Below are 56914 nucleotides of genomic sequence, written 5' to 3' on the forward strand. Positions count from 1 at the left end.
CGGTGGCGGTGGCTCCCATGGCGGCCGGGCTGGGTCATCTTTAAAGGTGTGGTTGTCAACGCTGTAAACGTGGCTGCCCTTCGGTGGACTGCCAAGGGCTGGGTGTCGCGGGAAACTGGCGCCGATGCCAGCTAGGGCGGTGGAAATCTTGCCAGCGACCTGTTGGTCCAGTGCGACGAGCTGGGCAGCGCGCTGACGGATATCGCTGGCGAGTGTTTGCGCTTCGCCTTGGCGAACTGCTCGCTGTAGGTCGATCCGCCGCTCATGCGATCGGTAACCGAAAGGTCCTCGCATACCTCGTATCCCGCAGTCTGGGCAACTTGTACGGCATAGCGGAGGCGGGAGCGGGCCGCGTGCAAATCCGAGGACGCGTTGCGCGCGACACGGGCCGCCGCCTGTAGCTGGTCGGCTGCTGCGCTGGTGGTTCGCATGTCAGCGTGCGTCGCGACGCGCACCGCATCGGCGGCTTCACCTCGCCAATCGACCGAGACGGCTTCCCGCCACACCTGGTGGGACAGTGCATAGCTGCGCTCGGCAACGGTCTCCCATTGGGCTGCCGCATCGGTGAGATGGTCAGTGGGCCAGGCTAACAGCGCTGACAGGCCAGGAACCACTGCGACCGCGGCCATCGCTACACGCTGGTCACCGCTTGCACCACAGAGGCCAGACGATTAGCCGCTTGAGCCTCGTTGGCAAGGTAGCGGGTGTCTGCTTCAGCGACGTGCGTAGCGCAAGAACTTACCCGCGTGGCCAATGCCGTGGCGAAGACAGTGACTTCGGCGTGGGCGGCATTGACTGCGGTCGTGCTGGGCTGCCACGAAAAGCCGAGATTGGCCGGCGACGCCGTCGCGTTTAGTGCCTCAGCAGAGGCGGCCCAGCGGGTGGCCATCGCCTGCAAACTCGCTGTATGCATCCGTAATATCTCATGCACGAACAAAAGTTTAGGCAAGTGACGTCGGTGTGGGCCAGTCACCGTGACCGCTCATGCATTGCCGCCTCATCTCGCAGCGTGCGCGGGACCTTTCATGTCGTTAAGCCGCCAAGCTGGCTACAGAGCGACTGGTTGTGCCGTGTATCCGTTTCGGCATGGCGCAGTAGGGCGAGAGATGCCGAACCCCCGAATATGCACACTGATGACCATCTAGCACGTAGCTCGTAAACACCGAACGCAGAACAGCCCAATCAACTGGCCGATGTAAGGCGGACTACAGACGTCAGCTCGCTTCCGGCGCCTGCAGTCGGGCGATGATCTCGGCGCGGACCGCCGACCGCCGGGCCTTGCCCGCGTCGTCGCGCAACGGGGCGTCGACGAACTCGATGAAGTCGGGGGTGGGCGGCACCTTGTACCCGGCGATGCGTTCGCGCAGGAATTGCTGTACGCCCGCGGCGTCCAGGGTGGAACCCTCTGCCGCGTGCACCAGCGCGTACGGCACCTGACCCAGGTCGCCCGAGTTCGGGTCGGGCACACCGACGACGAGGCAGGACAGCACGTCCGGGTGCGCCGACAAGGCGTTCTCGATCTCGGCGGGGTAGACGTTGCGGCCACCGACGGTGAACATGTCCACCCGGCGGTCCGACAGGTAGAGAAAGCCGTCGGCGTCGAAATGGCCAAGATCGCCAAGCGAATCCCAGCCATCGCGGGACTTGGCCGTGGCGCCGACGTAGCGGTAGGTGGGCGCGCTGCCGGGGCCGGGCCGCATGTAGATCTCGCCGACCACGCCGGGCGAACAAGGGTTGCCGTCGTCGTCGAGCACCTGCATCTCCCCGGCGACCACGACGCCGACCGAGCCGCGGTGGGTGAGCCACTGGTCGCCGGAGATGAAGGTGAGCGCCTGTAATTCGGTGCCGCCGTAGAGTTCCCAGACGACCTCGGGGCCCAGCAGGTCGATCCAGGCCTGCTTGATCGCCGGCGGGCACGGCGCCCCCATGTGCCAGAACCGGCGCAGCGACGACAGGTCGTAGGACCCGGGGTCGGCGTGGTAGGCGGGCAGCGTCCGCTGCATGATGGTCGGCACCGTGGTCAGGAACGTGACGCGGTGGTCGGTGATCAGCCGCAGGAATTGGTGCGGGTCGAACCGGCTCATCACGACGAGGTGATGGCGCATCAGCAGCGCGATGGTCGCGGTGGTGAACCCGGTGTTGTGGGACAGCGGGATCGGGACCAGCGTGGTGTCGCCGGGCTGCGCACCCAGCGGATAGCCGATGGCCGCCGGTATCCGGGTGTCGCCCGCGGATTCGATGAGCTTGGGCCGGCCGGTGCTGCCGCCGGACCCCATCGCTTTCCACACCGGCGATACCGCTTCCGGCAGCGGCGCGTCGGAGCATTCCGGGCCGGGCGTGAAACCGGCTGGGACGCTGGGCATTTGGGGGTGATCACGGCCCACCAGCAGGGCCGGTGGTCGCAGGTCCAGCAGCCCCCGCAGCTCCGCGTCCGGCAACCGCGCCGACAGCGGCTGGGGCACCGCGCCCAGCTTCCAGCACGCCACCGCGGCCTGGATCCACTCCACGGAGTTGGGCAGCACCATGGTCACGTAGTCGCCGACGCCGACGCCGCGGTCGGCGTAGGCGCGGGCCAACCGGTTCGTCGAACGGTCGAGTTCGGCGCGGGTGAGCGTTAGGCCGTCGCAGGTGACGGCGGGCTCGTCGGGGGCGAGTTCGGCCAGCGCCGCGATCTGGGTGCCGATCGGCGGGACCGGCTCACTCATATGCGCCCTGCCGCTCGAAGATGCGGCGGGGGTTATCGACCAACATGGTTTTCAGTTGCTCGTCGGTGACGCCGCGTTCTTTGAGCGCTGGGATGACGTCGTTGTGGATGTGCAGGTAATGCCAGTTCGGCGCCATCTGCGGCACGAGCTCTTCGGGCAGCGCGTCGAAATAGCAGTTGGCGTCGTGCGAGAGCACCATCTTGTCGGCGTGCCCCCGCTCGCACATCTGTGCCACGATCTTCACCCGCTCCTCGAACGGCGAGATCACGTCTAAACCGAACCGGTCCATCCCGAGATACGAGCCCGCGGCGATGAGCTCCTCGAGGTACCCGATGTCGGTGCTGTCACCGGAATGGCCGATGACCACTCGGGTCAGGTCGACGCCCTCTTCTTCGAAGATGCGCTGCTGTTCGAGTCCGCGCCGCAGCCCGGCGTGGGTGTGCGTGGATATCGGCACCCCGGTGCGCTTGTGCGCCTGGGCGACGGCGCGCAGCACCCGCTCGACGCCGGGCGTGATACCCGGCTCGTCGGTGGCGCACTTGAGGATCCCGGCCTTGACGCCGGTGTCGGCGATGCCCTGCTCGATGTCGCGGACGAACATCTCCGTCATGATCTCCGGGCCGTCCAACATGCCGCCCGGGCCCTCGTAGTGGAACCGGAACGGCACGTCGTTGTAGGTGTAAAGCCCGGTCGCCACAACGATATTCAGCTCGGTGGCCGCCGCGACGCGCGCGATGCGCGGAATGTAGCGGCCCAGCCCGATCACGGTCAGGTCGACGATGGTGTCCACCCCGCGGGCCTTCAACTCGTTGAGCCGATCGACGGCGTCGGCCACCCGTTTGTCCTCGTCGCCCCAGGCTTCGGGATAGTTCAACGCAATCTCGGTGGTCATGATGAACACGTGCTCGTGCATGAGCGTCACGCCGAGGTCGGTCGTATCGATGGCGCCGCGGGCGGTATTGAGTTCTGACACGTGACTGATGCTATGACTCCGCTGCGTGGTTTGACACCGGCCTCATCGGATCCGTGAACTATCGGCGGCTCAGGGCTGAAGGTCGGTGGCCGCGCGGTACGAGCCGTCCATGTGGAACGGCGTCGATTCATGTAGGTGCGCGATGCGCCACGACCCGTCGACGCGGCGCAGCCCGAAGGTCGAGCGATACCAGACCGAGATCGGGTCGTGCCGGCCTACAGGTGTCACCGTCATATTTGTGAGGGTGTGGGCGAATGCGAGATCGCCATCTTGGCTCACCACGGGGTCGCGGAAAGTGATCTGCACGGGGCCGTCAAATCCCGCGAACCAGGCGCGGATACCTTCCACGGTGCCATACGGCGTATCGGGCCCCTGCTGCAGCGGCGGCGCAAGCGAATACGACACCACGTCGTCGGAACGAAGCGCAAACAGGCCGTCGGCGTCGTGGGCGGCATGCGCGGCCACGAACTTTTCAAGTACCGCGTGGACGTCGGTTCCTGCGTGGCTGATCTCCATAGTTGTCCCCTTCTCTGGGGCTCCGCGGCGCGAAGCCTTCAGTGGGGTGTCGAAACCGGCTGGCCAGTTTCGACACAGGAGCGCAGTGTTTATCCAAATCCATGGAGGCCGCAGTGAAGTACATGATCTTGATTCAGAGCAACCCGCAGTTCCTCGAGCGATGGCAGGCCTTACCCGAGGAGCAGCGAGCGCGGTTCGGCCACGACCACGTCGAACTCGGCGCCGAGCTCGCCGACACCGGCGAGCTCGTGGCTACCGAGGGCCTGGCGGACCCCGCCCTGGCCAAGCGGGTCACGGTCGCGGGCGGCCGGACGATGATCAGCGACGGGCCGTTCGCCGAGGCGAAAGAACATCTCGCCGGTTTCTTTCTAGTCGACTGCGAAAGCGAGGAGCGTGCCCTCGCGATCGCGGCCCGCGTCCCGGATGCCGTCTGGGGCTTGGTCGAGGTCCGGCCGGTGCTCGACCTGAGCGGCTGGGACATGTGAATTCCACCGGGCCGGCCGAGGATGCCGTCACCGTCCTGCTGCGCGAGGTCGCCCCGTGCGTCCTCGGGGTCCTCGTGCGCCGGTACGGCGACTTCGACGACTGCGAGGACGCCGTCCAGGAGGCGCTGCTCGCCGCCGCGGTGACCTGGCCGGCCGATGGGGTACCGGAAAACCCGACCGGCTGGCTGATTACGACGTCGTCGCGGCGGCTGATCGAGACTTGGCGGAAGGAGTCGGCGCGTCGGCACCGCGAAGACACGTATGCGCTTGAGCCCACGCCGCCCTCGGGCGCCGTTGCCGAGGCCGACGAATCGTTGGCGCTGCTGTTCTTGTGTTGTCACCCGGTGCTCGCCGTGCCGTCGCAGGTGGCGCTGACGTTGCGGGCGCTCGGCGGCCTGACCACCGCGGAGATCGCCCGCGCGCTGCTGCTGCCGGAGGCGACCGTCGGGCAGCGCATCAGTCGGGCCAAGGCGCGCATCCGCGATTCGGGCGCCCAATTCCGCACCCCGAACCAGCGCGAGCGCGACGAGCGGCTGCCCGCGGTGCTCCGCACGTTGTACCTCATCTTCAACGAGGGCTACACCGCGACATCTGGAGAGAACCTCAACCGCGTGGAGCTGACCTCCGAAGCGATTCGGCTGACCCGTCAGCTGCGCGCGAGCCTGCCGGACGAGGGCGAGGTCGCCGGGTTGCTCGCGCTCATGCTCCTCACGGATGCCCGACGCGCCGCGCGCACCGGACCAGATGGATCGCTGGTCCCGCTGGCCGAACAGGACCGCCGGCTGTGGGACCGGACCGTTATTGCCGAGGGCGTCGCGATCATCGAGGCGACGCTGCCGGTCGCCGCGCCGGGTCCCTACCAGCTGCAGGCGGCGATCGCCGCGGTACATGACGAGGCCGCCAGCGCCGACGCGACCGACTGGCCGCAGATCCTCGCGTTGTATGACGTGCTCTTAGCCCTGGCGCCAGGGCCGATGGTCGCGCTCAATCGAACTGTCGCCGTCGCGATGGTGCAGGGTCCCGCGGCCGCCCTGCTCGAACTCGATGCCGCGGCGGCGGATCCCGCTCTGCACGGACATCACCGCGTCGACGCGGTGCGGGCCCATCTGCTCGACGAACTCGGTGACCGGGAAGCGGCCCGAGAGCACTACCTTCGCGCGGCCCAGCGCACCCGCAGCCTGCCCGAGCGGCGATATCTGCTCTCCCGCGTGACGCAATGAGCCACTTTTTCCGGTCCGCCCCGACGGCCCCCGCGGTGCAGTACCGTCACCCTCGTCGTAACCGGAACCCGCGGGAGCCCCGTCATGCTGCTCAATCCCAACCATCTGCAACGTCGATATCCGGACCGTCGCTCGGGGGAGATCATGGCCGCGACGGTGGACTTCTTCGAGTCGCGGGGGAAGGCGCGGCTGAAGTCCGACGACCACGAACGGGTGTGGTACTCCGAGTTTTTGGACCATATCGGGCGGGAGCGCATTTTCGCCTCGCTGCTGACCCCATCCGAGTACGGCGCCTCGGACCCAGCAGCTGCCTGCCGCTGGGACACCTACCGGATCAGCGAGTTCGCCGAGATCGTGGGCTTCTACGGGCTGAGCTACTGGTACCCCTTCCAGGTCACCGCGCTGGGTCTGGGCCCGATCTGGATGAGCGACAACACCGACGCCAAGCGCAAGGCCGCCGCGCAGCTCGAGGCCGGCGAGGTGTTCGCCTTCGGCTTGTCGGAGCAGACCCACGGCGCCGACGTCTACCAGACCGACATGATCCTGACGCCGGCCGAACACGGCTGGACCGCGAGCGGCGAGAAGTACTACATCGGTAACGCCAACGTGGCGCGGATGGTCTCGACCTTCGGCAAGATCGCAGGCTCTGACGAGTACGTGTTCTTCACTGCCGACTCCCAGCACGATCGGTATGACCTGATCAAGAACGTGGTGAACTCGCAGAACTTCGTCGCCAACTACGCGCTGCGCGACTACCCGGTCACCGAGGCCGACATCCTGCACCGTGGCCAAGGGGCGTTCCACGCGGCCCTCAACACCGTCAACGTGTGCAAGTACAACCTGGGCTGGGGCGCGGTCGGCATGTGCACCCACGCCATGTACGAGGCGGTCACCCACGCCTCCAACCGCGTTCTGTACGGCACCGTCGTCACCGACTTCAGCCACGTGCGGCGGCTGCTCACCGACGCCTACCTGCGGCTGGTGGCAATGCGGCTGGTGTGCACCCGGGCTTGCGACTACATGCGCAGCGCGTCGGCCGACGACCGGCGCTACCTGCTGTACAGCCCGCTCACCAAGGCGAAAGTCACCAGTGAGGGCGAGCGGGTCGTCATCGCCCTGTGGGACGTCATCGCCGCCAAGGGGGTGGAGAAGGACACCTTCTTCGAGGCGGTCACGCGCGAAATCGGTTTGCTGCCAAGGCTTGAGGGCACCGTGCACATCAACATCGGGCTGCTCGCCAAGTTCATGCCCAACTTCCTGTTCGCCCCCAACGGCGAGCTGCCGATCATCGGCCGCCGTGACGACGCGGCCGACGACACGTTCCTGTTCGCGCAGGGGCCGACCGGGGGTCTGGGCAAGGTGCGCTTCCACGACTGGCGCGCGCCGTTCGACGCCTTCGCTCACCTGCCCAATGTCGCGTTGCTGCGCAAGCAGATCGACGTGCTCGCCGACATGCTGGCCAGCGCGACCCCCGATGCCGCGCAGCAGAGAGACGTCGACTTCGCGTTCGCCGTGGGCCAGTTGTTCGCGACGGTGCCCTACGCGCAGCTCATCCTCGAGGAGGCCGCGCTGTCGGATGTGGACGAGACGCTGATCGACGGGATCTTCGCCGTGCTGGTCCGCGACTTCAACGGCTACGCCGTGGAGTTGAGCGACAAGCCCGCGACGACCGACGACCAGGCCCGCTTCGCGACGCGAATGATCCGCCGCCCCGTCCACGACCCCGCCCGCTACGCCCAGATCTGGAAGGAGCACATCCTTCCGCTCAACGGCGCGTACCAAATGCGTCCCTGACTGGGCTGGCGCCGGGCGAATGCCGGACTAGATTTGTGGCATGCCATCGCGCGCGACGTATACCGGCTACAGCATCGGTTGCGCGTTCACGTGGGCCGTCATTCTGAGTGTTGTTGCGGTGCTGTACCCCGACCGCCTGCGCACCTTCCTCTTGGTCGGTGGCGGCTGGCTGATCGGATGGATCTCGGCGACGATCGCCAGGTCGGTTTATCCGCCGCCGAAACGCCAACGGCCGTCTACCTAGCTTCGGCGCCGGGCTTCCCGGGGTCATGACGCGTGCTGTTCGCTTTCCGTCGCGCCGGTGTGACGCCCCGGCCGTTCGCCGAGCGTCACGCCAGCGCGGCATCCACTGCCGACCGTCGCGCCAGCGTGACGCTCGGCGGGAAAGCGGTCACGCGGACCCCTTGACTGTGACGCAGCTCACCGTAATATGACCAGTGGTCATCGACGCTAGGAGGCCGCATTGCCAACGGTGACTTGGGCGCGGGTGGACCCCGCCCGTCGCGCCGCCATTATCGACGCCGCGGAACAGGAGTTCGGGGCGCACGGCTTCTCCCGGGGCAGCCTCAACGTCATCGCGCGGCGGGCCGGCGTCGCCAAGGGCAGCCTCTTCCAGTACTTCGCGGACAAGCGCGACCTGTTCGCCTTCATCGCCGACATCGCCAGCCAGCGGGTGCGGGCCTACATGGAAGACCGCATCCGCGAGCTGGACCCGAGTCGGCCGTTCTTCGACTTCCTGACCGATTGGCTCGACGCGTGGGTGGCCTATTTCGCCGACCACCCGCACGAACGCGCGCTGCACGCCGCCGCGACTCTTGAGGTCGACACCGAAGCCCGCGTCAGCGTGCAGAACGTCATCCACCGGCACTACCTGGAAGTGATGCGGCCGCTCGTCCGCGACGCGAAGGTGCGCGGCGACTTGCGTTCCGATTCGGACACCGACGCGCTGCTGTCGTTGCTGCTCTTGATTTTTCCGCACCTGGCGCTGGCGCCCTACATGCGGGGATTGGATCCGATCCTCGGGCTCGACGAACCCACCCCGGAGCAGCCGGCACTGGCCGTGCGCCGGCTCGTCGGCGTACTGGCTGCCGCCTTCGCGGCGTCCCCGCGCCCGCCCGTCCACTCAGCCCCACAACAATCCGAGGAGGTCTCATGACACGCACGCATACGAACTCGATGGTTCGAGGGGGACTCAACTGGGACAGCCTGCCGCTGCGGCTGTTCGCCGGCGGCAACGCGAAGTTCTGGGATCCGGCCGACATCGATTTCTCCCGCGACCGCGCCGACTGGGAACGGCTCTCGGACGACGAACGCCACTACGCCATCCGGCTGTGCGCGGAGTTCATCGCCGGCGAGGAAGCGGTCACCGAGGACATTCAGCCGTTCATGTCCGCGATGCGGGTCGAGGGCCGGCTGGGCGACGAGATGTACCTGACGCAGTTCGCATTCGAGGAAGCCAAGCACGTCCAGGTGTTCCGCATGTGGCTCGACGCCGTCGGCGTCACCGATGACCTGCACGAGTACCTCGACGACATCCCCACCTACCGGACGATCTTCTACGAGGAATTGCCGGACTGCCTCAACGCCTTGTCGGTTGACCCGTCTCCGGCCGCCCAGGTGCGGGCGTCGGTCACCTACAACCACATGGTCGAAGGCATGCTGGCGCTGACCGGCTACTTCGGCTGGCACAAGATCTGCGTGGAACGCGGCATCCTGCCCGGCATGCAGGAGCTGGTCCGGCGCATCGGTGACGACGAGCGGCGCCACATGGCGTGGGGCACCTTCACCTGCCGCCGCCACGTGGCCGCCGACGACGCCAACTGGGGCGTCTTCGAGACGCGCATGAACGAGCTCATGCCGCTGGGACTGCGCCTCATCGAGGAGGGCTTCTCCCTTTACGACCCGATGCCCTTCGGCCTCTCGGTGGACGAGTTCATGCAGTACGCGTCCGACAAGGGCATGCGGCGCTTCGGCACGATCTCCAGCGCCCGCGGCCGGCCGCTCGAGGAGATCGACCTCGACTACTCGCCGCTACACCTGGAGGACACCTTCGCCGACGAGGACGAGAAGGCCCTCGCCGCCGTGTCGGCCTGAGGCGGTTATTCGACCTTGCTGCCGCCGGCGGCGTCGCCGGCGTCGACGTCACCGACGGTGGCGACCCGCTGCGCCCGGCTACGCCGCGCTTGCGATCGCCGACGTCACCGACCGTGGCGACCCGCTGCGCCCGGCTACGCCGCGCTTGCGATCGCCACTACCCGACCCACACGGTCTTGGCGTTGACGAAGGCGCGGATGCCCAGGCCGGCGAGTTCGCGGCCGTAACCGGAACGCTTGACGCCGCCGAACCCCAGCTCCGGGTAGGACACCGTCATGCCGTTGATGAAGACCTGGCCGGCTTCGATGTCGTCGATGAAACGTTGTTGCTCGGCCTCGTCATTGGTCCAGGCGTTGGACCCCAGCCCGAAGGTGGTGGCGTTGGCGATCTCGATCGCCTCGTCGATGTCCGCTGCCCGGTACATCGACGCCACCGGACCGAACACCTCTTCGGTGTAGAGCGCCATGTCCTTGGTGATGTCGGTGACCACCGTCGGCGGGTAGAACCACCCCGGCCCGTCGAGCGGCTTGCCGCCGAGCCGGATCGTGGCGCCCTCCGCGGCCGCGTCCTCGACCTGCTTGGCGATGTCGTCGCGGCCGGACTCGGTGGCCAGCGGGCCCACGTCGGTGTCCGGGTCGGTCGGGTCCCCGACCTTGAGCGCCTGCATCCGCTCGGTGAACTTGTCGACGAACGCGTCGTAGATGTCGGTGTGAATGATGAACCGCTTCGCGGCGATGCAGGACTGGCCGTTGTTCTGGACGCGCGCGGTGACCGCGGTCTTGGCGGCCTCGTCCAGGTTCGCCGACGGCATCACGATGAAGGGGTCGCTGCCGCCGAGCTCGAGCACGGTGGGTTTGATCTCGTCGCCGGCGATGGCTGCCACCGACTGCCCGGCCGGCTCGCTGCCGGTCAGGGTGGCGGCCGCTACCCGCGGGTCGCGCAGGATGCGTTCGACGGCACTGGAAGAGACGAGCAGCGTCTGGAAGCAGCCGTCGGGGAAGCCGCCGCGGGCGATGACGTCGGCGAGGTAGAGCGCGGACTGCGGCACGTTGGAGGCGTGCTTGAGGAGCCCGACGTTCCCGGCCATCAGCGCCGGCGCGGCGAACCGGACGGCCTGCCACAACGGGAAGTTCCACGGCATGATGGCCAGCACCACCCCGAGCGGTTGATAGCGGGTGTAGGCCCGCTTGGCGCCGACGGCTTGGGCGTCGGCCGGCTCGTCGGCCAGCAGCTTCTCGGCGTTCTCCGCGTAGTAGCGAAAGCCCTTGGCGCACTTGAGCGTTTCCGCCTTAGCCGAGGCCAGCGTCTTGCCCATCTCCTGGGTCATCATCGCGGCTACGTCGTCGGCCTCCTTCTCCAAAAGGTCGGCGGTGGCGTTTGCCCACCCCGCGCGCTGGGCAAAGGTGGTGTTATGGCGGTAGTCCTGGAATCGGGCGTAGGCGCGGGCGATGGCCGCGTCGACTTCTTCGTCGGTTGCCGGGGTGAAGGTCTTCACCGTCTCGCCGGTGGCCGGGTTGATCGTGGCGATGGGCACGCTGCAATCCTTCGCTTCGAGGTTGGTAAGAGGTCCAACACCCAGCCTGCCACTATCGTTCCCTCGAGGGAGGTGCCGGATGAGTAAAGCCGCCGAGCTGATGGTCAAGTGCCTGGAAAACGAGGGCGTTTCCGTGGTCTTCGGCCTGCCGGGGGAGGAGAACATCCGCTTCGTGCAGGCGCTGGCTTCGTCGAGCATCCGCTACGTGCTCACCCGGCACGAGCAGGGCGCGGCCTTCATGGCCGAGATGTACGGCCGGGTGACCGGCCGCGCCGCGGTGGTGTCGAGCACCCTGGGCCCCGGCGCGATCAACATGCAACTCGGCGTGGCCGACGCCACCACCAACAGCACCCCGCTGGTCGCCATCTCCGCTCAGGTCGGTCACGACCGGGAGTTCAAGGAGTCGCACCAGTACGTCGACCTGGTTCGGATGTTCGCGCCCATCACCCGTTGGGCCGCCGACATCCCGACCGCGCGCGCCATCCCCGAGATGTTCCGCAAGGCGTTCAAGGTCGCCGAGACCGAGCGCCCGGCCGCCGTCTACCTCGCCGTGCCCGAGCACATCGACGTCGACGGGACCGACTATGACCTGACGCCGTTGCCGCGCAACGTCGTTCGCGCCGATGCGCCCGCACCCGGTCAGGTGGAGCGCGCGGTCGACATCCTGCGCCAGGCCAAGCGGCCGGTGGTGCTGGCCGGGCACGGCGCCGCCCGCGGCAACGCCACCGCGGCCCTGGTGCGGTTCTCCGAGGAATTCGGCATCCCCGTCGCCAACACGTTCCATGGCAAGGGTGTGATGCCCGACGACCATCCCAACAGCATCGGGACGCTGGGGTTCATGCGGCATGACTACGTGAACTTCGGCTTCGACAACGCCGACGTGGTGATCACCGTCGGGTACGAGCTGCAGGAGTTCGACCCCGTCCGGATCAACCCGCAGGCCGACAAGAAGATCATCCACATCCACCGGTTCCCGGCCGAGGTCGACGCGCACTATTCGGTGGACGTCGGGATCATCGGCGACATCAGCGCTTCGTTGGATGCGCTGACCGAGGGACTGGACGGCCACGCCTACGAGGCCGACCCGGAGGTTCCCGGCCACGGCCTGCTGGCCGAGGAATTCGCTCGGGGGCAAGAGGATTCGCGTTATCCGCTGGCCCCGGCGCGGGTGGTGGCCGACACCCGCGCGGCGCTGGGCCGCAGTGACGTGGTCCTGGTCGATACCGGCGCCACCAAGATGTGGATGGCCCGGCTTTACCCGACGTACGAGTGCAACACCTGCCTGGTGTCAAACGGGCTGTCCACCATGGGTTTTGCGCTGCCCGGCGCGCTGGGCGTCAAGCTGGCGCGTCCCGAGTCCAAGGTGCTGGCGGTCGTCGGCGACGGCGCGTTCCTGATGAACTCGCAGGAAATCGAGACCGCCGTCCGTGAGCGGATACCGCTGGTCGTGCTGATCTGGGACGACGGTGGGTACGGCCTGATCGAGTGGAAAATGGACCTCGAGCTCGGTGCGCACTACTACGTGAAGTTCGGTAATCCCGACGTGGTGACCTACGCGGAAAGCTTTGGCGCCAAGGGGTATCGGATCAACAGCGCGGACGAACTGTTGCCGACGCTGCGGGCCGCACTCGACGACGACGGGGTATCGGTGATCTCTTGCCCGGTCGACTACTCGGAGAATCTGCGGCTGACCGACCGGCTCGGCGAACTGGACGAGACGCTGTAATTCACGGACACATCCAGGCCAAGGGCGGGCAGACGCCGGTGTTCGGCGGCAGCCGCAGGCCGGGCGGCTGCCCCTGGACCATCAGCGCGGGCAGGCCCGAATCCGGCGCGAAGTAATAGGTATGGCAGACGTTTCTGTCCCAGTCCGGCATCCGCCGCAGTTCGCCCAGGTTCGGGCACCACATCTGGCTGCAGATGTGCGAGGTGTAGCAGCCCGGGGGCCCCTCGGGCGGGGCGCACTCCGGCGGCTGGTTGCCGCCGTTGTTGGTGGAGCAGGCTGCGTGGGCGGTGCCCGCCCCAAGCATCAGATCCGCCGTCCACACGAAGCCGGAGAGGGCCAGCACCGTGGCCAACCCTACGAGTGCTGTTCTCATGCTCGGCTCCTTCGTTGCCGGTTCGGCGGCCTGGTCCCAATCGCGACAGGCGATTACGCGTCAGGGCGCCTGCCTGAGTTGCAGCTGATTCGTCTGTTGATACCCCGGCGGGTGGCCGCAGGCCGGCACGTTGTACATCAAGGTGCTGGTGCCTTCCAGGGTGTTCGGATCCCACGTGTCGTGGTACGGCTCATTGGGACCGGGGCTACCGTCGGCACAGCGTATGGCCCAGGTGCCTTCCATCGTCCATTGCCCGTTGATCAGCCGCGCCAGGGCCACGGCCTGTCCGCCGGGTGTGGTTGCTACCGAAGCGCATCCGTCGCCGCAGGGTGTGAAGTAATAGTCGCCGGACATCGCCGACCCCCGGGGGGTTGTGGAGGTCCAGGTGTAGTGGCCGCTCAGCGTCGTGTCGGCCCACGCTGCACTAGCCGTACCGACAGCTAGCCCGGCGAACATGGCGGCTGTGGCGATCGCCCGTGTGATGGCCATGATCTCATCCTCCTGCTGAGCTAATACGCACGTAGCTCACAGTCACCGCTATACACCGAAGACATTCCGTTTGCTGAGCATTTGGCAAACTTCCACGCCACCGCTTGCGGCCGGGTCATGGCGACACGGCCGCGGTCAGCCGTGCTGTGACGTCGCCGCCGGCAGCGCCATCGGCCTGACGTAGCCGCCGATCAATGTCCGATGCCACCAGGCCCGCTCGCGGCGCAGCTCCGCGGGCGTCGTGAAGCGGTACTCGTAGAGCTGCGCACGCACGTAACGCGGCGGCGAATCCGGAAATGGATTGTGCCGCAACAACCGCAGCGTGGGCCGATCGTTGCGCAGCAGTCGCTGCAGAAACGGTGTCAGCCATGGTTGCGCGTAGCCGGGCGAGATGGCGGCGAACCACATCAGCCAGTCCAGACGCAGGTGGTAGGGCGCCCACTGCCGCGGAAGCCGGGCCACGGCGCCGGGCTTGCCCTTGAATTCGTATTCTTTCCAGACCGTCTGGTCGCTGAGGCGGGCTTCCTCGGTGCCTTCGACCACCACCTCGCGGCGGACGCGGCCAATGCTGCCGAATGCGCCGTAGGTGTTGACCAAATGAAAAGAATTGAAGGACATGTTCATTCGCTGCCTCGACGACAGCATGTTGCGCACCGGCCAGTAGCTCATGAACAACACCGCCGCCGCGAACGCGACCACCAGCGCGGCGAACCATACCGGCGTCGGCGAGAACGCCGGACGATCATGCAAACCAATCGAACCGACCCACGAGTCGTCGATGGCGCTGCACGCCAAGAGAATCGTCACCCAGTTCAGCCAGGCGAAGTTACCCGACGCCACCAGCCACAGCTGGGTGACGACGATGATCGCGGCGGCGATGCCGGCCACCGGTTGTGGCGCGAACAATCCGAACGGCACCACCAGCTGGGAGAAATGGTTGCCCGCCACCTCGATTCGATGCAGCGGTTTGGGCAGGTGGTGGAAGAACCAGCTCAACGGCCCGGGCATGGGCTGCGTTTCGTGGTGGTAGTACAGACACGTCAGGTCGCGCCAGCACGGATCACCCCGCAGCTTGATCAGCCCGGCGCCGAATTCCACTCGGAACAACAGCAACCGGGCCATCCATAAGGTCAGCACCGGCGGTGCCACCTGGTCGTTGCCGAGGAAGATCAGCAGAAAGCCGGTTTCCAGCAACAGCGATTCCCACCCGAACGCATACCAGGTCTGCCCGACGTTGACGATCGACAGGTAGAGCACCCACAGCGCCAGCCACATGAGCATGGCCGCCCAGACCGGCACCGCATCGGCCACGCCGGCGACGATCGCCGCCGACAGCGCCGCGCCGAACCAGGAGACCACCGAGAACAGGCGATCGGAATAGCGCAGATGAAACAGGCTGGGCGTCCGCCAGAACGACTGCCCGGCCAAATATCGCGGAATGGGCTGCAGTCCGTGCTCCCCGATGAGCGCCCGGAACTGCGCCGCCGCCGCGACGAACGCGAGCAGGTAGACCACCGCGGCGCCCCGCTCGATCACCATTCTGCCGAGCCAATATTCGGGGGCGGAAAACCAGCCCATGGCCGTAACTCCTTGGACGGTGGCGGTCACACAGACCCACATATCCAGTCAAGCAGCCGGTAAACCGCCAGCCAATACCCTCGACCGCTATTCGTCGGGGGACCGGCCCGCCCTAGCAGCCATCGTCACCACCGAGGCGGCGACCACCGCGAGCGAAATCAGCGCCAGCAGCTGAACATTCGCGGAATGGCCCGCGTAGCCGTCGACCGACCGCCAGGGATGCCGTGACAACATTGCGCCGGCCAGAATGAGCCCACCCGCGCTCAGGACCATCGTGGCGTGGTCCAAGCGCCGGCGGCGCAGCGCATACCGCAGGCCCAGGGCGCCGCCGACCACCACGACCCCGGCCGCACCGGCGATCACCGCCCCGCAGGCCAGCACCGCGGCCACCGCCCAGAGTCCCGGCTGCCACGGCTGCGCGGGCGCGTCGTCGGCGCGCCCACGTCGGGTGCGCCACAGCGCGAGCATGGCCAGCAGCGGCAGCAAGGCCAGCCCCAGCCCCAGACCCATCCGGTACGGCGCGTTGGACGGGAAGGTCAGCGTGATGGTGCCGGGGTCTCCGGGCGGCACCACCCAGCCCTGCTGCCACCCGTTGACGGCGACCGGGGTCAGCCGGGCCCCGGTGCTGGTGCGCGCCACCCAACCGGGGTTGATGCTTTCCGGGATGACCAGCACCCGCGACGTGGTCGACGGCGGAGCCTGCACCTCGCGGCGGTCGGGACCCCACGCCCGCCACACCGGAACCCCGGCGGGGCCGGGCGTGGCGGCGGCCGCGGCAGGCGGGGACAGGTCGACACCGTCGACGACGAACTGGGCCCCCGGGCTGATCAGCAGCTCCTGCTGGCCCGCCGGCAGCGCGATCGGGTCGCGGTCGCACGCCCGCGCCGCTACCGGCTCGTCGTCGAGGAGAGCGCCGACGGTGGTGCGGATCGACGTGTGCACAAACCGGCCCGCGACCGCGATCACCGGGCCGTGGTCGCAGTCGACGGCGATCTCGCGCGTGCGATCACGGGCGGCGTCGGCGGGGGCGATCGGGTTTCCGTCGGCACCGAGCGCCGTCAGCTCGGCCAGCCCCGGGGGCTTGAGCTGGTCGAAACCCAGCGCGTTGCGGTCGATGACGTCTTCCCAGTCCAGCAGGCTGACGGTGACGCTGTCGGTCACCCGGGGATTTAGCGGGAGGGTCTGCGGTTCACCGGGTTTCAACGCGCGCACCTGCGGACCGTCGCCGAGGTTGACCGCCACCATCGTCGGATGGGCGGGCAATGCCGACCGGCTCGGCGCCAGCCGCAGCGCGGTGACCTCGGTGGGCCGCGGCAGGGTGAGCGTCAGCGTGGGCGGGGTCTTGTGTTGCACCACCCGCTGCGGTGCCGTCCATGCCGTGGACGGGTCGCCGTCGGTCGCCGCATACGCCGAGCCGAGGACGTCCACCAGATCGGAGTCGCCCCGCGCCCGGGCGGTGTTCGGCTCGGCGATCAGGTCGGCCAGCTTGGGCCCCTGCCGCGGCCGCACCCACACCAGCGGGGTCACCGACATCGGCGCCGGGACGGTCAGCGTCCGGCTGAGATTGACCGGCTCTTCGGGCGTCAGGGCCATGGACGGCGCGCAGCGCACCCCGTCCGGCGTCGACGCGCAGCCCGGCCTGCCGAGCAGCTCGGAACCCAGGTCCCAGCCCGCGACCGCCGCGCCGGGTGGTGGCCCCGGCACCCGCACGGTGTGCCGCAGGTCGAGCTGGTGGGCGAATCCGGACGCGTCGTACTGGGTGATCGACAAATCGGTGATGCCGAACTGCACGCCGGGGGACCCGTCGTCGGTGCCCGCGGCGGTGATCCGCACCCACGGCGTCTCGCCGTAGGGCAACGCGGCGGCGAGCGGCTTGCCGGGCTCGTCGAACCGCAGGGTGGTGCTGCCGGTGGCCGTCTCGATCAGGATGCGGCGCACCTGCGCGCCGACGGCCGTCGCGCTGGGCGTCAGGGTGATCGCCGCATTGGTCACCGGGTGGTCGAAATCGACCTGCAGCCACTGGCCGACGGCCGATTGCAGCGAGTTGGACACCCACGCCGTCGCCGGGTCGCCGTCGATGGCGGCGACGGGGGAGGTCGCCGGTGCGACATCGGGCATCGCGGTGGAGTCCGACGACGAGCTCGACACGGTGATCCGCCCGCCGCTCCAGGCGCCGACGGCCGGGTCGGCGCCGGGGACGGGGTAGTCGGGCACCCGGTTGTAGGTGTGCCGTGCGTCGCCCGCGGCCCGGATGGCCGACGAATGTTGGTCCACCCGGCCGTAGTCGGTCTCGCGGGCCACTGGGGTGTCGGTGACGGTCACCGTCGGCACCGGCAATCCGGCGCCGCGCGCGTCGGCGGTCAGCAGCGCGGGGCCCAGCGGCGGCTGGCCCTGCAGCCGGCGCCGCTCGTCGAGGCGCAGCAGCGCCTCCGGTCCGCCGTCCACCCGGGGCAACCGGTCGGCGTCGGCGAAGTACGGGGCCCCCGGATCGCCGGCGACCTCCACCCGGTAGATCTGTACGGCCGGGTAGCGCGGACGCAGTCCGCTGTCGGCGACGAAGCCCGCCAGGGTGCCGGGACCCACCGGCTCGCCGAATTGCGCCACCTTCCGCAGCCCCGGGGACCCGTCGACAGCGCGGTGCACCAGGATGGGCCGCGCCGAGCGCGACGTATCCGGGTCCAGGTCGTTGCGCACCACCAGGTACGAAATACCTTGGCGGGCAAGGGTATCGGCCAGGCCGGCCGAGGGGCGCCCGGCGGCGAACAGGCGTTGCACCGAGTCCAGCGCCCGGATGGTTTGCGGCGGAGTCAACGGGATCGAGTCGCGTACGCCCCACGGGCTGTTGCCCAGCACCTGCAACGGCTCGTCATGGCTGGTGCCCCACACCTGCGTGGCGAATGGCGCCCCCGGGGCCACCAGCACCCGGCCGGGAACCGGCGTGCCCGTGTTGTGCTCGCCAAGCCAGTCGGCGGTCTCCTGCCAGTAGCGGGGAATCGCGCTGAAGGTGCCGGGTGGGGTCAGCCGGCCGGTCCACGCCAGCGAGGTGCTCACCATCAGCGCGGTCAGCACGACGATCGCGACCGCCACCCGCCGGTCGCGCTCGGGGTGGGCGAACGCGCGCAGCCACGCCGAGACGGGCTCGCGACCGGGCAGCGGGATCCGGCCCAGCACCTGGGCGATGCCGAGCACGATCGGGATCCGGATCACCGACCCCAGCTTGTGCACGTTGCGCAGCGGCGCGCCGCCGGCGTCCAGGAACGTCTGCACGGCGTGCGCCACCGGCGAGCCCAGCCCGCCGCTGTAACCGGCGGCCATCAACACCACGCCGGCCAGCAGCATCGTCACCAACCGTCCGCGTGCCGGCATGCGGGGGCTGGCCAGTCCGGCCAGCCCCGCCGCCGCGACCAGGCAGGTGGCCAGGACGGCCGCCGAGCCGGTCACCAGCGGGGCGCCGGCGGTGGCGGTCGGCGCCACGTACGGGGTCCAGCTGTCGGTGCCGCGCAGCATCTCGGTCAGCGACGACCATTGCGTTGTCACGCCGGAGGATTCGATGAAGTCCAGGAAGGGCGGGCTGATGGCCCGCAGCATCACCAGCGCCACCACCCACCACAGCATCGCCAGGAACAGCGCCACCAGCCACCACCCGGTGTAGCGCCACCACACCCGGTTCGGCCGGTGGCACGCCCACCAGATCACCGCGGGCAGGCAGCTGGCCAGCGTGGCGATCGCGTTGACCGCCCCCATCAACGCGACGGCGAGACCGGCCTGCGCGGCGAGCGCTCGCACCGACCGGTTGGCGGAAGCGCGCAGGGCCAGGATTGTGGGCAGCAACACCCACGGCGCCAGCATCATCGGCAGGGTTTCCGACGAGATGGACCCCAGGGTGGTCAGCACCCGCGGCGACAGCGCGAACGCGGCGGCGCCGATCACCCGTGACGCGGGGCTGCCGATGCCCAGCGCCTCGGCGACCCGCAACAGCCCCCAGAAGCCGATCGTGAGCAGCAGCGCCCACCACAGCCGTTGCGTGATCCACCCCGGCACGGAGAGCAGATGGCCGATCGCAAAGAAGGTGCCGTGCGGGAACAGGTAGCCGTAGGCCTGGTTCTGCGACTGTCCGAACGGCAGATCGCTGCTCCACAGGTTGGTGGCCCGGGCCAGAAAACGCAGCGGGTTGGCCGTGAGGTCGAGTTTGGTGTCGGGGGAGACCCGGCCGGGGGATTGGCCGAACGTCAGCGCGCAGGCGAGCGCACCGACCAACCACAGCCATCGGCGCGACACGGGCGCGACCGGCAAGCACGGGACCGGCGCACCGGCCGCCGCTATCGCCGCTGAGTCCGCAGGCGGCGATGCACTGCGCCCGGCTTCGCCGCTAGCTACGGTTGCCGTACTCGACCCGGTTGAGCACTGACGACTGCGGATCGCCCCCGGGGAGTGGCGGTTTCGTGTCCTGCTGCACCATCAAAGTCACCCCGAAGATCGCTGCCGCGCCGAGCAACAGACCAACCACCACGCTCGCGGCGGCGGGCGCAATGATCCGGTTCATCGACGGCTCCTAACGGCATCGGGAAAACGTGGTCGGCCTAGCGCCAACCTAGCAGAACGGGGTCGACGGCCCGGAGCGCTCGTCAGGGCAGGCAGTGACCGTGAAAGCACCGATCGCCGTATTGGACCTGATGGGGCGCCAGCGGGTTCGGCGAAAGCGGACGACCGCGCGCCGGTGCCGCGCCATGATCGGCGACGGCCAGTGTGACGCCGACCGTCGTCGCGACACCCACCGACAGACCCACCGCGATGCTGGCCGCCGCGGCCAGGGCAAAACCGGTCAACGCTGGCATCTTGCCCCCTAGCCCCGCTGGCACCAGCCCAGGAGTGCCCCCGCAGCCGAAGAAGAAAACCCCCGACGAAAACCTCGTCGCTCCCCAGATCCGGAGGCCCGGATAGCGCCATGAAAACATGGCCCGATGTCATTTTCGCGCACCTTGGCCGTGCTCGTCTCCGTGTCGGCGTTGCTGGCGGGCTGTGCTCACCACGCCGCCCGGCCACCGGGCCCGTCGACCCCGGCCGGCAAGCCGGCGGCCGCCCCAGCGCCGCCGGCCTGCGGCGACGTCACCACGCTGCCGGTCCGCGACAAGCTGGCCCAGCTGCTAATGGTCGGCGTGAAAAACGCCGACGACGCCCGCTCGGTAGTGGACGGCTACCACGTGGGCGGCATCTTCATCGGCAGCTGGACGGACCTGTCGATCTTCAAAGGCCCGCTGGCCGAGATCGCGGCGAAGGCCGGACCGCTGCCCTTGGCGGTCAGCGTCGACGAGGAGGGCGGCCGGGTGTCGCGGTTGCGGTCGCTGATCGGGGAGGCACCGTCGCCCCGGCAACTGGCCCAGACCCAGACCGTCGCCCAGGTCCACGATCTGGCGGCCGAGCGCGGCAAGAAGATGCGCGAGCTGGGCATCACCATCGACTTCGCGCCCGTCGTCGACGTCACCGATGCCACGAGCGGCGTGATCGGTGACCGCTCGTTCGGGGGCGATCCCAACACGGTCATCGCCTACGCCGGGGCGTACGCACAAGGCCTGCGCGACGCCGGACTGCTGCCGGTGCTCAAGCACTTCCCCGGACACGGGCACGGCTCGGGCGACTCGCACACCGGCGGTGTGGTGACACCGCCGCTCAGTGACCTGCAGAACCTCGACCTGGTGCCGTACCGGACGCTGATCACGGTGGCCCCGGTCGCGGTGATGCTGGGCCACCTGCAGGTCCCCGGGCTGACCGGCGACGACCCGGCCAGCCTGAGCCACGCGGCGGTGCAGCTGCTGCGCGACGGCGTCGGCTACGGCGCTCCACCGTTCAACGGGCCCGTGTTCACCGACGACCTGTCCAGCATGGGCGCCATCTCCGACCGATACGGGGTCGCCGAGGCGGTGCTGCGCACCCTGCAGGCCGGCACCGACGTTGCGCTCTGGGTCACCACCGACGAGGTGCCCGCGGTCCTGGACCGGCTGCAGAAGGCGGTGGCCGCCGGCGAGTTGCCTTCGCAGCGGGTCGATGACGCGCTGACGCGGGTGGCGACGATGAAGGGTCGCAGTCCCGCCTGCGGCCACTAAAGCGTGTGCCGACCCGGCACGGTGCTTACTCTGGAGTCAGATAGACGGGCTAGAGAGGCAAGCGATGGCGGGTGGCACCAAGCGGTTACCGCGCGCTGTCCGCGAGCAACAAATGCTCGACGCCGCGGTGCAGATGTTCTCGGTCAACGGCTACCACGAGACCTCGATGGACGCCATCGCCGCCGAGGCGCAGATCTCCAAGCCGATGCTGTACCTGTACTACGGCTCCAAGGAGGACCTGTTCGGCGCCTGCCTGAACCGGGAGATGGGCCGGTTCATCGACGCGGTTCGCGCGGACATCGACTTCACGCAGAGCCCGAAAGACTTGCTGCGCAACACCATCGTGGCGTTCATGCGCTACATCGACGCCAACCGGGCGTCGTGGATCGTGATGTACACCCAGGCCACCAGCTCGCAGGCGTTCGCGCACATGGTGCGCGAAGGGCGTGAACAGATCATCGAGCTGGTCGCCGGGCTGGTGCGGGCCGGGAGCCGCAGCAGGCGCACCGACCGCGAGCACGAGATGATGGCCGTGGCGCTGGTGGGCGCGGGCGAGGCGATGGCCAACCAGCTCAGCACCGGCGACATCGACGCCGACGAGGCGGCCGAGCTGATGATCAACCTGTTCTGGCACGGGCTGCGGGGCGGTCCGGAGGAGCGGGAGGCCGCCGCCGCGGCGCTGCCCAAGAAGGGCGGCCGCAGCGCGGCCCGGCGCTAGCCCCTACATTCGTCATGTGGCTCGACCGCCCGCCCGCACTGTCGACTTCTTCTGCGCCGTAGTCATCGTCGGGTTGCTGGCCGGGGTCGCGGGGCTGGCGACGACGTTCGTGCTGCGCTTCGTTCAGCACGTCACGTACAACTACACCTTTGGCGCGCTGCTGGTCGGTGTTGCCGGCAGCAGCCCGGTGCGTCGTGTGGTGGGGCCGATGATCGGCGCGGCGTTGGCGGCGGTCGGGTGGTGGATCCTGCGGAGCAGGACGCACGTGCCGGCCCTGGCGGAGACCATCGCGCACCGCGAGCGGATACCGCGGCTCTCCTGGAGCGTCGACGCGATGCTGCAGGTGCTGCTCGTCGGGTCCGGGGCATCCCTCGGCCGGGAGGGTGCGCCGCGTCAATTCGCCGCGGCGCTGGGCGATTTCGGGACGGCTTGGCTCAAGCGGCTATCGCCCCGCGATCGCGAGGTGTTGCTGGCGTGCGCGGCCGGCGCCGGGCTGGGCGCCGTGTACGCGGTCCCGCTTGCCGGTGCGCTGTTCTCGGTGCGGATCCTGCTCAACACCTGGCATCCGCGGGCGGTCGGCGCGGCGTTCATTTCCTCGAGCCTGGCTGTCGCGGTCGGTTCGGCGATCACGCGCGACGAACCCAACCTGCAGTGGCCGATCGGGGAGTCGACGTACCTACTGACCGCGCACGGGCTCCTGCTGGCGCCGCTGACCCTCGCGGTGGGACTGGCGTTCAACCGGCTGATGGCGGCGGCGCGGCCGGCAAGGCAGATGCGGGCCTGGGTGCTGGTCCCCGCGCTCGCCGGGGCCGGGCTCGTGATGGGCATCTGTTCGCATTGGTGGCCCGAGTTGCCCGGCAACGGCCGCAGCATCCTGACCGTCAGCCTGGCCAGCGGCATGACGCTGTTGTCGGCGCTCGCGATTCTGGCCCTGAAACCCTTGCTGACCGCGTTGTTTTTGCGCGCCGGCGGGGCCGGCGGGATGCTGACACCCTCGCTGGCCACCGGCGCGGCCGCCGGTGCGGCGCTGGTGCTGACGATCAACTGGGCGGCCGGGACGCACCTGCACGTGCCGGCGGTGTCACTGGCGGGCGCCGCCGGCGTGCTCGCGGTGACGCAGGGCTCGCCGATCTGGGCGGCCATCTTCGTCTGGGAGCTCGCCCGGCCGCCGTTGTGGTTGTTTCTGCTCTTTTTGCTGACCGCGACCGGTGCCCACGGGCTGAAAGTCCTTGCCAAGGGCCGCGGCCCGACGCACTCGGGCTAGCGGGTAGCCACCGAAAGCACTAAAGCGGCCGGACCGTGCCGGTCAGATACGGGTAGCCCTTGGCGATGTTGCGCAGTGAGATGTCCCAGCCGTCATGGCCCTCGTCGATGTAGAGCCCGGCGGTGCCGGGCAGCACCAGCGGTTTGCCGAACCGCACCGAATACTTCACCGCGTCCGGCAACCGGGCCTCGATGTTGGCCAATACCGCTGCCGCGCTGAACATTCCATGCGCGATGACGGTGGGAAAGCCGAACAACTTAGCCGCGATCGGGTTGGTGTGAATCGGGTTGTGATCACCACCGACGACGGCGTAGCGCCGGATCAGGCCGGGGCTGATGCGCACGACGGTGCTGGGCGGGGGCAGCTTGGGCTGCTTCTGCGGCGGCGGCTTGGGCTCGTCGGACAGGCTGGTGCGCTGCTGGTGCAGGAAGGTCGTCACCTGATGCCACGCGGTGTCGTTGCCGACGCTCACATCGGTCACCAGGTCGACCAGCAGACCTTTGCGGTGCTCACGCAGGTTCTCGGCATGCACGTGCACGCCGACGGTCTCGGTGACGGCGATCGGCCGGTACTGCGTGATGTGGTTCTCGACGTGCACCGAACCCATTGCGGCAAAGGGGAAGTCGAATCCGGTCACCAGCGACATCATTGCGGGGAAGGTCAACGCGAACGGGTAGGTGAGCGGCACATTGTTGCCGTAGCGCAGGCCGGTGACCGCCGCGTACTCGGACACATTCGCGCGGTCGATGGGCAGTTCCTCGATGTCGACCGTGCGGGTGGGCAGCTGGTTGCCGCGGGACACCACCGGCAGGGCCCCGGCCGCCGCGCGCAGCATGTTCCTCAGGCCGCTTGGCTGATTCATCGCGTTCTCCTCAGCTATGCGCCCAGCATGGCCTGGCCGCAGACGCGAATGACGTTGCCCGTCAACGCGTTTGACGCCGGGCTGGCGAAGTAGGCAATGGTCTCCGCGACATCGACGGGTTGGCCGCCCTGCAGCAGCGAGTTCATCCGGCGGCCCACCTCGCGGGTTGCCAGGGGGATGGCCGCCGTCATCTGGGTCTCGATGAAACCCGGCGCGACGGCGTTGATCGTGATGCCCTTGGCGTACAGCTCCGGGGCCAGCGCCTGGGTGAGGCCGATCATCCCGGCCTTGGTGGTGGCGTAGTTGGTCTGCCCACGGTTGCCCGCGATGCCGGCCATCGAGGACAATCCGACGATCCGGCCCCCCTCGCCGATGCTGCCGTTGCCTACCAGTCCTTCGGTAAGCCGCAGCGGGGCAAGGAGATTGACGGCCAGGACGGCGTCCCAGCGGGCGTCGTCCATGTTGGCCAACAACTTGTCGCGGGTGATGCCGGCGTTGTTGACCAGCACGTCGGCGCGGCCCCCGTGGTGCTCTCGCAGGTGCTCGGTGATCTTGTCGACGGCGTCCTCGGCAGTCACGTCGAGCCACAACGCGGTGCCCCCGACCCGGCTGGCCGTCTCGGCCAGTGCCTCGGCGGCCGACTCGACGTCGATCGCGACGACGCGGGCGCCGTCGCGGGCGAACACCTCCGCGATGGTCGCGCCGATCCCGCGGGCCGCACCGGTCACGATGGCGACCTTGCCGTCCAGCGGCCGCTCCCAGTCCGCCGGCGGCGTGGAGTCGGCCTCGCCGACGTAGAACACCTGGCCGTCCACATAGGCCGACTTGGCCGACAGGATAAACCGCATCGTCGACTCGCACCCCGTCGCAGCGGGTTTGGCGTCGGGTGAGACATACACCAGCGCCACCGTGGTGCCGTTGCGCAGCTCCTTGCCCAGCGAGCGGGTGAACCCCTCCAACGCGCGCTGCGCGATCCGCTCGTGCGGGCTGGTGGCGGCGTCGGGCGTGGTGCCGACCACCGCGACGCGCGCGGAATGGCCCAGGTTCCGTAGCAGCGGCGTGAAGAACTCATACAACCCCCGGAGACCCTCCGGCGTGGTGATGCCGGTGGCGTCGAACACCAGGCCGCCGAACTGGTCGGCCCAGCGTCCACCGAGGTTGTTGCCCACGAGGTCGTAGTCCTTGTCCAGCGCGGCGCGCAACGGCTCGACGATTCGCCCCTCGCCGCCGATCAGCAGGGAGCCCGCCAGGGGCGGGTCACCGGGCCGGTAGCGGCGCAGCGTCTCGGGCTGCGGGACACCGAGCTGCTTGGCGAGAAACGATCCAGGACCGGAATTGACAACCTGAGAAAACAGATCGGACGAGACCTTGGGAGCCACCGGAGCAACCTTCCATGCGCTTGCGAAGTGGGGGTGTGCCTACTGCCCCACCGTATCGGGGACGAACTTACTTCAGAGTAAGAACAGTGGGTAGTATGGCCCCAGACGGGCATCCCAAAACCGATAGCCGGCAGATACACGGAGAAGACAGTGGCCCCTGCAAGTTCCGAGGCAAGCAACCAGCGCAATTTGCAACGGCGACGCGTCGCCGTGCTGGGCGGCAACCGCATCCCGTTCGCCCGGTCGGACGGCGCCTATGCCGAGGCGTCCAACCAGGACATGCTCACCGCCGCATTGGGCGGGCTGGTGGACCGCTTCGGGCTGGCCGGCGAACGGCTGGGCGCGGTGGTCGGCGGGGCCGTGCTCAAGCACAGCCGTGACTTCAACCTGACCCGCGAATGCGTGCTGGGCTCGGCGCTGTCGTCGTACACGCCGGCGTTCGACCTGCAGCAGGCGTGCGGTACCGGCCTGCAGGCGGCCATCGCCGCGGCCGACGGCATCGCGGCCGGGCGCTACGACGTGGCCGCCGCCGGCGGCGTGGACACCACCTCCGACGCGCCGATCGCGCTGGGCGACAACCTGCGCCGCACCCTGCTCAAGTTGCGCCGTTCCAAGTCCAATGTCCAGCGGCTGAGGCTGGTGGGCACGCTGCCCGCGACCCTGGGCATCCAGATCCCGGTCAACAGCGAGCCGCGCACCGGGCTGTCCATGGGCGAACACCAGGCGATCACCGCCAAGGAGATGGGCATCAAGCGGGTCGACCAGGACGAGCTGGCCGCCGCGAGCCACCGCAACATGGCCGCCGCCTACGATCGGGGCTTCTTCGACGACCTGGTCACCCCGTTCCTCGGGCTCTACCGCGACGACAACCTGCGGCCGGACTCGTCGGCCGAGAAGCTGGCGAAGCTCAAGCCGGTGTTCGGCGTGAAGTCCGGCGACGCGACGATGACGGCCGGCAACTCGACCCCGCTGACCGACGGCGCCTCGGTCGCGCTGCTGGCCAGCGAGGAGTGGGCGGCCGCCCACTCGCTGGCGCCGCTGGCCTTCCTGGTGGACGCGGAGACCGCGGCCGTGGACTACGTCAACGGGCGCGACGGCCTGCTGATGGCGCCCACCTATGCGGTGCCGCGGCTGCTGGCCCGGAACGGCCTGAGCCTGCAGGACTTCGACTTCTACGAGATCCACGAGGCCTTCGCCTCGGTGGTGCTGGCGCACCTGCAGGCGTGGGAGTCGGAGGACTACTGCAAGGAGCGGCTGGGCCTGGACGCTGCGCTCGGGTCGATCGACCGCTCCAAGCTGAACGTCAACGGCTCCTCATTGGCCGCCGGCCACCCCTTCGCCGCCACCGGTGGGCGGATCCTCGCCCAGGCGGCCAAGCAGCTCGCCCAGAAGAGGGCGGAGCAGAAGGGTGGTGCGGGCAAGCCGCTGCGGGCCCTGGTCTCCATCTGCGCCGCGGGTGGCCAGGGCGTGGCCGCGATTTTGGAGGCCTGAGCCGTTCCCGGGGTAGGCCGGTTCATGAGATCGGTCACAGCGGGTTAGTAATTCCGGCGGAGGGGTATCCGAGTGCCCGGATGACCCCGTGTTGTGGTCTGACCCCCCGACCCCGACGGCAATACGGGGCATCCCTGAAACGACCGCCGGTCAGCGCGGACGGGCGTACGAAAAGGGCCGCCGCTGGAGTGAGGGGATCCAGCGGCGGCCTTTTTGTGCCGTTTGTGCGTGAAATACAAAAACCCCGCTCCCATCTGGAAGCGGGGTTTTTGCTCTTGCCTGTCAGAAGGCGGCTTCGTCGAGCTCCATGATCTCGTTGTCCAGCGTCTCGATCACCTCGCGGGTGCTGGCCAACAGCGGCAGGAAGTTCTTCGCGAAGAACGAGGCCACCGCGACCTTGCCCTCGTAGAAGGACCGCTCGTCGCCGCTGGCGCCGGCGTCCAGCGCCTGCACGGCCACCGCGGCCTGCTGTTGCAGCAACCAGCCGATGACCAGGTCGCCGACGCTCATCAGGAAGCGCACCGATCCCAGGCCCACCTTGTAGAGGCTGGTCACGTCCTCCTGCGCCGCCATCAGGTAGCCGGTCAGGGTGGCCGCCATCGCCTGGACGTCGGCCAGGGCCTTCGCCAGCAGCTCGCGCTCGGACTTCAGCCGCCCGTTGCCGGACTCGCTGTCCACGAACTTCTGGATCTCGCCCGACACATGAGCCAGCGCCACACCCTTGTCGCGGATGATCTTCCGGAAGAAGAAGTCCTGCGCCTGGATGGCCGTGGTGCCCTCGTAGAGGGAGTCGATCTTGGCGTCGCGGATGTACTGCTCGATCGGGTAGTCCTGCAGGAAGCCGGACCCACCGAAGGTCTGCAGGCTCTCGGTGAGCTTGGCGTAGGCCTGCTCGGATCCGACGCCCTTGACCACGGGCAACATCAGGTCGTTGACCTTGACGGCCAGCTCGGCGTCCACACCGTGCACCGCCTCGGCAACCGCCGCGTCCTGGTAGGTCGCGGTGTAGAGGTAGAGCGCGCGCAGACCCTCGGCGTAGGCCTTCTGGGTCATCAGCGACCGGCGCACGTCGGGGTGGTGTGTAATCGTCACCCGCGGAGCGGTCTTGTCGGTCATCTGCGTCATGTCGGCGCCCTGCACGCGGGACTTGGCGTACTCCAGCGCGTTCAGGTAGCCGGTCGACAGGGTCGCGATGGCCTTGGTGCCGACCATCATGCGGGCCTGCTCGATGACCTCGAACATCTGCGCGATGCCGTTGTGCACCTCGCCGACCAGCCAGCCCTTGGCGGGCACGTCGTGCTGGCCGAAGGACAGCTCACAAGTGGCCGAAACCTTCAGGCCCATCTTGTGCTCGACGTTGGTCACGAAGACGCCGTTACGCTCGCCCAGCTCGCCCGTCTCGAAGTCGAACAGGAACTTGGGCACAAAGAACAGCGACAGACCCTTGGTACCCGGACCCGCGCCCTCGGGGCGGGCCAGCACCAGGTGGAAGATGTTCTCGAACAGGTCGCCGGAGTCGGCCGAGGTGATGAATCGCTTCACACCCTCGATGTGCCAGGAACCGTCGTCCTGCTTGATCGCCTTGGTCCGCCCGGCGCCGACGTCCGAACCGGCGTCCGGCTCGGTGAGCACCATGGTGGAGCCCCAGCCGCGCTCGGCGCAGATCACGGCCCACTTCCTCTGCTCCTCGGTGCCGAGGTGGTAGAGGATGTTCGCGAAGCCGGCGCCGCCGCCGTACATCCACACGGCGGGGTTTGCTCCCAGCAGGTGCTCGTGCAGCGCCCACACCAGGGCACGAGGCATCGGCATGCCGCCGAGGACCTCGTCGATGCCGACCTTGTCCCAACCGGCCTCGGTGACCGCGCGGACCGACTTCTTGAACGACTCCGGCAGCGTCACCGAGTGGGTCTTCGGGTCGAAGACCGGCGGATTGCGGTCACCCTCGACGAACGACTCGGCGATGGGCCCCTCGGCCAGCCGGCTGATCTCTGACAACATTTCGCGCGCGGTGTCGACGTCCAGATCGCTGTAGTCGCCGGCGCCCAAAGCCTTCTCAACGCCCAAAACCTCGAACAGGTTGAACACCTGGTCACGGACGTTGCTCTTGTAGTGGCTCACTACGGTTTCCTCCTCGTTGAGAATGCCACTTGTGGTTGGGTACTACTTCTAAGTTACCCACCAGTAACACCGCTAAAATATCGCTCCGAGTGAGTTCAACGCAAGTCAATGTGAGCAAGATTCCATCGTCTAATTAACCAACCGGTTGGGGAGCCGATAGGGTGCCTCTGACCTGCGACGATAACGAAACGGATCTCAAACTATGGGATGCATCACCACCCTGCCCGTAGTGGATCTGCGCACGTCGACGGCCCAATTGCGGCGAGGTTTGCGCGAGGCCGCGCATGAGGTGGGCTTCTTCTACCTGACCGGCCATGGCGTGCCCGGCGAGCTCGCCGGCAGGTTGCTGCCGGCGGCGCGCCGGCTGTTCGCGCTGCCCCAGGCCGAGAAGGACGCGGTCGCGATGGTCCACAGCCCGCATTTCCGCGGCTACACCCGGATGGGCGGCGAGCTGACCCGCGGCCAGGTGGACTGGCGGGAGCAGATCGACATCGGACCGGAACGCGCGCCGATCGGGGCGCCCGGCAGGCCCGACTACCTGTGGCTGCAGGGGCCCAACCAGTGGCCGGCCGCGCTGCCCGAACTGCCCGGGATCGTCGACGAATGGGACGCCGCGCTGTCCGCGGTAGCCCGCACCCTGCTCCGGCACTGGGCGGCATCGCTGGGGAGCCCACCGGACGTCTTCGACCCGGCCTTCGCCGAGACGCCCGCCACGCTGATCAAGATCGTGCGCTACCCGCGCAGCGCGGCCACGGCGCAGGGCGTCGGCCCGCACAAAGACTCCGGCGTGCTCACGCTGCTGTTGGCCGAGCCGGGGAGCCGGGGTCTGCAGGTGCGCCGGCCCGGTACTGAGGAATGGATCGACGTGCCGCCCGCCGACGGCGCCTTCGTCGTCAACATCGGCGAGCTGCTGGAGGTGGCGACGGGCGGTTACCTGCGCGCCACCGAGCACCGGGTGAACCTGGAGGAGCAGCCGACGGACCGGATCTCGGTGCCCTACTTCTTCAACCCGCGGCTGGACGCGCGGATCCCGGTGTTGACGCTGCCGCCCGAACTGCGGGCGCGCGCCGGCCGGGTGACCGACCCGTCGGATCCGATCTTCTCCGTCTACGGCCGCAACGCCTGGAAGAGCAGGTTGCGCGCACACCCCGATGTGGCTTCAGCGCACGGACATTCAGCAGGTAGGGTCGGGAACGAGAATCCCGTTCTCGGCTCAAGGGGCGAATGAATTCCGGTGAACTCGAACAAGAACCTGACACCGTCCACACTTCGTGAGGCCTTCGGCCACTTCCCCTCGGGGGTGGTCGCCATCGCCGCCGAAGTCCAGGGAACCCGGGAGGGCCTGGCCGCCAGCACCTTCGTCCCCGTCTCCCTGGATCCGCCGCTTGTGTCGTTCTGCGTGCAGAACACCTCGACGACGTGGCCCAAGCTCAAAGACCTGCCGATGCTGGGCATCAGCGTCCTCGGTGAGGCCCACGACGAGGCCGCCCGCACCCTGGCCGCCAAGACCGGGGACCGGTTCGCCGGTCTGGAGACGGAGTCCAGGGAGAGCGGCGCGGTGTTCATCAAGGGCACCGGTCTCTGGCTGGAAAGCGCGATCGAACAGCTCATCCCGGCCGGGGATCACACGATCGTGGTGCTGCGGGTCAACGAAGTGACGGTGGACGCCGACATCGCACCGATCGTGTTTCACCGCAGCGCATTTCGGCGCCTCGGCGTCTGAACGCGGCTACGGTCGCTTGCTGAGTTCCGCCCGGAAGCCCGCTATCCGCTGCTCGATCTCCTCGGCGTCGTCGGGGCGGCCTTCCTTACGCGCAAGATCGGCGCGTGCGGACAGCTCCCGGATGGCGGTTCGGATTTCGTTGATGCTGGTGGTTTCTCGCATATCTCCCACGCTGCCCTTCGGAGTTTGGGTTCTATGCGGGTACCCGGCGCGCCGGGCGGGCTAACGCCCGGGTCAGCGCCGGAACAACTTGTTGCCCAGCCACACCACCGGGTCGTACTTGCGGTCGGCGACCCGCTCTTTCATCGGGATCAGCGCGTTGTCGGTGATCTTGATGTTTTCCGGGCAGACCTCGGTGCAGCACTTGGTGATGTTGCAGTAGCCCAGCCCGTGCTGCTCCTGGGCCTGGTTGCGCCGGTCCAGCGTGTCCAGCGGGTGCATCTCGAGCTCGGCGATCCGCATCAGGAAGCGGGGGCCGGCGAACGCCTTCTTGTTCTCCTCGTGGTCGCGGACCACGTGGCACACGTTCTGGCACAGGAAGCACTCGATGCACTTACGGAACTCCTGCGAGCGCTGCACGTCGGCCTGCGCCATCCGGTACTCGCCCGGCTGCAGATCCTTCGGCGGCGCGAAGGCGGGGATCTCGCGCGCCTTCTCGTAGTTGAAGGAAACGTCGGTGACCAGGTCCCGGATCACCGGGAACGTCCGCAGCGGCGTCACGGTCACCACCTCGTCCTCGGCGAAGGTCGACATCCGGGTCATGCACAGCAGCCGCGGGACTCCGTTGATCTCGGCCGAGCAGGAGCCACACTTGCCCGCCTTGCAGTTCCACCGCACGGCGAGGTCGGGCGTCTGGGTCTGCTGCAGGCGATGGATGATGTCGAGCACCACCTCGCCCTCGTTGACCTCCACCGTGAAGTCCTGCAGCGCGCCGCTGGCATCGTCACCGCGCCACACACGCAAGGTCGCGTTGTAGGTCATTAGCCTCTCCGTCCTGGATGCTCGGCCAGCTCGTCGTCGGTGTAGTACTTCTCCAGCTCGGAGATCTCGAAGAGCTCCAGCAGATCGGACCGCATCGGCACCTGCTCCTTGCGGGTGACGCTGATGTCGGGGATCACCTCGTCGCCGCCGGCGGCCTCGCAGACCAGCAGTACCTTGCGCCACCCCGAGTCCATTGCCGGGTGGTCGTCGCGGGTGTGGCCGCCGCGGCTTTCGGTGCGCTCCAGCGCGGCCTTGGCGACGCACTCGCTGACCAGCAGCATGTTGCGCAGGTCGATGGCCAGGTTCCAGCCCGGGTTGTACTGGCGACCGCCCTCCACGTGCATGTTCTTGAATCGCTCGCGAAGCTTGTCGAGCCGCGCGAGGGCCTCGGAGACCTCGTCCGCCTTGCGGATGATGCCCACCAGGTCGTTCATCGACTGCTGCAGCTCCAGCTGCAGCGTGTAGGGGTTCTCCGCCGGGGCGCCGTTGGTCGGTCCCTCGAAGGGGGACAGCGCCCGCTTCGACGCGGTCTCGACGGCCTCCGCCGAGATCGTCGGGCGGCTGCTCAGCGCCCGCACGTAGTCGGCCGCGCCCAGGCCGGCCCGCCGGCCGAAGACCAGCAGGTCCGACAGCGAGTTACCGCCGAGCCGGTTGGAACCGTGCATGCCGCCGGAGCACTCGCCCGCGGCGAACAGGCCGGGGACCGTGGCCGCTCCGGTGTCGGCGTCCACCTCGACGCCGCCCATCACGTAGTGACAGGTGGGTCCGACTTCCATTGGCTCCTTGGTGATGTCGACGCCGGCCAGCTCCTTGAACTGGTGGTACATCGACGGTAGCCGCCGCTTGATCTCCTCGGGCGTCAACCGGGACGCGATGTCGAGGAACACGCCGCCGTGCGGGCTGCCCCGGCCGGCCTTGACCTCGGAGTTGATCGCGCGCGCGACCTCATCGCGGGGCAACAGGTCGGGGGTGCGGCGGGCCGAGTCGTTGTCCTTGAGCCACTGGTCGGCTTCTTGTTCGGTTTCGGCGTACTGGCCTTTGAACACCGGCGGGATGTAGTCGAACATGAACCGCTTGCCCTCGGAGTCCTTCAGCACACCGCCGTCCCCGCGGACACCCTCGGTGACGAGAATCCCCTTCACGCTGGGCGGCCACACCATGCCGGTCGGGTGGAACTGGACGAACTCCATGTTGATCAGCGACGCGCCCGCCCGCAGGGCCAGCGCGTGCCCGTCGCCGGTGTACTCCCAGGAGTTCGAGGTGACCTTGAACGACTTGCCGATGCCGCCGGTGGCGAGCACCACCGCGGGCGCCTCGAACAGGACGAACTGACCCGTCTCGCGCCAGTAGCCGAACGCCCCGGCGATCGCGTCGCCGTCCTTCAGTAGCTCGGTGATGGTGCACTCGGCGAACACCTTGATGCGCGCCTCGTAGTCGCCGAGTTCGGCGTAATCCTCCTGCTGCAGCGAAACGATCTTCTGCTGCATCGTGCGGATCAGTTCCAGGCCGGTGCGGTCGCCGACGTGCGCCAGTCGCGGGTAGGTGTGCCCGCCGAAGTTGCGCTGGCTGATCTTGCCGTCTTTGAGGCGATCGAACAGCGCGCCATAGGTTTCCAGCTCCCAGACGCGGTCCGGCGCCTCCTTGGCATGCAGCTCGGCCATCCGCCAGTTGTTGAGGAACTTCCCACCCCGCATCGTGTCGCCGAAGTGGGTCTTCCAGTTGTCTTTCGGGTTGGTGTTGCCCATCGACGCCGCGCAGCCACCCTCGGCCATGACCGTGTGGGCCTTGCCGAACAGGGACTTACACACCACCGCGACCTTGAGGCCGCGTTCCCGCGCCTCGATGACCGCTCGCAGTCCCGCGCCGCCGGCGCCGATGACGACTACGTCGTAGGCATGCCGTTCGACCTCAACCATGAAAACCCTCGCTATTTCAGATTCTTCTTGAAAAGGCTTCTCAGCCAACAAATCTCAGGTCAGGGATGGCGCCGCCGGCCACCAGCGCGATGTAGAAGTCGGTGAGCATCAGGGTGCCCAGGGTGATCCAGGCGTACATCTTGTGGCGGGTGTTGATGTTGCTGACCTGGGTCCAGATCCAGTACCGCACAGGGTGCTTGGAGAAGTGCTTGAGCCGCCCGCCGGTCACGTGCCGGCAGGAGTGGCAGGACAGCGTGTAGATCCACAACATGACGACGTTGCCGACCATGATCAGGTTGCCCAGCCCGAAACCGAAGCCGCCCGGGCCGGAGTCGGAGTGGAACGCGATGATCGCGTCGTAGGTGTTGATCACCGAGATGATGCCGGCAATGTAGAAGAAGTACCGGTGGCTGTTCTGGATGATGAGCGGGAACCTGGTCTCGCCGGTGTAGTGGACGCGGGGCTCGGCCACCGCGCAGGCGCTGGGCGACTGCCACACCGTGCGGTAGTAGGCGCCGCGGTAGTAATAACAGGTCAACCGGAACAGCAGCAGGAACGGCAGCGTCAGCGCCGCGTACGGCAGCCACCAGACGTCCGGCAGGATCTGCGGCCAGAAGTCGCCGGCCGCCCCGCAGGCCTTGCTCACGCACGGGGAGTAGAACGGCGTCAGGTAGTGATACTTCGGGACGAAGAAGTAATCGCGTTGGAAGGCCCGCAGGGTCGCGTAGATGACGAACGCGGCGAAGCCCAAGTCGATCCGCAGCGGCGACATCCACCACCGGTCGGTACGTAGGGTCCGTTGCGGGATGCGGGCGCGCGTGGGTGAAAAGACACCTGACGCAGGACGGTTCGCCGTGGGTGCGCTCATCTAGTGTTCCTCTTCGAACGGGCTGTTGGTCGAAGGGTACACAGAGAGCACCCCCTCATTTCCGGGGGGCTTGGGTTGTCAGGACCTGCTGTGACCCCCGACACCCTCGTCGTCGACATCGCGCCAGAATTCGCTGTCGTACTGGGTGTCGGGAATGACGATCTTCTCGCTTGACTGCTGCACGGTGGCGCGCGCCAGGTCCAACTCGGACACGTCGGTGTCAAGCAGTTCGACGTCGGACAGGATCCGGTCGGCGTCGATGACGATGCGCCGCATCGCGGGGCTGTCACCGTAGCGACTCTTCAGGGAGCCCACGCACCGCCGCAGGCCGCCGATGAGGTCGTGCAGTTCGGCGAGTTCAGTAGTGGTGCTCAACGGATCTCCTTGCGCGGGCGGTGTCACGGATCACAGTACGCCCCCGATACTATCGACGGCACAGCCTGACGTCAGGCGACTCACTTCCTTCCCCAACCCGGAGCAAAGACGCCCATGCCAGGTCAGACCGCCGCCGACCGTGCCGCCGCGCTGCTCGACCTGCACCGACCGGGTGACCCGGTGGTGCTGCCCACCGTGTGGGACGCCTGGTCGGCCAGCCACGCCACCGACGCCGGGTTCGCCGCGCTCACCGTGGGCAGTCATCCGCTGGCGGATTCGGTCGGCAAACCCGACGGGGAGGGCATGTCGTTCGACGATGTGCTGGCCCGGATCGCCCAGATCACGGCCGCGGTCGACGTCCCGGTCTCGGTGGACGTCGAATCCGGTTACGGGTTGGGGGCCGAGCGCCTGATCGAGGGCCTGCTGAGCGTCGGGGCCGTCGGGCTGAACATCGAAGACACCGTGCACTCCGAGGGCAAGCGGCTGAGGTCCGCCGGTGAGCACGCCGAGTTGGTGGGCGCGCTGCGGGCGGCCGCCGATGCGGCCGGGGTGCACGTCGTGATCAACGCCCGCACCGATCTCTTCCTGCGCAAGGACGGGGACGATGCGGACCGCGTCGAGCGGGCGGTGGCGCGACTGACCGAAGCCGCGGACGCGGGCGCCGATGTGCTCTACCCGGTGGGTCGGCACGACCCGGAGACGTTGCGCCGCTTGGCCGCAGAGCTGCCGTTGCCGGTCAACGCGATCGCGCTGCCCGATCAGGACGACCCGGCGTCCTTCGGGCCGCTGGGTGTCGCACGCATCAGCTTCGGCCCCTTCTTTCAGGCCGCGCTGGCGACCCGGGCCAGGGAACTGCTGGCGCGCTGGCGCTGATCCGGGACGAAAACAGTTGCACGACAGAGGGATCCGGCGGGATCGAATGACCCCGCCGGATCGTGGTTCACCTCTTACTTGGTGATCTCGATGCGCCGCGCCTGGCTGCCTGCATAGGCGCCGGTGACCCGCACGGTCAGCACGCCGGCGTCGTACGAGGCCGTGATGGCGTCGCCGGTGACGTGGGCCGGCAGCTGGAACGACCGGCGGAAGGATCCATAGCGGACCTCGCGCAGGGTGCGCCCCTCTTTCTCTTCGGCGTGCTCGTCGCGGCGTTCGCCGTGGATCACGAGTCGGCCGCGGTCGACCTCTACGTTGACGTCCTTCTCGACGTCAACGCCGGGGAGCTCGATGCGTACGATCGCGTCCTCGCCGTCCTTGGCGATCTCGGCGGCGGGGTTGAAACCGCTGGTCACCGGCTTGTACCAGTCTGACGCGGCGGCGGGGCCGAAGAAGTCACGCAACCACCGGTCGGTGTCCCAGGCCGGTCGCGACCACAGTGCGAGGTTACTCATGGGGATCTCCTTGTACTTCCTTGAGCTTTGTTGTGGGTTTGCTGTGTCCGGCGCCTCTCCGGCCGGCTACAAGGAGAAACATGAGTCGACCACGCTTAAGTTCCACCTAGGCGTTCGCCCTGGGCGAACGAATATTCACAGGGCTCCCTGTGAGTTGTGAGATCCTCGTCATAGGACCGTCACATTGGGCGAAATCGCGGTAATTTCCGGCCGCTAACCTCAAAGCCATGGCTGCAGACGGGATTTCGCGCGCTCAGTGTGCGGGCGGTCACATCGTCGTAGTCGGGCACGGCATGGTGGGGCACCGGCTCGTCGAGGCGCTCCGGGCGCGTGATGCCGAGGGGCTGTGGCGCATCACGGTTTTGGCCGAGGAGGCGGACGCGGCTTACGACCGCGTCGGCCTCACCTCGTACACCGAGAGCTGGGATCGCAAGCTGCTGGCGCTGCCGGGCAACGACTACGCGGGTGACGAACGGGTTCGATTGGTGCTGAACGCTCGCGTCACCGAGATCGACCGGGAAGCGAAGTCGGTGCTCACGGCCGACGGGCAACGGCACGGCTACGACACGCTGGTGCTGGCCACCGGGTCCTACGCATTCGTTCCGCCGGTGCCCGGCCACGACCTGGCGGCGTGCCACGTGTATCGCACGCTCGATGACCTCGACGCCATCCGGGCAGACGCCCAGTGCACGGTGGAAGCCGGTCGCACCCCGGCGGGCGTGGTGATCGGCGGCGGCCTGTTGGGTCTGGAAGCCGCTAACGCGCTGCGCCAGTTTGGGTTACAGACGCACGTCGTCGAGATGATGCCGCGCCTGATGGCCCAGCAGATCGACGAGGGTGGCGGCGCCCTGCTGGCCAAGATGGTCGGCGACCTGGGCATCGCGGTGCACGTGGGCACGGGTACCGAGTCGATCGAAGCGATCGATCATGGCGACGGTGTGTCGTCGGTGCGGGTGCGCCTGACCGATGGCGAGGTCATCGACGCCGGGCTGGTCATTTTCGCGGCCGGCATCCGGCCGCGCGACGAGCTGGCCAGGGCCGCGGGTCTGGAGCTCGCCGAACGCGGCGGCGTGCTCACCGACTTGGCATGCCGCACGAGCGATCCGGACATCTACGCGGTCGGCGAGGTCGCCGCGATCGGTGGCCGGTGCTACGGCCTGGTGGGACCGGGCTACACCTCCGCAGAGGTGGTGGCCGACCGCCTGCTGAACGGGGCCGCGGAGTTCGGCGAAGCGGACCTGTCGACCAAGCTCAAGCTGCTCGGTGTCGACGTGGCCAGCTTCGGTGATGCGATGGGCGTGACCGAGAACTGCCTCGAAGTCGCCATCAACGACGCGGTCAAGAAGACCTACGCCAAGCTGGTGCTGTCCGACGACGCGAAGACCCTGCTCGGCGGAGTCCTGGTGGGCGATGCCTCGTCGTACGGGGTGCTGCGGCCCATGGTCGGCAGCGAGCTGCCCGGTGATCCGCTCGCGCTGATCGCCCCGGCTTCCGGCGAGGCTCCGGCGTTGGGAGTCGGCGCGCTGCCGGATTCCGCGCAGATCTGCTCGTGCAACAACGTCACCAAGGGCGATTTGAAGTGCGCCATCGCCGACGGCTGCGCCGACGTGCCCTCGCTCAAGTCGTGCACCGCGGCCGGCACGTCGTGCGGCTCGTGCGTGCCCCTGCTCAAGCAGCTGCTGGAAGCCGAGGGCGTCGAACAGTCCAAGGCGCTGTGCGAGCACTTTAGCCAGTCGCGGGCGGAGCTCTTCGAGATCATCTCGGCCACCGAGATCCGGACCTTCTCGGGCCTGCTGGAGCGCTTCGGCCGCGGAAAGGGTTGCGACATCTGCAAACCCGTGGTTGCGTCCATCCTGGCCTCCACCGGCTCGGACCACATCCTCGAAGGCGAACAAGCCTCGCTGCAGGATTCCAACGACCACTTCCTGGCCAACATCCAGAAGAACGGCAGCTACTCGGTGGTGCCGCGGGTGCCGGGCGGCGACATCAAGCCCGAGCACCTGATCCTGATCGGGCAGATCGCGCAGGACTTCGGCCTCTACACCAAGATCACCGGCGGCCAGCGGATCGACATGTTCGGCGCCCGGGTGGACCAGCTGCCGGAGATCTGGCGACGGCTGGTCGACGGCGGCATGGAATCCGGCCACGCCTACGGCAAGGCACTGCGCACCGTGAAGAGCTGCGTCGGCACCGACTGGTGCCGTTACGGCCAGCAGGATTCGGTGCAGCTGGCGATCGACCTGGAGCTGCGCTACCGGGGCCTGCGGGCGCCACACAAGATCAAGATGGGTGTTTCGGGTTGCGCGCGGGAGTGCGCCGAAGCGCGCTCCAAGGACGTCGGGGTCATCGCCACCGAAAAGGGCTGGAACCTCTACGTCGGCGGCAACGGCGGCATGACGCCCAAGCACGCCCAGCTGTTGGCCAGCGACCTGGACACCGAGACGCTGGTCCGTTACGTCGACCGGTTCGTCATGTACTACATCCGGACCGCCGACCGGCTGCAGCGCACCGCCCCCTGGGTGGATTCGCTCGAGGGCGGCCTCGATCACGTGCGCGAGGTCGTCTGCGAGGACTCGCTGGGCCTGGCCGACGAATTCGAGGCCGCAATGGAGCGGCACGTGCAGAACTACAAGTGTGAATGGAAGGGCGTGCTCGACGACCCGGACAAGATGTCGCGGTTCGTCTCGTTCGTCAACGCCCCGGACGCCGTCGACTCGACGGTGGAGTTCACCGAGCACGCCGGGCGCAAAATCCCGGTGTCCATTGGCATGCCGAAGATCCGTACGGGAGCTGGAGAGGAATCATGACACTTCTCAACGACATTCAGGTGTGGACGACGGCCTGCGAGTACGACCGGCTCATCCCGGGTCGGGGAGTCGGCGTGCTGCTCGACGACGGTTCCCAGGCGGCGTTGTTCCGGTTGGACGACGGCTCGGTGTACGCGGTGGGTAACGTCGACCCGTTCTCCGGCGCGGCCGTGCTCTCGCGCGGGATCGTGGGCGACCGCGGGGGCCGGGTCACGGTTCAGTCGCCAATCCTCAAGCAGGCCTTCTCGCTGGAAGACGGTGAGTGCCTGGACGATCCGAACTTCTCGGTGCCGGTGTACCCGGCGCGCGTCACCGCCGACGGCTTCGTCCAGGTCGGTCGGATCGCCGCCTAGCGGGTGATATCACCGACGAGGTAACGCTGCATCGTCGGGCCGATGGCGTCGACGATCGCGTCGACCGACATCGAATGCAGCGGCTCGGAGCGAATGCCGTAGCGCATGATGCCCAGGCCGACCAGTTGTGAGGCGCACAGCGAGGCCCGGGTGGCTGCCTTGTCGGCCCCCAGGACCTTCAGCAGCGGGCCGAAAACCGGTCCGATGAACATGCTTTGCACGGTTTCGGCGGTCTTGGCCATCCCGGTGGAAGCTATCGCGCTGGCGGCGAAGGGGCCACCGCCGGCGGCGTCCCACGTGGTGATCAACATGCGTAGCGTCTGACGGCCGACCTGGTTCACCCCGCCGGTGACGATCCGGTCGATGAATTCCGGTGTGCCGAACGGCAACCGCAGCATCTTGGCGACCGGATCCAGAAGCCCGCGCGACGGTTCTTCGTGACGGGGCATGCTGTCAGGATCGCCCGTATCGGAGCAAAGAGCAAGCGTCGAGCGGTCGGCGCGCCTAACCGGCCAGGGCTGTCAAGCCACCGAACTCGGCCGCATGATCCGGTCGTGGACCAGCCGCTGCGCGGTCGGTCGCCGCGAAGCGTGCCGGGTGGTGGGGGCGAGGACCGGCGGCATGGCCCGGCGGAATCGATTGGCGATCAAGCGGGCCAGGCCGGGATGGGTGCCCAGCGGCCGACTGACCAGGTCGGCGCCGCAGGCGTGCAGCCGTTCCTGGAACAGGCCGTCGGCCAGCAGGTAGGAGGCGACGACGACCCGCGCGTTGGGTGCAAGGCGCCTGGCCTCGTCGACCGCTTCCGGCAATTGCGGATCCCCGGTGGCCGCGAAGCCCAGGCTGACGCGCGACCCGGTCAGCGCCGACACCAGCGTCGCGGTGGTGTGCAGGTCGGCGCGGGCCCTGGCATCCGATGTTCCCGCCGTCGCGAGAATCACGGAATCGCCAGGGCGCCAACCGCATTTCACCAACTGATCGCCGACGATCCGGGCGACCTGGCCACTCGGGCCCAGCGCCGGCGTGACGATCGCGTTCGGGTGGCCGCTCAGCTCGACGTGGGCCGGCAGGTCGGCGCGGACGTGATAGCCGCGCGACAAGAACGCCGGCAGCACGATGGCCGGCCTGCCGGTGGCCCTCACCCGCGACAGCACCTCGCTGGGGGTGGGGCCCAGCACGTCGACGAACGCGACCTCCACCGGCCGGCCCGTCAACGAACTGGCTTGCGCGGCAAGCTCTTCGACCATCGCCACACCCTCCGGCCGGCGAGTGCCGTGCGCGACCATGATCAGCGCCATGGGGAACTCGCCCGCTGCTCGGTCGCGAGCCGGTACCCACGCTTGACCACCGTCGCGATGATGTTCTTGTCGCCCAAAGCTGTTCGCAGCCGCAGCACGGCCGTGTCGACGGCGTGCGGGTCATTGCTGTTGCCGGGCAGTGCGCGTAGCAGGTCCCCGCGGGCGACGACGTCGCCGGGGCGTTTCGCCAGCGCGCGCAGTATCCCCATGCCGGACGGCGACAGCACCTTGATCGAGCCGTCCACCAGCACGCAAGTGCCGCGGATATCGACCGTGTGGCCGGCGGCGGTCACCGCGCACGAACCCAGCAGCGGTAGCTCCTCGGCGACGTGACGGGCCAAGGCGCCCAACCGCATTCGTTCCGGGGAAGACGTCGGCACGCCTTTGCGGATCAACGGCTTGGAGGTCACCGGGCCGACGCACATCGCGTGCACGTCGCTGCGCAGGGCGCCCAGCACCTGGTCTTCGACGTCCAGCTCGCGGCTGCGCTCCAGCACCGCCGCGGCCGCGGGCGCCGACGTAAAGGTGACCGCATCGAACTGCCGTCCCGCGATCCCGGTCACCAGCTGATCGAACGTGCCGCCCAACGGCGTTGGCTTCCACCGGTACACCCGGACGGGCACCACCTCGGCGCCCCCCATGCGCAACCCGCCGAGGAATTCCGGGAAGGGATCCCACGCGTCGGCGGCGCCATGCAGCTGGACCGCCACCCGCAGTCCGGCCACACCCGAGTTGAGCAGGTATTCCAGCACCTCCTGCGAGGACTCGGAGTCCGGCGACCACTCCTCGTGCAGACCGGCGGCGCGCAGCGCGCCGGTCGCCTTGGGTCCGCGCGAGACGATCCGCGCCGACGATAGGGCGGTGATGAGCGGGCTGACCAGCCCCCATCCCTCGGCCGCGGCCAGCCAGCCGCGGAACCCGATGCCGGTGTGCGCGACCAGGATGTCGGGTGGCTCGGCGATCAACGCCTCGGTGTTACGGTGCAGTTCGTCATCGTCGGGCAGCGCGATCATGTTGATCGCGGGTGCGCTGCACACCTCGGCGCCTTGTCGGCTGAGCAGCGCGCACAGCTCCTCGGAGCGCCGGGCGGAGGTCACCGCGATGCGGTAACCCGTCAGCGGCGGGGAGTCGGGCCGGGCCATATCACCTGTGTATGCCTGTCAGATTTCGGTTGCGTTACCTGGCAATTGCTTACGCATTGCCCACAGTGAGGCCACCCTCACACGCGGGCCAGCGCGCCTGCCGTCTCACCGTTCGCCGCCTCGGCGGGCAGCACCGGCCGCCGCACGTACACCATCCACGTGATGATCGCTGCCACGACGTAGGAGGCGAGGAACGCCAGGTATGCCGACGTCTCCGTGCCGGTAGCCAGGTAGGACTGGCGCAGCGCGAGGTTGATGCCCACGCCGCCGAGGGCGCCCACCGCGGAGCAGACGCCGATCAGCGATCCGGACTTGGCGCGCGCCCAGTGGCGCCGCTCGTCCTCGCCCGTCTCCAGGGCGCGGCTACGCGCCTCATATACCGAGGGGATGAGCTTGAACACCGAACCGTTGCCCATCCCGGACAGAATGAACAACACCATGAAGCCGACGACGTAGCCGATCATGCTGGTCGAGTGCGCCCCGGAATTGCGATCATCGAAAGTGCTTATGAAAACCAGCAATCCGGCGCCCAGGGTCATCCCGACGAGCACGCCGAGCGTCACCCGGCTGCCACCCCTGCGGTCGGCCAGCCGGCCACCGTAGATGCGCGCCAGCGAGCCCAGCAGCGGTCCGATGAAGGCCACCTGCGCGGCGTGCAGCGCCGCGTGCTTGGCGCTTTCGCCGTTGGCCAGGAAGTTGACCTGCATCACCTGACCGAAGGCGAAGGAGAAGCCGATCCAGGAGCCGAACGTGCAGATGTAGAGGAGGGAGATCACGTAGGTGTCGCGCTCGACCAGGATCGACCGCATCGTGTTCAGCTGCGTGCCGTGGCCGACGTTGTCCATGAACAGCACGGCCCCAATGCCCACGATCGCCAGCATCACCAGGTACACCGCGCACACCCAATACGGTGCCTCGTGCCCGGCCGTGGCGAGCACCAACAGCCCGACCAGCTGGATCACCGCCACCCCGAGGTTGCCGACACCGGCATTGACGGCCAGCGCCGAGCCTTTGAGCCGCTGCGGGTAAAAGGCGTTCACGTTGGCCAGCGAAGCCGCGTAGTTGCCGCCACCCAGCCCGGTCAGCGCGGCGCATACCACGAACGGCCACAGCGGCAGTCCGGGGTTGGCGAGCAACACGATGGTGCCGGCCGTCGGGATCAGCAGCACGAAGGCCGAGAAGGCGGTCCAGTTGCGACCACCGAACGTCGCGATGCCCAGGGTGTAGGGAATGCGGGCCAGCCCGCCGACCAGGGTGGCGACGGCGCCCAGCAGCAGCTTGTCGCCGGCGGAGAAGCCGTAGATGTGCGAAGGCATGAACAGTGCCATGACGGGCCACAGCGTCCAGATCGAGAAGGCGACGTGGTCGCCTGCGATGGTGCATAACAGATTGCGGCGCGCGATCTTCTTGTTGCCGGCCTCCCAGGCCGCCGTGTCTTCTGGATTCCAGTCCGCGATGTGGTGATTGCGGGCCATCCGATTGTCACCTTTCGTCGACTGCGATGTTTTCGGGGAACGGCACGGGGCGGTGCTCATTTCCGGTCGGCTGTCGGTGAATCCGATTGTGCGCCTTGGGATGGCGGGAGTACGCCACTCCGCACGGAGGCGTGCATAAGACTCCCTCTCGTCAGGACCCATTCAGCCGCACAACGGGAAGAGAAGTGGGCGCCCCGAATGAAGAGGGATGCCCCGCCGTGCATTTCGATGCTCACATTCGAGACGGAGTCGGGTCAACTCAATACGGCCCGAATCGCCTGTAAGTTGATTACCAGTTATCTGGTAAAACCCTGTAGGTGGCGAATACCGAAATGGCCACCCATTTCAAGTGATTCGGCTCGGCCGGGCGACTTTATGTGAGCTGGAATACATTCCGGCTAGGAAAACGGCAAGACCGCGACGCCGGACTGCGATTGGACGCCCGCCAGCACCCTCGGGCGCGACCAGTGCAGGCGCACCGACTGTCCGGGGCGCACCTGGGCGATTTTGTCGATGTCCTCGTCGACCACCACGCCCACCACCGGGTAGCCGCCGGTGACCGGGTGGTCGGGCCCGAGGATCACCGGTAAACCGTTGGGCGGCACCTGAATCGCGCCGCGGGTGGTCCCCTCGCTGGGCAGCTGGCGGTCCGGGTAGCAGTGCTGCAGGGGGCGGCCGACCAATCGCATTCCCACCCGATCGCTGCGATCGGATGCCACCCAATCGTTGTGCACCAGGGCATCGGGGTCGACGAACCAATCGTCGCGCGGCCCGGGCACCACCGCCAGCTCGACCATGTTGCCGGTGATCGCCGCCACCGGCGCCTGATCGAGTTCGGGGTAGTCCAGGGTGTGCTCACCGACCGGGAGCTGATCTCCCGCTCGCAGCGGCGACGGGCCGATGGCCGACATCACGTCGTAGCTGCGCGAGCCGAGCACGGGCTCCACGGCGATGCCGCCCCGCACCGCCAGGTACGTGCGCAGCCCGGCGCTCGGCGTGCCCAGGGCGATCGTTTGGCCGTCGCGGACGTGCTGGATGCTGTTGGTGCCGAACTTAATCCCGTTGACGGTCGGGTTGGCGTCTGCCCCTGTCACGGCGATGTCGATGTCGCCGCCCCGGACCCTGGCGGCGAAACCGCCGAGCGTCACTTCGACCGTGGCGCGGTCATCGGGGTTGGCCACCAGGCGGTTGGCCAACTGGTGTGCGCGGCGGTCGGCGGCCCCCGACCGGCTCACGCCGAGGTGGGCGAGTCCCGGCCGGCCCAGGTCCTGGACGACGGCGAGCGGTCCGGTGCGAAGGATCTCCAGGGTGCTCACGGCGATCTCCTTACCTCAGACGGCCCGGAACTGAACCCACATGCCCTGTGTCAGCAGCGCCGGCTCGGGCCGTTCGAGGTCCCACAGGACCGCGTCGGTGCGGCCGATCAGCTGCCAGCCACCGGGCGACTGGCGCGGGTATATCGCGCTGAACTCACCGGCCAGGCCGACCGAGCCGGCGGGCACCGAGGTGCGTGGCTCGGTGCGGCGCGGCACCCGAAGGCGCGCGTCGCCGTCGACCAGGTACGCGAAACCCGGGGCGAACCCGCTGAATCCGACCCGCCACAGCGAACCGGTGTGCGCGTCGATCACCTGCGCGATGCTCAGCCCGGTATGGCCGGCGACCTCCGCCAGGTCCGGGCCGTCGTATACGACGTCGATGACCACGTCGGCACGGCGTTCGGGCGCGGCGAGCTCCTCGGCGGCGACCCGCATCTTGCGCAGTCGCTGACGGATCACCCCTTGGCTGCGGGGGCCGTCCAGCTTCACCAGAACCGTGCGGGCGGCCGGCACGATGTCGACCACACCGGGCAGCGCCGCGGCGCGCAGATGCGCCGCCCACGCCAATACCTCGGCGGTGCTGCCGCATTGCAGCAGAAGCGCGTTGTCGCCGAAGTCCAGAACCGTGTTGCCGACCAGTTCCGTCGGCAGGTCCTTGGACACGTTGTCAATAAGGTCCGTCACGCTCATTACTCGACGGTAACCTCCCCATCGCCGAGCGGGCGAGGGGCGAGCCACGGATTTTCGAACACTGCCAGAGCTGCCTTAGCAAACGCTCAAACGCCGCTGGCGCGGCCGGGATCTAACCGAGGATTTTGCCGATTTGCGGGGGGAGCTGATCGGCGACCAAGGGGTAGCTCAGTGGCGAGGAAAAGGCGATCGCGCCGGCCTGCTCCTTGGTGGTGAAGATGTGCCGGTTCTGCGCGGTGGCCTGGGAGGCCGCTACGTCGGGGTCGGCGAGCAATGCCTTTTGGTCGTCGGGGTTCTCGGTTGTCCAGATGATTACATCGGCGGAATCGAGCACCGCCCTGATGTGATCGCGGGGGATGACGGCGCGGTGATCGGTGCCGAAAGGCTTGATGCTGTCGGCGATCACCAACCCCATCTGGTTCAGGAAGTCGGTGCGCCAGCCGGCCATGGTCGCGACGATGGTCCCCTGCCAGAGCGTGCCCTGCATCAGCAACGCCTTCTTGCCCGTCCAGGCCGGGTGTTCCTTGCCGACGGCGGTGAATTTCTGGTCGACGGCGTCGACCAGCGATTTCATCTGGTCGGCCTGGAACACCGCCTGTCCGATGGCGGTGGCCTGCTCCTTCCACGGTTCGAAGAAGGCGTCGCCGTCCGACTGCGGCACGGTCGGGGCGATCGCGGAAAGCTTCTGATAGGTGTCGGCGTCCACGCCCGCGTTGGTGGCCACGATCAAATCCGGTTTGAGGCCCGCGATCTGGTCGACCGGGATCCCGTTGTCGAGGTTCAGCACCACCGGCTGTGCCCCGCCGAGCCTGGGCTGGGCCCACGGCCACACCGCGAACGGCTGATCACCGAACCAGTAGGTCACCGCGATCGGCACCACGCCGACCGCGAGCAGGTCGTCCTGCTCGGTGTAGCCGGCACTGACCACGCGCTTGGGCGGCTCCTTGATGACGGTCTCACCGAACAGGTGATTGATGGTCACCGATTTGCCGCCGGGGGCACCCGACGACGGTTTGCCCGACGAGCATGCCGCCGGAGCACCGGCGACCGCGGCGACCGTCGCAGCCCCCGCGAGCTGCAAGAATCCCCGTCGATTCCAACCCTGGCGCATCGCGTGAGATTATCGCGTTCCCTGCCCGCCAGGGCATCGCCGCGCGGTTGCGCGCTCAGTCCAGCGGCATGCCGGCGTCCAGGAAGTCCAGCGCCCGATAGACGGTGTCGGCCGTTTGCGGCGCGCTGTCGAACGCCGCCATCATGGCCCCGACCATCGCGCCGACGTACACGCGGACTTCGAAATCGGTTGCGCCACGGCCGATCCGGCGACCGATGGCCTCCGCCATGACGTTCACGGTGCGGTAGTACTCGTCGTAGAGGGCGGCCTTGAGCTCGGGTATCGAGAAGATCAGCCGCTGCCGGGTGTTCTCGAACTCCAACTGCTCGGGTGACAGGCCGGCCATCGTCGTGGCGTAGGCGCGGCGGATGGCTTGGCTCGGCGACAGCTCGGGCGGCTGGGCGTCGAACGCGGCCATTATCAGCGGATCGAGGTCGTCGGCCAGCAGCAGCGACTCCTTGGACGGGAAATAGCGGAAGAAGGTGCTGGGTGACACATCGGCGGCGTCGGCGATCTGTTCGACGGTGGTGGCGCCGTAGCCGTTGGCGTCGAACAGCCGGAACGCCTCGCGGCGCAGGGCATGGCGGGTCTTGATCTTCTTGCGTTCCCGCAGCCCCAGGGGCTGGTCAGTCGCCGGCATGTGGCGATTCTCCCGCATTCTGGGTGCGAAAAGTTCTGACAGAGGCTCGAAGGCCACTGCGAGATCCACGTATCTCCGGCGTAACTGTGGCCACGCGGCCCGGTAACAGTCCTTTCCTAACGTCGGGGCGTGACTACGACGACTTCTGAAGAGCCGATCGCTCCGGTCCTTGCGCCCGCGCCTGAGCGCCCGCCGCACCGGGGCGGGCACTGGATCGACGACTGGCGGCCCGAAGACCCCGCATTCTGGGAGACCACCGGCAAACCGATCGCCCGCCGCAACCTGATCTTCTCGATCTTCGCCGAGCACGTCGGCTTCAGCGTCTGGATGTTGTGGAGCATCGTGGTGGTCCAGATGACCGCCGGCCCCCACGGGCATCCGTCCGCGTCCGGCTGGGCGCTGACCGCCAGCCAGGCGCTGTGCCTGGTCGCCGTCCCGAGCGGCGTCGGCGCCTTCCTACGCCTGCCCTACACCTTCGCGGTCCCCCTGTTCGGCGGCCGCAACTGGACGACCATCTCGGCGGCATTGTTGCTGATCCCGTGCGTGCTGCTGGCCTGGGCGGTCAGCCATCCCGGCCTCTCGTTCACCGTCCTGGTGGCGATCGCCGCGACCGCCGGCTTCGGTGGCGGCAACTTCGCCTCGTCGATGGCCAACATCTCGTTCTTCTACCCGGAGAAGGACAAGGGCTGGGCGCTGGGCCTCAACGCGGCCGGCGGCAACGTCGGCGTCGCGGTGGTGCAGAAGATCATCCCGCCTATCGTCGTCGCCGGCGGCGGGGTGGCGCTGGCGCGCGCCGGTCTGTTCTACGTGCCGCTGGCCGTGGTGGCCGCGGTGTGCGCATTCGTCTTCATGAACAACCTGTCCGAGGCGAAGGCCGACGTGCGGCCGGTCTGGCAGTCGCTGCGGCATCCCGACACCTGGGTCATGTCGCTGCTCTACATCGGCACATTCGGATCATTCATCGGCTACTCGGCGGCCTTTCCGACCCTGCTCAAGACGGTGTTCGGCCGCGGCGACATCGCGTTGACCTGGGCGTTCCTCGGCGCGGCGATCGGCTCGGTCATCCGGCCCCTAGGCGGCAAGCTGGCCGACCGGATCGGCGGCGCGCGGATCACCGCGGTCAGCTTCGTCATGCTCGCCGCGGGCGCCGCGGCGGCGCTGTGGTCGGTCAACGCCAAGAATCTGCCGCTGTTCTTCGCCAGCTTCATGTTCTTGTTCGTCGCGACCGGCATCGGCAACGGCTCGACCTATCGGATGATCTCGAGGATCTTCGTGATCAAGGGGCAGCTCGCCGGCGGCGATCCCGACACCATGGCGCACATGCGTCGCCAGGCCGCTGGCGCGCTGGGCGTGATCTCGTCGATCGGCGCCTTCGGCGGGTTCGTCGTGCCGCTGGCGTACGCCTGGTCGAAATCGCAATTCGGCAGCATCGAGCCCGCACTGCGGTTCTACGTGGGCTTCTTCCTGGCCTTACTGGTGGTCACCTGGTACTGCTACCTGCGCAAGGGCAACGCCTACCACACGCAGGCGGGGGCCGGGGTGTAGCCGCCCGCCCTCAGCTCGACGGCTTCTGCTTGCCCCCGTAACCTTCCCAGGGGCTGTAGTCGGCGATCAGCTCCTCCTGCGGAGGTCGCTGGTCGGCCGGCACATGCTGCAGGTTGACCCGAATGCGATACCAGATCGAACTCGGCCCGCGCATGCCGTCGACCAATACGTCGACCGGTTGCAGCAGGCGAGACACGTCCGGGTGGCGGTCGCGCCAGGTGTCCAGCGCGGCCAGCGCCTCGTCCTTGGTCTTGGTGCGGGCGATCTCGATAAGCGGCATCACCGACCGGCGTCGGCCGTCGGCCGTGCCGGATCCCTTCGGCGCGCGCTCCGGGGGTCCCATCTCCTCGGCCAGCACCAGCAGCCGGTCGAGCTCACCGACCGCGTCGTCCATGCCCTCCCACGGGTCACCCATCGCGGCGAACCGGCCGGGCACGGTGTCGATGGTGAACTCCTCGGGAAGGCGTTCGGTGACTTCGTCCCACAACAGCGGCGTCGACACCCGGGCGTCCGGCGTCGCCCGCACCGAGTACGCGGACGCGACCGTGCGGTCCTTGGCGTTCTGGTTGAAGTCGACGAACACCCCCTCGCGTTCTTCCTTCCACCATCGGCTGGTCGCCGCGTCGGGCACCCGCCGCTCGACCTCGCGGGCCACGGTCTGGGCGGCCAGCCGCACCTGCCGGAACTCCCAGCGCGGGGCGATCCGCGCGTAGATGTGAAAACCGCGGCTCCCGGAGGTCTTCGGCCACGCGGTCAGGCCGTAGTCCTCCAGCACCTCGCGGGCCACCAGCGCGACGTCGACGATCCGCCGCCAGGAGACCCCGGGCATCGGATCCAGGTCGACCCGCAGTTCGTCGGGATGGTCGAGGTCGCCGGCCAGCACCGGGTGCGGGTTGAGGTCGACACAGCCCAGGTTGATCGCCCACGCCAGTCCGGCGGCGTCATGGATGACTGCCTCGGCGGCCGACGTGCCGCGCGCGTAGTGCAGTTCGGCGACGTCGACCCAGTCGGGCCGGTTCTTCGGCGCGCGCTTCTGGAACACCGCCTCCTCGGAGATGCCCTTGACGAAGCGCTTCAGGATCATCGGCCGGCCGGCCGCGCCGCGCAGCGCGCCCTCGGCCACGGACAGGTAGTAACGGACCAGGTCAAGTTTGGTGTGCGGCCCCATGCCGCCGTGGGCTTCGAACACCACTTTGTCCGGGTGGGTGATGGTGACTTGGCGCCCATCCATATCCAGCGAAACCGGACCCATGTTCATCATCGTAAGTCGGTGGGTACTTACCCCTCGGAATGCGACGGACGTCACATAGGGTGGATCCATGCCTAATCTGATTGGCCTGCCTGGGCAGGCGGTTGCCAAGGTTCAGCAGTATCTGGAACGCGGCTCGGCTGAATTGCACTACGTGCGCAAGATCTTCGAGGCGGGCGCCTTCCGGCTGGAGCCGCCGCAGAACTATGCCGCGATGGCCAACGACATCTACAAGTGGGGCGAGTTCGGCATGCTGCCGTCGCTCAACGCCCGACGCCATCCCGACCGCGCCGCGTGCATCGACGAAGAGGGCGAGTTCACCTTCAAAGAGCTGGACGACGCCGCCCACGCGGTGGCCAACGGGCTGCTCGAGATGGGTGTCAAGGGCGGTGACGGGGTGGCGATCCTGGCGCGCAACACCCGCTGGTTCCTCATCGCCTACTTCGGCGCCGCCCGGGTCGGCGCCCGCATCATCCTGCTCAACAGCGAGTTCTCCGGCCCGCAGATCAAAGAGGTGGCCGAACGCGAGGGCGCCAAGCTGATCATTTACGACGACGAGTACACCAAGGCCGTCAGCAAGGCCGAGCCGGAACTGGGCTTCCTGCGCGCGCTGGGCACCAACCCCGACGCGGACGAGCCGTCGGGCAGCAAGGACGAGACGCTGGCCGACCTGATCGAGCGCAGCAACAACTCACCCGCCCCGAAGGCGACAAAGCACTCGTCGATCATAATCCTGACCAGCGGCACCACCGGCACGCCGAAGGGGGCGAACCGCAGCACCCCTCCGACGCTGGCACCCATCGGGGGCATCCTGTCCCACGTCCCGTTCAAGGCCAACGAGGTGACCTCGCTGCCCGCCCCGATGTTCCACGCGCTGGGCTTTCTGCACGGCACCATCGCGATGTTCCTGGGCTCGACCCTGGTGCTGCGCCGCAAGTTCAAGCCGCCGCACGTGCTCGAAGACATCGAGAAGTACAAGGTGACCGCCATGGTGGTGGTGCCGGTGATGCTGTCGCGGATTCTCGACGCGGTCGAGAAGATGGACTCCAAGCCCGACCTGTCCAGCCTGAAGATCGTGTTCATCTCCGGGTCGCAGCTGGGCGCCGAGCTGGCCAGCCGCGCGCTCAAGGATCTCGGCCCGGTCATCTACAACATGTACGGCTCGACCGAGATCGCGTTCGCCACCATCGCCGGACCGCAGGACCTGGAGCGCAACGCGGCGACCGTCGGCCCGGTGGTCAAGGGCGTGAAGGTCAAGATCCTCGACGACAACGGCAAGGAGAAGCCTCAGGGCGAGGTCGGCCGGATCTTCGTCGGTAACGCGTTCCCCTTCGAGGGCTACACCGGCGGCGGCCACAAGCAGATCATCGACGGCCTCATGTCATCCGGTGACGTCGGCTATTTCGACGAGCACGGCCTGCTGTACGTCAGCGGCCGGGACGACGAGATGATCGTCTCCGGCGGAGAGAACGTTTTCCCAGCCGAGGTCGAGGACCTGATCAGCGGGCACCCCGAGGTGGTGGAGGCGACGGCCATCGGCGTCGAGGACAAGGAATGGGGCCATCGGCTGCGCGCCTTCGTCGTGAAGAAGGACGGCTCCGACGTCGACGAGGACAGCATCAAGCACTACGTTCGCGACCACCTGGCCCGCTACAAGGTGCCGCGTGAGGTGGTCTTCCTGGACGAGTTGCCGCGTAACCCGACGGGCAAGATCCTCAAGCGCGAGTTGCGTGAGATGGAGGTCGACTAGCCGCTGTCCCCGTCGGGGTCAGCGCCGGTCTTTGATGGCGCGGGTGATCTGCGCCGCGAGTTTGGGGTCGACCAGAAGTTGGTCGATGAGCGCGGTGAGCACCTCTTGTCCGGTCACCCGGGCAACGCCCAGGCGATCGGCGGCCTCGCGCTGCCAGATGTCGAGGGCGCGGTGGGTGGCCGCCGGGAGGTCTACGGTGCGGCGTGTCCGCTGACCCCGGCTCGCCTGGTTGACCGCCGGCTGGCTGACGATCCGGTGGGCGCCCTGCTGCCCGAGCCCGGTGAGGCGCTCGGTCGGCGCGGCGTCTCCTGCCGGTGTGGCCGACGGCCCGGTTCCCCGGAACGTTCCGGCGCCCGGCCCGATGTGGCTGGGGTTGAAGTTCACAGCGGCGGTCGTCCTCCGGGTGAGTGGGCCAATCAGTAAATCAGCATTGGGTCTGACAATACTGATTCTTCCACCGACGGCGGCGTAAGTCGCGTCGCCGGGCCGCGGGCTGGCCGCGCCCGCGGGAAGTGCCGCATCAGCGGTTTCCCGCAGCAAATTTTCGAAGATTGCTCACCGACGCGTCGGTGACGGCCGGGAATTTCGCTCAAAAGTCAGAGGACGGCGTGGTTTATCGCCCTAATTCAGGGAATCCGCTGATGCGTAAGTATGCAAACCAGTATGTCAGTAGATCGCCTCTAAACAGGGTAAACCCGGAGGCTGCACGATTCAGTAGCTGTCCATATCCTGATTTATGAAGATCATTAATTCCGCCAAAACCGGCCCACGCAAATCCGTTAAGCCCATTTGTTACATAATTCACAGCGCCATCTTTGTGTAGCAACGTTGTTTGCCGGGAAAGTTGTAGCTAACGTTTTGTTTTGTCGGCATCAGGTCCTGGAAGGAGGGGTTGCGATGACGATTTCTGCACGATCGTTACGCGGCGCCGCCGTGGGCGCGGCGGGTGCCTCCGCGGTGGCGGGAGCGCTGCTGTTCGGCGCCGGCCCCGCCGCGCAGGCGGCCCCGGTACCAGGACCCGACACCAGCTTCACCACCGCCGGTCCGCACGGTACGCCCGGCGGACCCGGCATCATTCCCGACCGTCCAGGCGGGGGTCATGGCGGTCATGGATGGGGCGGCCACGGATGGGGCGGCGGAGGCCACCCCGGTTGGGGTTCGGGCAACCGCGGATTCTGGGCCCCCGGGCACTGGTGGAACTGGTGGTGGTGAACCACCTCCCCGTGGCAACCGGTCAACCTCGACGTGCCGATCCATTTCCAGGTTGACCGGCCCACGGGATGGGGGGGAACCATGCCGGCCTGACCACCCCTCAGGTCGGCATGGCCCTCTCTCCCCGGGCCAAATCGGAAGCGGCGGTTAGGGATCGCGGGGGAGGCCGAGCAGCCGCTCGGCGATGATGTTCAGCTGCACCTCCGAGGTACCGCCGTAGATCGTCGTGGCCCGGCTCGCCAACAGGTATTCGCCCCATTTGCCGGGTAGCTCGCCGGTGTCGCCGATGGCGGCGTCGGTGCCGAACGAGGACACCGCGAACTCCGCGTACCCCTGGCCGGTCCGCATCGAAAGCAGCTTCGAGATGGCCGCGGACGGCATGGCATCCCCGCCGGCCAGAGTCAACAGGGTGGAGCGCAAGTTCAGCACCTTGGCGGCGTGGCCCTCGGCGATCAACTGACCCGCTCGGTGTTGTGCCACCGGGTCGAATTGCCCGTCGCGAACGAACTCGACGAACTGGCCCAGAGTGGCCAGGAAGTTCGCCTCGCTGCTGCCGATCGAAACCCGTTCCGCGGTAAGGGTATTGCGGCTGACCTCCCAGCCACGGTTCACCTCGCCCAGCACGCACTCGTCGGGCACGAACACGTCGTCGATGTAGACGGTGTTGAACATCGCGTTCCCGGTGAGCTCGCGCAGCGGCTTCACCTCGACACCCTCACTCTTCATGTCCAGCAGGAAATAGGTGATGCCGTTGTGCTTCGGGGCGCTGGTGTCCGTTCTCGCCAGCAGGGCGCCCCACTGGGAGAGCTGCGCCGCCGTGGTCCAGATCTTCTGGCCGGTGATGCGCCAGCCGCCGTCCGTTCGGGTGGCCTTGGTGCTCAGCCCGGCCAGGTCCGATCCCGCGCCCGGCTCGGAGAACAGCTGACACCAGATCATGTCCCCGCGGAAGGTCGGTGGCAGGAACCGCTGTTTCTGCTCCTCGGTCCCGAAGGCGACGATCGACGGGATGATCCACGTCGCGATGCCCATCGGCGGGCGCTTGACCCGGCCGGCGGTGAATTCCTGGGCGATGATGATCTGCTCGACCGGACCGGCCGCGCGGCCCCACGGTTTCGGCAGGTGCGGCAGCGTCCAGCCACCTTCGGCGATGGCGACCTTGCGCTCGGCACGCTCCATCGCCTTGAGCGCGTCGACTTCGGCCCGGATCTCCTCGCGCAGTTTCTCGGTGTCGGGGTCGAGGTCGATGTCGACCGCCCGCAGGCCGGTGCTGGTGGCGGTGTGCACCACCTTCTGCGGGTACTCCGAATTGCGGCCGAACGAGGCGGCCAGCATCAGCGCCCGGCGGTAATACACGTTGGTGTCGTGCTCCCAGGTGAAGCCGATCCCACCGTGCACCTGGATGCAATCCTGCGCGCACCGTTGCGCGGCGGCCGGCGCCAGCGTCGCCGCGACGGCGGCTGCGAACTCGACGTGGGAACCGGTGAGGTCCCAACCGTTCTCGCGCGCTTCGTCGATGGCGCGGGCGGCGTCCCACACCGCCGCGGTGGCGCGCTCGGTGTCGGCGATCATCTCCGCGCACTTGTGTTTGATGGCCTGGAACTGGCCGATCGGCCTGCCGAACTGCTCGCGGATCTTGGCGTATTGCGACGCCGTGTCGGTGGCCCAGCGCGCCACCCCGATCGCCTCGGCGGACAGCAGCGTCGTCATCAGCGCGTGCGCTGTCGCCATGCTCAGGTTGCACAACGCGGCGTCGGCCCCAACCTCGACGGCGTTGGCCCGAACATGGGCGAGGGGCCGTAGCGGGTCAAGGCTTTTCACGGGCTCGATCTCGAGCTCCTCCGCGCGCAGCACCACCCATTCCTCGCCGCTGTCGATCGCGACCGGGAGCACCAGCACCGAGGCCTGCGCTGCCGCCGGAACCGCGCGGACCTCGCCGCGGAGCACGAGCACGTCGTCATTCGGGCCCTGGCGGGTGGCGGTCAACCCGCAACAGTCCATCGCGTAGGCGGCGATGGCGGCGCCGGACGCCAGCTCGGAGAGCACCTTGGCGTGCGGGTCGTTGGCGGAAATCAGTGCGCTGGCGATCGCCGACGGCACGAAGGGGCCGGGCACCGCGCCGTAGCCGAACTCGGCCAGCACGACGGCCAACTCGAGGATGCCGAAACCCTGCCCGCCCACGGACTCGGCCAGATGCAGACCCTGCAGGCCTTGTTCGGCCGCGGCCCGCCAGTACGGCGGGGGATTCTCGATCGGTGTCTCCATTGCCGCGTGCAATGTCTCGGACGGCGCGATGCGCGCCACCAACGACCGCACCGAATCGGCCAGGTCTTGATGCTCAGGAGTGATAGCGATCGGCATTGGTCGCCTTCCCATGCTTTAGGGTTCCGCCTTGGCCAGGCACCCTCCAAACTAACAACCGGTCGGTTGGTTGACCACAGGGGTTACCGGGCGTGCCGGCGCGCCTCGGTGTCCGCGGCGAGCTCTTCAGTGAAACCGCTTGGCGATCCACTTCGCGATGATGTCGGCCTGCTCCCCGCGAGCGCCCGGGGTGGTGAAGTAGTGGTCGGTGTCGATCGACGATTGCGTCTTGTCGGGGCCGGCGAGCGCGACGAAAATCCGTTGGGCGTCGGACGGAAAGACGCCGGTATCGGCCTCGGCGTTGATCACCAGGGCGGGGCAGGTGATCCGGGCGAGATGCGGTTCGGCCCTGGTCTGCGCCACCCGCAGGCTCCACATGCCCAGCCAGTTGCGCAGGGTGCAGGCCGCGGCGATGCCGTGCGCCGACCGGTTCGCCTTGGCCGGAACGCCGGCATAACACATGTTCGGTTGACGCCCGGTGGGCTCGATGCTGGCGTCGACCATGCGGGGATCGGCCCAGGTGCGCATGACGCTGAAGGGGCGGTCGGAAAACCCCGCTGCGCGAACGCGTTTGAGTTCCTGCTCCGCCCAGTCGGTGATCGCATGGTTGCGCGCGGTCTGCGCCCGGCGGTAGCGGGTGAGGAACTCCGGTGAATACGGCGGCCCGTTTCGCTCGTTGAACAGGTCGAGGTCGGCGTCGGTGGCGACGGGGTCGTTCTCGTCGACGACGGCACCATCCATCCAGGCCGTCAAGACGTCGGGTCGCCCGGGATGGGCGGCGGTGGCCACGTAGGCGTCGGCGGCCGGCAACTCGTTGAGGCCCGCGGCCGGACGCATTCCGTCCAGCGGGGTCACGTTCGGCTCCACGGCCTGCGACTGATATGCGGCCATCAACGAGCCACCGCCTGAGTTGCCGAGCAGCACAACGGTTTCCACTCCCTGCACCTCGCGCAGCCAGCGCACACCGACGCCGATGTCGACCAGCGCGTGGTCGAGCAGGAAGCTGCTTTCGAAGCCGCGAAACCTGGTGTTCCAGCCTAGAAATCCGACACCGCGGGTGGCCATGTAGTCGGCGAGGTAGTGCTCGGAGAAGTCGATCTGGTAGTGCGTGGCGATCATCGCCACCTTGGGCTTGCGTCCCACCCCGCGGTGGTACAGCCCCTGGCAAGGATGGCCGCCCGCGCCGGCGCGGCCGGCGGTGGGCGACGGCAGGCCGACAAACTCGCGGATCACCCCGGCGGCGGCGTTAGGAGTCATTTACCGGCCCTGTTGGCATTGGACATCTCGTTGAAACTTCAGG

Annotated in this window: 52 protein-coding genes; 19 read left to right on the top strand and 33 right to left on the bottom strand. The window is 68.0% G+C overall.

Features of this window, described 5'->3' with window-relative positions:
* Positions 1-131: 131 nt before the first annotated feature.
* The 5 genes from A5750_RS16910 to A5750_RS16925 all read right to left on the bottom strand — a co-directional run bounded on the left by A5750_RS16910 (position 132) and on the right by A5750_RS16925 (position 4194).
* Positions 132-629 (bottom strand): hypothetical protein, encoded by a 498-nt coding sequence (locus tag A5750_RS16910; RefSeq protein ID WP_066947198.1) that lies wholly within the window; start codon positions 627-629, stop codon positions 132-134.
* 2 nt (positions 630-631) lie between these two features.
* Positions 632-931 carry a hypothetical protein gene (locus A5750_RS25445; protein ID WP_231989235.1) on the bottom strand — a complete coding sequence of 100 codons (300 nt, stop codon included), beginning with the start codon at positions 929-931 and terminating at the stop codon, positions 632-634.
* Positions 932-1214: 283 nt separating this feature from the next.
* Positions 1215-2705, bottom strand: coding sequence for an AMP-binding protein (locus tag A5750_RS16915; protein ID WP_066947201.1), 1491 nt, complete (start codon positions 2703-2705; stop codon positions 1215-1217).
* Positions 2698-3678 carry a phosphotriesterase gene (locus A5750_RS16920; RefSeq protein WP_067264359.1) on the bottom strand — a complete coding sequence of 327 codons (981 nt, stop codon included), beginning with the start codon at positions 3676-3678 and terminating at the stop codon, positions 2698-2700. The genes A5750_RS16915 and A5750_RS16920 overlap by 8 nt, the downstream gene beginning before the upstream one ends.
* Positions 3679-3747: 69 nt before the next feature.
* A complete protein-coding gene (locus tag A5750_RS16925; RefSeq protein ID WP_066947205.1) occupies positions 3748-4194 on the bottom strand; it encodes a nuclear transport factor 2 family protein in 447 nt (148 codons plus the stop codon).
* A gap of 122 nt (positions 4195-4316) precedes the next feature.
* Here A5750_RS16925 and A5750_RS16930 point away from each other — a divergent pair, with 122 nt between their 5' ends.
* The 6 genes from A5750_RS16930 (at position 4317) to A5750_RS16955 (ending at position 9787) form a co-directional block, all read left to right on the top strand.
* Positions 4317-4679: a YciI family protein gene (locus A5750_RS16930; RefSeq protein ID WP_197505453.1), complete on the top strand. Its 363-nt coding sequence runs from the start codon at positions 4317-4319 to the stop codon at positions 4677-4679.
* The gene (locus A5750_RS16935; protein WP_197505448.1) at positions 4676-5899 is read left to right on the top strand and encodes an RNA polymerase sigma factor; all 1224 of its coding nucleotides are present in this window, start codon (positions 4676-4678) and stop codon (positions 5897-5899) included. Before A5750_RS16930 ends, A5750_RS16935 begins: the two co-directional genes overlap by 4 nt.
* A gap of 84 nt (positions 5900-5983) precedes the next feature.
* Positions 5984-7693, top strand: coding sequence for an acyl-CoA dehydrogenase family protein (locus tag A5750_RS16940; RefSeq protein ID WP_067264362.1), 1710 nt, complete (start codon positions 5984-5986; stop codon positions 7691-7693).
* Positions 7694-7733: 40 nt separating this feature from the next.
* Positions 7734-7937 (top strand): hypothetical protein, encoded by a 204-nt coding sequence (locus A5750_RS16945; protein ID WP_066947214.1) that lies wholly within the window; start codon positions 7734-7736, stop codon positions 7935-7937.
* 219 nt (positions 7938-8156) lie between these two features.
* Positions 8157-8849 (top strand): TetR/AcrR family transcriptional regulator, encoded by a 693-nt coding sequence (locus tag A5750_RS16950; RefSeq protein WP_066947217.1) that lies wholly within the window; start codon positions 8157-8159, stop codon positions 8847-8849.
* On the top strand, positions 8846-9787 hold the full coding sequence (locus A5750_RS16955; protein WP_066947220.1) for a R2-like ligand-binding oxidase: 942 nt from the start codon (positions 8846-8848) through the stop codon (positions 9785-9787). The genes A5750_RS16950 and A5750_RS16955 overlap by 4 nt, the downstream gene beginning before the upstream one ends.
* A gap of 157 nt (positions 9788-9944) precedes the next feature.
* Here A5750_RS16955 and A5750_RS16960 read toward each other — a convergent pair whose 3' ends face one another.
* A complete protein-coding gene (locus A5750_RS16960; RefSeq protein WP_067264367.1) occupies positions 9945-11321 on the bottom strand; it encodes an NADP-dependent succinic semialdehyde dehydrogenase in 1377 nt (458 codons plus the stop codon).
* 79 nt (positions 11322-11400) lie between these two features.
* Here A5750_RS16960 and A5750_RS16965 point away from each other — a divergent pair, with 79 nt between their 5' ends.
* The gene (locus A5750_RS16965) at positions 11401-13047 is read left to right on the top strand and encodes an acetolactate synthase large subunit (protein WP_067264371.1); all 1647 of its coding nucleotides are present in this window, start codon (positions 11401-11403) and stop codon (positions 13045-13047) included.
* A 1-nt stretch (position 13048) separates the two neighbouring features.
* Here the strand turns inward: A5750_RS16965 and A5750_RS16970 are convergent, their stop codons facing one another.
* The 6 genes from A5750_RS16970 to A5750_RS16995 all read right to left on the bottom strand — a co-directional run bounded on the left by A5750_RS16970 (position 13049) and on the right by A5750_RS16995 (position 20322).
* Positions 13049-13420: a hypothetical protein gene (locus A5750_RS16970; RefSeq protein ID WP_156664347.1), complete on the bottom strand. Its 372-nt coding sequence runs from the start codon at positions 13418-13420 to the stop codon at positions 13049-13051.
* 60 nt (positions 13421-13480) lie between these two features.
* The gene (locus A5750_RS16975) at positions 13481-13909 is read right to left on the bottom strand and encodes a hypothetical protein (RefSeq protein ID WP_156664348.1); all 429 of its coding nucleotides are present in this window, start codon (positions 13907-13909) and stop codon (positions 13481-13483) included.
* Positions 13910-14044: 135 nt separating this feature from the next.
* Entirely contained in the window at positions 14045-15487 is a 1443-nt protein-coding gene (locus A5750_RS16980; RefSeq protein WP_067264444.1) for a lipase maturation factor family protein, read from the bottom strand.
* 87 nt (positions 15488-15574) lie between these two features.
* Positions 15575-19780 (bottom strand): alpha-(1->3)-arabinofuranosyltransferase, encoded by a 4206-nt coding sequence (locus A5750_RS16985; protein ID WP_197505449.1) that lies wholly within the window; start codon positions 19778-19780, stop codon positions 15575-15577.
* A gap of 76 nt (positions 19781-19856) precedes the next feature.
* Positions 19857-20030 carry a DUF2613 domain-containing protein gene (locus A5750_RS16990; RefSeq protein ID WP_066947240.1) on the bottom strand — a complete coding sequence of 58 codons (174 nt, stop codon included), beginning with the start codon at positions 20028-20030 and terminating at the stop codon, positions 19857-19859.
* Between the two features lie 82 nt (positions 20031-20112).
* Positions 20113-20322: a DUF2613 family protein gene (locus tag A5750_RS16995; protein WP_231989236.1), complete on the bottom strand. Its 210-nt coding sequence runs from the start codon at positions 20320-20322 to the stop codon at positions 20113-20115.
* 126 nt (positions 20323-20448) lie between these two features.
* Between A5750_RS16995 and A5750_RS17000 the strand changes: the two genes are divergently transcribed.
* From A5750_RS17000 to A5750_RS17010, 3 genes are all read left to right on the top strand, one after another.
* Positions 20449-21588 (top strand): glycoside hydrolase family 3 N-terminal domain-containing protein, encoded by a 1140-nt coding sequence (locus tag A5750_RS17000; RefSeq protein WP_066947248.1) that lies wholly within the window; start codon positions 20449-20451, stop codon positions 21586-21588.
* Positions 21589-21652: 64 nt separating this feature from the next.
* Entirely contained in the window at positions 21653-22306 is a 654-nt protein-coding gene (locus tag A5750_RS17005; protein ID WP_066947252.1) for a TetR/AcrR family transcriptional regulator, read from the top strand.
* Between the two features lie 16 nt (positions 22307-22322).
* On the top strand, positions 22323-23570 hold the full coding sequence (locus A5750_RS17010) for a chloride channel protein (RefSeq protein WP_066947255.1): 1248 nt from the start codon (positions 22323-22325) through the stop codon (positions 23568-23570).
* A gap of 19 nt (positions 23571-23589) precedes the next feature.
* Here the strand turns inward: A5750_RS17010 and A5750_RS17015 are convergent, their stop codons facing one another.
* Positions 23590-24432: a MaoC/PaaZ C-terminal domain-containing protein gene (locus tag A5750_RS17015; RefSeq protein ID WP_066947275.1), complete on the bottom strand. Its 843-nt coding sequence runs from the start codon at positions 24430-24432 to the stop codon at positions 23590-23592.
* 14 nt (positions 24433-24446) lie between these two features.
* Positions 24447-25811, bottom strand: coding sequence for a 3-oxoacyl-ACP reductase (locus tag A5750_RS17020; RefSeq protein WP_066947277.1), 1365 nt, complete (start codon positions 25809-25811; stop codon positions 24447-24449).
* 150 nt (positions 25812-25961) lie between these two features.
* On the opposite strand from A5750_RS17020, the gene A5750_RS17025 reads away from it, so the two are divergent.
* On the top strand, positions 25962-27302 hold the full coding sequence (locus tag A5750_RS17025) for an acetyl-CoA C-acetyltransferase (protein WP_066947286.1): 1341 nt from the start codon (positions 25962-25964) through the stop codon (positions 27300-27302).
* Between the two features lie 282 nt (positions 27303-27584).
* Here A5750_RS17025 and A5750_RS17030 read toward each other — a convergent pair whose 3' ends face one another.
* A complete protein-coding gene (locus A5750_RS17030; protein ID WP_066947290.1) occupies positions 27585-29420 on the bottom strand; it encodes an acyl-CoA dehydrogenase in 1836 nt (611 codons plus the stop codon).
* A 202-nt stretch (positions 29421-29622) separates the two neighbouring features.
* On the opposite strand from A5750_RS17030, the gene A5750_RS17035 reads away from it, so the two are divergent.
* On the top strand, positions 29623-30648 hold the full coding sequence (locus A5750_RS17035; RefSeq protein WP_066947294.1) for an isopenicillin N synthase family oxygenase: 1026 nt from the start codon (positions 29623-29625) through the stop codon (positions 30646-30648).
* Between the two features lie 6 nt (positions 30649-30654).
* Entirely contained in the window at positions 30655-31143 is a 489-nt protein-coding gene (locus A5750_RS17040) for a flavin reductase family protein (protein WP_066947297.1), read from the top strand.
* Positions 31144-31149: 6 nt separating this feature from the next.
* Here the strand turns inward: A5750_RS17040 and A5750_RS26155 are convergent, their stop codons facing one another.
* The 5 genes from A5750_RS26155 to A5750_RS17060 all read right to left on the bottom strand — a co-directional run bounded on the left by A5750_RS26155 (position 31150) and on the right by A5750_RS17060 (position 35283).
* Positions 31150-31305: a hypothetical protein gene (locus tag A5750_RS26155; protein WP_197505450.1), complete on the bottom strand. Its 156-nt coding sequence runs from the start codon at positions 31303-31305 to the stop codon at positions 31150-31152.
* Positions 31306-31377: 72 nt separating this feature from the next.
* A complete protein-coding gene (locus tag A5750_RS17045) occupies positions 31378-32124 on the bottom strand; it encodes a succinate dehydrogenase/fumarate reductase iron-sulfur subunit (protein WP_066947299.1) in 747 nt (248 codons plus the stop codon).
* Positions 32124-34040: a fumarate reductase/succinate dehydrogenase flavoprotein subunit gene (locus A5750_RS17050; RefSeq protein WP_066947301.1), complete on the bottom strand. Its 1917-nt coding sequence runs from the start codon at positions 34038-34040 to the stop codon at positions 32124-32126. Before A5750_RS17050 ends, A5750_RS17045 begins: the two co-directional genes overlap by 1 nt.
* Before the next feature lie 40 nt (positions 34041-34080).
* Positions 34081-34908: a hypothetical protein gene (locus tag A5750_RS17055; protein WP_066947308.1), complete on the bottom strand. Its 828-nt coding sequence runs from the start codon at positions 34906-34908 to the stop codon at positions 34081-34083.
* A 78-nt stretch (positions 34909-34986) separates the two neighbouring features.
* Positions 34987-35283 carry a hypothetical protein gene (locus A5750_RS17060; protein WP_066947672.1) on the bottom strand — a complete coding sequence of 99 codons (297 nt, stop codon included), beginning with the start codon at positions 35281-35283 and terminating at the stop codon, positions 34987-34989.
* A gap of 114 nt (positions 35284-35397) precedes the next feature.
* On the opposite strand from A5750_RS17060, the gene A5750_RS17065 reads away from it, so the two are divergent.
* The gene (locus A5750_RS17065; RefSeq protein WP_066947310.1) at positions 35398-36156 is read left to right on the top strand and encodes an isocitrate lyase/phosphoenolpyruvate mutase family protein; all 759 of its coding nucleotides are present in this window, start codon (positions 35398-35400) and stop codon (positions 36154-36156) included.
* A 74-nt stretch (positions 36157-36230) separates the two neighbouring features.
* Here A5750_RS17065 and A5750_RS17070 read toward each other — a convergent pair whose 3' ends face one another.
* Positions 36231-36671, bottom strand: coding sequence for an Hsp20/alpha crystallin family protein (locus A5750_RS17070; protein ID WP_066947312.1), 441 nt, complete (start codon positions 36669-36671; stop codon positions 36231-36233).
* 227 nt (positions 36672-36898) lie between these two features.
* On the opposite strand from A5750_RS17070, the gene nirB reads away from it, so the two are divergent.
* Both nirB and nirD read left to right on the top strand, forming a co-directional pair.
* On the top strand, positions 36899-39478 hold the full coding sequence (gene nirB, locus A5750_RS17075) for a nitrite reductase large subunit NirB (protein WP_082948299.1): 2580 nt from the start codon (positions 36899-36901) through the stop codon (positions 39476-39478).
* On the top strand, positions 39475-39831 hold the full coding sequence (gene nirD, locus A5750_RS17080) for a nitrite reductase small subunit NirD (protein ID WP_066947318.1): 357 nt from the start codon (positions 39475-39477) through the stop codon (positions 39829-39831). The genes nirB and nirD overlap by 4 nt, the downstream gene beginning before the upstream one ends.
* On the opposite strand, the gene A5750_RS17085 is transcribed toward nirD, so the two are convergent.
* The 8 genes from A5750_RS17085 to A5750_RS17120 all read right to left on the bottom strand — a co-directional run bounded on the left by A5750_RS17085 (position 39828) and on the right by A5750_RS17120 (position 47500).
* Positions 39828-40280 carry a hypothetical protein gene (locus A5750_RS17085; protein WP_066947324.1) on the bottom strand — a complete coding sequence of 151 codons (453 nt, stop codon included), beginning with the start codon at positions 40278-40280 and terminating at the stop codon, positions 39828-39830. The genes nirD and A5750_RS17085 overlap by 4 nt on opposite strands.
* A gap of 72 nt (positions 40281-40352) precedes the next feature.
* Positions 40353-41126 carry a sirohydrochlorin chelatase gene (locus A5750_RS17090; protein ID WP_066947327.1) on the bottom strand — a complete coding sequence of 258 codons (774 nt, stop codon included), beginning with the start codon at positions 41124-41126 and terminating at the stop codon, positions 40353-40355.
* Complete coding sequence (locus A5750_RS17095; protein WP_066947330.1) at positions 41117-42268, bottom strand: uroporphyrinogen-III synthase; 1152 nt, start codon at positions 42266-42268, stop codon at positions 41117-41119. Before A5750_RS17095 ends, A5750_RS17090 begins: the two co-directional genes overlap by 10 nt.
* Positions 42269-42345: 77 nt before the next feature.
* Positions 42346-43743, bottom strand: coding sequence for an MFS transporter (locus A5750_RS17100; protein ID WP_066947333.1), 1398 nt, complete (start codon positions 43741-43743; stop codon positions 42346-42348).
* Positions 43744-44141: 398 nt separating this feature from the next.
* Entirely contained in the window at positions 44142-45059 is a 918-nt protein-coding gene (locus tag A5750_RS17105) for a 5-oxoprolinase/urea amidolyase family protein (protein ID WP_066947336.1), read from the bottom strand.
* 15 nt (positions 45060-45074) lie between these two features.
* Positions 45075-45749, bottom strand: a complete 675-nt coding sequence (locus A5750_RS17110) for an allophanate hydrolase subunit 1 (RefSeq protein ID WP_066947339.1) — start codon at positions 45747-45749, stop codon at positions 45075-45077.
* 112 nt (positions 45750-45861) lie between these two features.
* Complete coding sequence (locus A5750_RS17115; protein ID WP_067264380.1) at positions 45862-46860, bottom strand: ABC transporter substrate-binding protein; 999 nt, start codon at positions 46858-46860, stop codon at positions 45862-45864.
* Between the two features lie 55 nt (positions 46861-46915).
* Complete coding sequence (locus A5750_RS17120; protein ID WP_066947346.1) at positions 46916-47500, bottom strand: TetR family transcriptional regulator; 585 nt, start codon at positions 47498-47500, stop codon at positions 46916-46918.
* A gap of 156 nt (positions 47501-47656) precedes the next feature.
* Here A5750_RS17120 and A5750_RS17125 point away from each other — a divergent pair, with 156 nt between their 5' ends.
* Positions 47657-49045: a NarK family nitrate/nitrite MFS transporter gene (locus A5750_RS17125; protein WP_156659213.1), complete on the top strand. Its 1389-nt coding sequence runs from the start codon at positions 47657-47659 to the stop codon at positions 49043-49045.
* Positions 49046-49055: 10 nt separating this feature from the next.
* Here A5750_RS17125 and A5750_RS17130 read toward each other — a convergent pair whose 3' ends face one another.
* Positions 49056-50306 (bottom strand): DNA polymerase domain-containing protein, encoded by a 1251-nt coding sequence (locus tag A5750_RS17130; RefSeq protein ID WP_067264383.1) that lies wholly within the window; start codon positions 50304-50306, stop codon positions 49056-49058.
* A 58-nt stretch (positions 50307-50364) separates the two neighbouring features.
* Here A5750_RS17130 and fadD2 point away from each other — a divergent pair, with 58 nt between their 5' ends.
* A complete protein-coding gene (fadD2, locus tag A5750_RS17135; protein ID WP_067264386.1) occupies positions 50365-52044 on the top strand; it encodes a long-chain-fatty-acid--CoA ligase FadD2 in 1680 nt (559 codons plus the stop codon).
* A gap of 18 nt (positions 52045-52062) precedes the next feature.
* On the opposite strand, the gene A5750_RS17140 is transcribed toward fadD2, so the two are convergent.
* Positions 52063-52428 (bottom strand): ATPase, encoded by a 366-nt coding sequence (locus A5750_RS17140; RefSeq protein WP_067264389.1) that lies wholly within the window; start codon positions 52426-52428, stop codon positions 52063-52065.
* A 513-nt stretch (positions 52429-52941) separates the two neighbouring features.
* Between A5750_RS17140 and A5750_RS25910 the strand changes: the two genes are divergently transcribed.
* Positions 52942-53256, top strand: a complete 315-nt coding sequence (locus A5750_RS25910; protein WP_156659206.1) for a hypothetical protein — start codon at positions 52942-52944, stop codon at positions 53254-53256.
* Positions 53257-53403: 147 nt separating this feature from the next.
* Here A5750_RS25910 and A5750_RS17145 read toward each other — a convergent pair whose 3' ends face one another.
* Both A5750_RS17145 and A5750_RS17150 read right to left on the bottom strand, forming a co-directional pair.
* Positions 53404-55614 carry an acyl-CoA dehydrogenase gene (locus tag A5750_RS17145; protein WP_067264395.1) on the bottom strand — a complete coding sequence of 737 codons (2211 nt, stop codon included), beginning with the start codon at positions 55612-55614 and terminating at the stop codon, positions 53404-53406.
* 126 nt (positions 55615-55740) lie between these two features.
* On the bottom strand, positions 55741-56871 hold the full coding sequence (locus A5750_RS17150) for an alpha/beta hydrolase (protein ID WP_066947365.1): 1131 nt from the start codon (positions 56869-56871) through the stop codon (positions 55741-55743).
* Positions 56872-56914: the final 43 nt, after the last annotated feature.

Source organism: Mycobacterium sp. 852002-51613_SCH5001154 (assembly GCF_001667425.1).
Taxonomy (GTDB): domain Bacteria; phylum Actinomycetota; class Actinomycetes; order Mycobacteriales; family Mycobacteriaceae; genus Mycobacterium.

Excerpts from the sequence above, each read along its gene's own strand:
- A5750_RS17070 (WP_066947312.1), bottom strand. The coding sequence starts at position 36,671 with ATGAGTAACCTCGCACTGTGGTCGCGACCGGCCTGGGACACCGACCGG.
- A5750_RS25910 (WP_156659206.1), top strand. The coding sequence starts at position 52,942 with ATGACGATTTCTGCACGATCGTTACGCGGCGCCGCCGTGGGCGCGGCG.
- A5750_RS16970 (WP_156664347.1), bottom strand. The coding sequence starts at position 13,420 with ATGAGAACAGCACTCGTAGGGTTGGCCACGGTGCTGGCCCTCTCCGGC.
- A5750_RS17145 (WP_067264395.1), bottom strand. The coding sequence starts at position 55,614 with ATGCCGATCGCTATCACTCCTGAGCATCAAGACCTGGCCGATTCGGTG.
- A5750_RS17095 (WP_066947330.1), bottom strand. The coding sequence starts at position 42,268 with ATGGCCCGGCCCGACTCCCCGCCGCTGACGGGTTACCGCATCGCGGTG.
- A5750_RS17045 (WP_066947299.1), bottom strand. The coding sequence starts at position 32,124 with ATGACCTACAACGCGACCTTGCGTGTGTGGCGCGGTGACGATGCCAGC.
- A5750_RS17110 (WP_066947339.1), bottom strand. The coding sequence starts at position 45,749 with ATGAGCGTGACGGACCTTATTGACAACGTGTCCAAGGACCTGCCGACG.
- A5750_RS16990 (WP_066947240.1), bottom strand. The coding sequence starts at position 20,030 with ATGAACCGGATCATTGCGCCCGCCGCCGCGAGCGTGGTGGTTGGTCTG.
- A5750_RS17090 (WP_066947327.1), bottom strand. The coding sequence starts at position 41,126 with ATGGCGCTGATCATGGTCGCGCACGGCACTCGCCGGCCGGAGGGTGTG.
- A5750_RS17115 (WP_067264380.1), bottom strand. The coding sequence starts at position 46,860 with ATGCGCCAGGGTTGGAATCGACGGGGATTCTTGCAGCTCGCGGGGGCT.
- A5750_RS16930 (WP_197505453.1), top strand. The coding sequence starts at position 4,317 with ATGATCTTGATTCAGAGCAACCCGCAGTTCCTCGAGCGATGGCAGGCC.
- A5750_RS17120 (WP_066947346.1), bottom strand. The coding sequence starts at position 47,500 with ATGCCGGCGACTGACCAGCCCCTGGGGCTGCGGGAACGCAAGAAGATC.
- A5750_RS16940 (WP_067264362.1), top strand. The coding sequence starts at position 5,984 with ATGCTGCTCAATCCCAACCATCTGCAACGTCGATATCCGGACCGTCGC.
- A5750_RS17015 (WP_066947275.1), bottom strand. The coding sequence starts at position 24,432 with ATGAATCAGCCAAGCGGCCTGAGGAACATGCTGCGCGCGGCGGCCGGG.
- A5750_RS16945 (WP_066947214.1), top strand. The coding sequence starts at position 7,734 with ATGCCATCGCGCGCGACGTATACCGGCTACAGCATCGGTTGCGCGTTC.
- A5750_RS16995 (WP_231989236.1), bottom strand. The coding sequence starts at position 20,322 with ATGCCAGCGTTGACCGGTTTTGCCCTGGCCGCGGCGGCCAGCATCGCG.
- A5750_RS16915 (WP_066947201.1), bottom strand. The coding sequence starts at position 2,705 with ATGAGTGAGCCGGTCCCGCCGATCGGCACCCAGATCGCGGCGCTGGCC.
- A5750_RS17085 (WP_066947324.1), bottom strand. The coding sequence starts at position 40,280 with ATGCCCCGTCACGAAGAACCGTCGCGCGGGCTTCTGGATCCGGTCGCC.
- A5750_RS17100 (WP_066947333.1), bottom strand. The coding sequence starts at position 43,743 with ATGGCCCGCAATCACCACATCGCGGACTGGAATCCAGAAGACACGGCG.
- fadD2 (WP_067264386.1), top strand. The coding sequence starts at position 50,365 with ATGCCTAATCTGATTGGCCTGCCTGGGCAGGCGGTTGCCAAGGTTCAG.
- A5750_RS16925 (WP_066947205.1), bottom strand. The coding sequence starts at position 4,194 with ATGGAGATCAGCCACGCAGGAACCGACGTCCACGCGGTACTTGAAAAG.
- A5750_RS17035 (WP_066947294.1), top strand. The coding sequence starts at position 29,623 with ATGGGATGCATCACCACCCTGCCCGTAGTGGATCTGCGCACGTCGACG.
- A5750_RS17005 (WP_066947252.1), top strand. The coding sequence starts at position 21,653 with ATGGCGGGTGGCACCAAGCGGTTACCGCGCGCTGTCCGCGAGCAACAA.
- A5750_RS16910 (WP_066947198.1), bottom strand. The coding sequence starts at position 629 with ATGGCCGCGGTCGCAGTGGTTCCTGGCCTGTCAGCGCTGTTAGCCTGG.
- A5750_RS16955 (WP_066947220.1), top strand. The coding sequence starts at position 8,846 with ATGACACGCACGCATACGAACTCGATGGTTCGAGGGGGACTCAACTGG.
- A5750_RS17055 (WP_066947308.1), bottom strand. The coding sequence starts at position 34,908 with ATGAGCGCACCCACGGCGAACCGTCCTGCGTCAGGTGTCTTTTCACCC.
- A5750_RS17130 (WP_067264383.1), bottom strand. The coding sequence starts at position 50,306 with ATGATGAACATGGGTCCGGTTTCGCTGGATATGGATGGGCGCCAAGTC.
- A5750_RS17000 (WP_066947248.1), top strand. The coding sequence starts at position 20,449 with ATGTCATTTTCGCGCACCTTGGCCGTGCTCGTCTCCGTGTCGGCGTTG.
- A5750_RS16975 (WP_156664348.1), bottom strand. The coding sequence starts at position 13,909 with ATGGCCATCACACGGGCGATCGCCACAGCCGCCATGTTCGCCGGGCTA.
- nirD (WP_066947318.1), top strand. The coding sequence starts at position 39,475 with ATGACACTTCTCAACGACATTCAGGTGTGGACGACGGCCTGCGAGTAC.
- nirB (WP_082948299.1), top strand. The coding sequence starts at position 36,899 with ATGGCTGCAGACGGGATTTCGCGCGCTCAGTGTGCGGGCGGTCACATC.
- A5750_RS17065 (WP_066947310.1), top strand. The coding sequence starts at position 35,398 with ATGCCAGGTCAGACCGCCGCCGACCGTGCCGCCGCGCTGCTCGACCTG.
- A5750_RS17050 (WP_066947301.1), bottom strand. The coding sequence starts at position 34,040 with ATGGTTGAGGTCGAACGGCATGCCTACGACGTAGTCGTCATCGGCGCC.
- A5750_RS16980 (WP_067264444.1), bottom strand. The coding sequence starts at position 15,487 with ATGGGCTGGTTTTCCGCCCCCGAATATTGGCTCGGCAGAATGGTGATC.
- A5750_RS16965 (WP_067264371.1), top strand. The coding sequence starts at position 11,401 with ATGAGTAAAGCCGCCGAGCTGATGGTCAAGTGCCTGGAAAACGAGGGC.
- A5750_RS17150 (WP_066947365.1), bottom strand. The coding sequence starts at position 56,871 with ATGACTCCTAACGCCGCCGCCGGGGTGATCCGCGAGTTTGTCGGCCTG.
- A5750_RS26155 (WP_197505450.1), bottom strand. The coding sequence starts at position 31,305 with ATGCGAGAAACCACCAGCATCAACGAAATCCGAACCGCCATCCGGGAG.